The 54,266-nt window shown below is 63.3% G+C and carries 63 protein-coding genes, 1 tRNA gene and 1 pseudogene (1 of these 65 running past the window's edge); 26 read left to right on the top strand and 39 right to left on the bottom strand.

The window, feature by feature from the left end:
- Both clpX and clpP read right to left on the bottom strand, forming a co-directional pair.
- A protein-coding gene (clpX, locus tag NKH02_RS23560) for an ATP-dependent Clp protease ATP-binding subunit ClpX (RefSeq protein ID WP_352870578.1) crosses the window boundary here: on the bottom strand, positions 1-25 show its 5' portion. It extends 1,250 nt beyond the left edge of the window; 25 of the gene's 1,275 nt are visible here — the first part of the coding sequence; its start codon is at positions 23-25; its stop codon lies beyond the left edge, outside the window.
- A gap of 296 nt (positions 26-321) precedes the next feature.
- The gene (clpP, locus tag NKH02_RS23555; protein ID WP_111545684.1) at positions 322-951 is read right to left on the bottom strand and encodes an ATP-dependent Clp endopeptidase proteolytic subunit ClpP; all 630 of its coding nucleotides are present in this window, start codon (positions 949-951) and stop codon (positions 322-324) included.
- Positions 952-1,281: 330 nt separating this feature from the next.
- On the opposite strand from clpP, the gene NKH02_RS23550 reads away from it, so the two are divergent.
- On the top strand, positions 1,282-1,875 hold the full coding sequence (locus NKH02_RS23550; RefSeq protein ID WP_352881826.1) for a hypothetical protein: 594 nt from the start codon (positions 1,282-1,284) through the stop codon (positions 1,873-1,875).
- An 18-nt stretch (positions 1,876-1,893) separates the two neighbouring features.
- Here NKH02_RS23550 and NKH02_RS23545 read toward each other — a convergent pair whose 3' ends face one another.
- Complete coding sequence (locus NKH02_RS23545) at positions 1,894-2,997, bottom strand: NAD(P)/FAD-dependent oxidoreductase (RefSeq protein ID WP_352881824.1); 1,104 nt, start codon at positions 2,995-2,997, stop codon at positions 1,894-1,896.
- Positions 2,998-3,102: 105 nt separating this feature from the next.
- Between NKH02_RS23545 and NKH02_RS23540 the strand changes: the two genes are divergently transcribed.
- Positions 3,103-4,353 (top strand): cytochrome P450, encoded by a 1,251-nt coding sequence (locus tag NKH02_RS23540; protein WP_352881822.1) that lies wholly within the window; start codon positions 3,103-3,105, stop codon positions 4,351-4,353.
- Positions 4,354-4,479: 126 nt separating this feature from the next.
- On the opposite strand, the gene NKH02_RS23535 is transcribed toward NKH02_RS23540, so the two are convergent.
- The 6 genes and pseudogenes from NKH02_RS23535 to NKH02_RS23510 form a co-directional block, all read right to left on the bottom strand.
- Positions 4,480-4,827 carry a cupin domain-containing protein gene (locus NKH02_RS23535; RefSeq protein ID WP_352881819.1) on the bottom strand — a complete coding sequence of 116 codons (348 nt, stop codon included), beginning with the start codon at positions 4,825-4,827 and terminating at the stop codon, positions 4,480-4,482.
- 94 nt (positions 4,828-4,921) lie between these two features.
- Positions 4,922-6,202, bottom strand: coding sequence for an O-acetylhomoserine aminocarboxypropyltransferase (locus tag NKH02_RS23530; RefSeq protein WP_352881818.1), 1,281 nt, complete (start codon positions 6,200-6,202; stop codon positions 4,922-4,924).
- Between the two features lie 146 nt (positions 6,203-6,348).
- Positions 6,349-6,870 carry a CoA-binding protein gene (locus NKH02_RS23525; protein ID WP_352881815.1) on the bottom strand — a complete coding sequence of 174 codons (522 nt, stop codon included), beginning with the start codon at positions 6,868-6,870 and terminating at the stop codon, positions 6,349-6,351.
- A gap of 52 nt (positions 6,871-6,922) precedes the next feature.
- Positions 6,923-7,084, bottom strand: a pseudogene (locus NKH02_RS23520) (AAA family ATPase); the annotation flags it as partial.
- Positions 7,084-7,506, bottom strand: coding sequence for a VOC family protein (locus NKH02_RS23515; RefSeq protein ID WP_352870572.1), 423 nt, complete (start codon positions 7,504-7,506; stop codon positions 7,084-7,086). The gene NKH02_RS23515 and the pseudogene NKH02_RS23520, both read right to left, overlap by 1 nt.
- A 10-nt stretch (positions 7,507-7,516) precedes the next feature.
- Positions 7,517-8,338, bottom strand: a complete 822-nt coding sequence (locus tag NKH02_RS23510) for an enoyl-CoA hydratase (RefSeq protein ID WP_352881812.1) — start codon at positions 8,336-8,338, stop codon at positions 7,517-7,519.
- Positions 8,339-8,488: 150 nt separating this feature from the next.
- On the opposite strand from NKH02_RS23510, the gene NKH02_RS23505 reads away from it, so the two are divergent.
- From NKH02_RS23505 to rpsI, 5 genes are all read left to right on the top strand, one after another.
- On the top strand, positions 8,489-8,938 hold the full coding sequence (locus NKH02_RS23505) for a PaaI family thioesterase (protein ID WP_352870571.1): 450 nt from the start codon (positions 8,489-8,491) through the stop codon (positions 8,936-8,938).
- Positions 8,939-8,988: 50 nt separating this feature from the next.
- Positions 8,989-9,174: a type II toxin-antitoxin system HicA family toxin gene (locus NKH02_RS23500; RefSeq protein ID WP_352870603.1), complete on the top strand. Its 186-nt coding sequence runs from the start codon at positions 8,989-8,991 to the stop codon at positions 9,172-9,174.
- Positions 9,175-9,194: 20 nt separating this feature from the next.
- The gene (locus NKH02_RS23495; RefSeq protein WP_352870570.1) at positions 9,195-9,593 is read left to right on the top strand and encodes a type II toxin-antitoxin system HicB family antitoxin; all 399 of its coding nucleotides are present in this window, start codon (positions 9,195-9,197) and stop codon (positions 9,591-9,593) included.
- A 257-nt stretch (positions 9,594-9,850) separates the two neighbouring features.
- Positions 9,851-10,315 carry a 50S ribosomal protein L13 gene (gene rplM, locus NKH02_RS23490; protein ID WP_023759853.1) on the top strand — a complete coding sequence of 155 codons (465 nt, stop codon included), beginning with the start codon at positions 9,851-9,853 and terminating at the stop codon, positions 10,313-10,315.
- Between the two features lies 1 nt (position 10,316).
- Positions 10,317-10,799, top strand: a complete 483-nt coding sequence (gene rpsI / locus NKH02_RS23485; protein WP_352870569.1) for a 30S ribosomal protein S9 — start codon at positions 10,317-10,319, stop codon at positions 10,797-10,799.
- Between the two features lie 222 nt (positions 10,800-11,021).
- Here the strand turns inward: rpsI and NKH02_RS23480 are convergent, their stop codons facing one another.
- Entirely contained in the window at positions 11,022-11,921 is a 900-nt protein-coding gene (locus NKH02_RS23480; RefSeq protein ID WP_352881809.1) for a LysR family transcriptional regulator, read from the bottom strand.
- A 91-nt stretch (positions 11,922-12,012) separates the two neighbouring features.
- Between NKH02_RS23480 and NKH02_RS23475 the strand changes: the two genes are divergently transcribed.
- Positions 12,013-12,885 (top strand): aldo/keto reductase family oxidoreductase, encoded by an 873-nt coding sequence (locus NKH02_RS23475; protein WP_352870567.1) that lies wholly within the window; start codon positions 12,013-12,015, stop codon positions 12,883-12,885.
- A gap of 68 nt (positions 12,886-12,953) precedes the next feature.
- Here NKH02_RS23475 and NKH02_RS23470 read toward each other — a convergent pair whose 3' ends face one another.
- Positions 12,954-14,012, bottom strand: coding sequence for a glycerophosphodiester phosphodiesterase family protein (locus NKH02_RS23470; protein ID WP_352870566.1), 1,059 nt, complete (start codon positions 14,010-14,012; stop codon positions 12,954-12,956).
- A gap of 244 nt (positions 14,013-14,256) precedes the next feature.
- On the opposite strand from NKH02_RS23470, the gene speB reads away from it, so the two are divergent.
- Genes speB through NKH02_RS23455 form a run of 3 tightly spaced genes read left to right on the top strand, consistent with a single transcriptional unit; the run spans position 14,257 to position 16,373 of the window.
- Complete coding sequence (gene speB, locus NKH02_RS23465; protein WP_352881806.1) at positions 14,257-15,267, top strand: agmatinase; 1,011 nt, start codon at positions 14,257-14,259, stop codon at positions 15,265-15,267.
- A gap of 30 nt (positions 15,268-15,297) precedes the next feature.
- The gene (argC, locus tag NKH02_RS23460) at positions 15,298-16,224 is read left to right on the top strand and encodes an N-acetyl-gamma-glutamyl-phosphate reductase (protein ID WP_352881804.1); all 927 of its coding nucleotides are present in this window, start codon (positions 15,298-15,300) and stop codon (positions 16,222-16,224) included.
- Positions 16,224-16,373, top strand: coding sequence for a hypothetical protein (locus NKH02_RS23455; RefSeq protein WP_352881801.1), 150 nt, complete (start codon positions 16,224-16,226; stop codon positions 16,371-16,373). Before argC ends, NKH02_RS23455 begins: the two co-directional genes overlap by 1 nt.
- Positions 16,374-16,406: 33 nt before the next feature.
- Here NKH02_RS23455 and NKH02_RS23450 read toward each other — a convergent pair whose 3' ends face one another.
- Positions 16,407-17,498, bottom strand: a complete 1,092-nt coding sequence (locus NKH02_RS23450; RefSeq protein ID WP_352881799.1) for a COX15/CtaA family protein — start codon at positions 17,496-17,498, stop codon at positions 16,407-16,409.
- A 198-nt stretch (positions 17,499-17,696) separates the two neighbouring features.
- Between NKH02_RS23450 and NKH02_RS23445 the strand changes: the two genes are divergently transcribed.
- On the top strand, positions 17,697-17,912 hold the full coding sequence (locus tag NKH02_RS23445; protein ID WP_023759866.1) for a DUF2842 domain-containing protein: 216 nt from the start codon (positions 17,697-17,699) through the stop codon (positions 17,910-17,912).
- A 16-nt stretch (positions 17,913-17,928) separates the two neighbouring features.
- Here NKH02_RS23445 and NKH02_RS23440 read toward each other — a convergent pair whose 3' ends face one another.
- On the bottom strand, positions 17,929-18,987 hold the full coding sequence (locus NKH02_RS23440) for a polysaccharide deacetylase family protein (RefSeq protein WP_352881797.1): 1,059 nt from the start codon (positions 18,985-18,987) through the stop codon (positions 17,929-17,931).
- A 90-nt stretch (positions 18,988-19,077) separates the two neighbouring features.
- Between NKH02_RS23440 and NKH02_RS23435 the strand changes: the two genes are divergently transcribed.
- Complete coding sequence (locus NKH02_RS23435; protein WP_352881796.1) at positions 19,078-20,301, top strand: GNAT family N-acetyltransferase; 1,224 nt, start codon at positions 19,078-19,080, stop codon at positions 20,299-20,301.
- 3 nt (positions 20,302-20,304) lie between these two features.
- Here the strand turns inward: NKH02_RS23435 and NKH02_RS23430 are convergent, their stop codons facing one another.
- Positions 20,305-21,018 carry a GntR family transcriptional regulator gene (locus NKH02_RS23430; RefSeq protein ID WP_352870559.1) on the bottom strand — a complete coding sequence of 238 codons (714 nt, stop codon included), beginning with the start codon at positions 21,016-21,018 and terminating at the stop codon, positions 20,305-20,307.
- A gap of 262 nt (positions 21,019-21,280) precedes the next feature.
- Here NKH02_RS23430 and NKH02_RS23425 point away from each other — a divergent pair, with 262 nt between their 5' ends.
- The 6 genes from NKH02_RS23425 (at position 21,281) to NKH02_RS23400 (ending at position 27,101) form a co-directional block, all read left to right on the top strand.
- Positions 21,281-22,369 (top strand): ABC transporter ATP-binding protein, encoded by a 1,089-nt coding sequence (locus tag NKH02_RS23425; protein WP_352881794.1) that lies wholly within the window; start codon positions 21,281-21,283, stop codon positions 22,367-22,369.
- A gap of 33 nt (positions 22,370-22,402) precedes the next feature.
- Entirely contained in the window at positions 22,403-23,692 is a 1,290-nt protein-coding gene (locus NKH02_RS23420; RefSeq protein ID WP_352881792.1) for an ABC transporter substrate-binding protein, read from the top strand.
- A gap of 86 nt (positions 23,693-23,778) precedes the next feature.
- Positions 23,779-24,690 (top strand): ABC transporter permease, encoded by a 912-nt coding sequence (locus NKH02_RS23415; protein ID WP_352881790.1) that lies wholly within the window; start codon positions 23,779-23,781, stop codon positions 24,688-24,690.
- A gap of 1 nt (position 24,691) precedes the next feature.
- Complete coding sequence (locus NKH02_RS23410; protein WP_352881788.1) at positions 24,692-25,510, top strand: ABC transporter permease; 819 nt, start codon at positions 24,692-24,694, stop codon at positions 25,508-25,510.
- Positions 25,511-25,512: 2 nt separating this feature from the next.
- On the top strand, positions 25,513-26,259 hold the full coding sequence (locus NKH02_RS23405; RefSeq protein ID WP_352870602.1) for an aspartate/glutamate racemase family protein: 747 nt from the start codon (positions 25,513-25,515) through the stop codon (positions 26,257-26,259).
- 5 nt (positions 26,260-26,264) lie between these two features.
- Complete coding sequence (locus NKH02_RS23400) at positions 26,265-27,101, top strand: GNAT family N-acetyltransferase (protein ID WP_352881786.1); 837 nt, start codon at positions 26,265-26,267, stop codon at positions 27,099-27,101.
- 50 nt (positions 27,102-27,151) lie between these two features.
- Here the strand turns inward: NKH02_RS23400 and NKH02_RS23395 are convergent, their stop codons facing one another.
- A complete protein-coding gene (locus NKH02_RS23395; RefSeq protein WP_352881784.1) occupies positions 27,152-29,422 on the bottom strand; it encodes a GumC family protein in 2,271 nt (756 codons plus the stop codon).
- A 257-nt stretch (positions 29,423-29,679) separates the two neighbouring features.
- Here NKH02_RS23395 and NKH02_RS23390 point away from each other — a divergent pair, with 257 nt between their 5' ends.
- The 4 genes from NKH02_RS23390 (at position 29,680) to NKH02_RS23375 (ending at position 34,260) form a co-directional block, all read left to right on the top strand.
- Positions 29,680-30,243, top strand: coding sequence for a polysaccharide biosynthesis/export family protein (locus NKH02_RS23390; protein ID WP_352881782.1), 564 nt, complete (start codon positions 29,680-29,682; stop codon positions 30,241-30,243).
- Positions 30,244-30,251: 8 nt separating this feature from the next.
- Positions 30,252-31,382 (top strand): glycosyltransferase family 4 protein, encoded by a 1,131-nt coding sequence (locus NKH02_RS23385; RefSeq protein ID WP_352881779.1) that lies wholly within the window; start codon positions 30,252-30,254, stop codon positions 31,380-31,382.
- A 95-nt stretch (positions 31,383-31,477) separates the two neighbouring features.
- The gene (locus NKH02_RS23380) at positions 31,478-33,013 is read left to right on the top strand and encodes an undecaprenyl-phosphate glucose phosphotransferase (protein ID WP_352881777.1); all 1,536 of its coding nucleotides are present in this window, start codon (positions 31,478-31,480) and stop codon (positions 33,011-33,013) included.
- A complete protein-coding gene (locus NKH02_RS23375; RefSeq protein ID WP_352881774.1) occupies positions 33,010-34,260 on the top strand; it encodes an O-antigen ligase family protein in 1,251 nt (416 codons plus the stop codon). Before NKH02_RS23380 ends, NKH02_RS23375 begins: the two co-directional genes overlap by 4 nt.
- A 73-nt stretch (positions 34,261-34,333) precedes the next feature.
- On the opposite strand, the gene NKH02_RS23370 is transcribed toward NKH02_RS23375, so the two are convergent.
- The 10 genes from NKH02_RS23370 to NKH02_RS23325 all read right to left on the bottom strand — a co-directional run bounded on the left by NKH02_RS23370 (position 34,334) and on the right by NKH02_RS23325 (position 40,356).
- A tRNA-Pro gene (locus tag NKH02_RS23370) sits at positions 34,334-34,410 on the bottom strand.
- 59 nt (positions 34,411-34,469) lie between these two features.
- On the bottom strand, positions 34,470-34,931 hold the full coding sequence (locus NKH02_RS23365) for a YbaK/EbsC family protein (protein WP_352881771.1): 462 nt from the start codon (positions 34,929-34,931) through the stop codon (positions 34,470-34,472).
- Positions 34,932-35,096: 165 nt separating this feature from the next.
- Positions 35,097-35,378, bottom strand: a complete 282-nt coding sequence (locus NKH02_RS23360; protein ID WP_352881769.1) for a helix-turn-helix domain-containing protein — start codon at positions 35,376-35,378, stop codon at positions 35,097-35,099.
- A 237-nt stretch (positions 35,379-35,615) separates the two neighbouring features.
- Positions 35,616-35,918 carry a hypothetical protein gene (locus tag NKH02_RS23355; RefSeq protein ID WP_352881767.1) on the bottom strand — a complete coding sequence of 101 codons (303 nt, stop codon included), beginning with the start codon at positions 35,916-35,918 and terminating at the stop codon, positions 35,616-35,618.
- Between the two features lie 85 nt (positions 35,919-36,003).
- The gene (locus NKH02_RS23350; RefSeq protein ID WP_352870542.1) at positions 36,004-36,543 is read right to left on the bottom strand and encodes a MerR family transcriptional regulator; all 540 of its coding nucleotides are present in this window, start codon (positions 36,541-36,543) and stop codon (positions 36,004-36,006) included.
- 126 nt (positions 36,544-36,669) lie between these two features.
- Positions 36,670-36,993, bottom strand: a complete 324-nt coding sequence (locus tag NKH02_RS23345; protein WP_023759885.1) for an integration host factor subunit alpha — start codon at positions 36,991-36,993, stop codon at positions 36,670-36,672.
- A gap of 103 nt (positions 36,994-37,096) precedes the next feature.
- Positions 37,097-38,068: a beta-ketoacyl-ACP synthase III gene (locus NKH02_RS23340; protein ID WP_352881765.1), complete on the bottom strand. Its 972-nt coding sequence runs from the start codon at positions 38,066-38,068 to the stop codon at positions 37,097-37,099.
- A gap of 9 nt (positions 38,069-38,077) precedes the next feature.
- Positions 38,078-39,148, bottom strand: a complete 1,071-nt coding sequence (plsX, locus tag NKH02_RS23335; RefSeq protein ID WP_352870540.1) for a phosphate acyltransferase PlsX — start codon at positions 39,146-39,148, stop codon at positions 38,078-38,080.
- A gap of 114 nt (positions 39,149-39,262) precedes the next feature.
- Positions 39,263-39,811 carry a YceD family protein gene (locus tag NKH02_RS23330; protein WP_352870539.1) on the bottom strand — a complete coding sequence of 183 codons (549 nt, stop codon included), beginning with the start codon at positions 39,809-39,811 and terminating at the stop codon, positions 39,263-39,265.
- Positions 39,808-40,356 (bottom strand): ubiquinol-cytochrome C chaperone family protein, encoded by a 549-nt coding sequence (locus tag NKH02_RS23325; RefSeq protein WP_352870538.1) that lies wholly within the window; start codon positions 40,354-40,356, stop codon positions 39,808-39,810. Before NKH02_RS23325 ends, NKH02_RS23330 begins: the two co-directional genes overlap by 4 nt.
- 114 nt (positions 40,357-40,470) lie before the next feature.
- Here NKH02_RS23325 and NKH02_RS23320 point away from each other — a divergent pair, with 114 nt between their 5' ends.
- Positions 40,471-40,986: an outer membrane protein assembly factor BamE gene (locus tag NKH02_RS23320; RefSeq protein WP_352870537.1), complete on the top strand. Its 516-nt coding sequence runs from the start codon at positions 40,471-40,473 to the stop codon at positions 40,984-40,986.
- 99 nt (positions 40,987-41,085) lie between these two features.
- Here the strand turns inward: NKH02_RS23320 and NKH02_RS23315 are convergent, their stop codons facing one another.
- The gene (locus NKH02_RS23315; RefSeq protein ID WP_352870536.1) at positions 41,086-43,227 is read right to left on the bottom strand and encodes a sodium-translocating pyrophosphatase; all 2,142 of its coding nucleotides are present in this window, start codon (positions 43,225-43,227) and stop codon (positions 41,086-41,088) included.
- A gap of 360 nt (positions 43,228-43,587) precedes the next feature.
- Here NKH02_RS23315 and NKH02_RS23310 point away from each other — a divergent pair, with 360 nt between their 5' ends.
- Together NKH02_RS23310 and NKH02_RS23305 are read left to right on the top strand one after the other, a co-directional pair.
- Positions 43,588-43,791, top strand: coding sequence for a type II toxin-antitoxin system HicB family antitoxin (locus NKH02_RS23310; protein ID WP_352870535.1), 204 nt, complete (start codon positions 43,588-43,590; stop codon positions 43,789-43,791).
- Positions 43,788-43,994, top strand: coding sequence for a type II toxin-antitoxin system HicA family toxin (locus NKH02_RS23305; RefSeq protein WP_352881762.1), 207 nt, complete (start codon positions 43,788-43,790; stop codon positions 43,992-43,994). Before NKH02_RS23310 ends, NKH02_RS23305 begins: the two co-directional genes overlap by 4 nt.
- A 6-nt stretch (positions 43,995-44,000) precedes the next feature.
- Here NKH02_RS23305 and NKH02_RS23300 read toward each other — a convergent pair whose 3' ends face one another.
- The 13 genes from NKH02_RS23300 to NKH02_RS23240 form a co-directional block, all read right to left on the bottom strand.
- Positions 44,001-44,750, bottom strand: coding sequence for an ABC transporter permease (locus tag NKH02_RS23300; protein WP_352881760.1), 750 nt, complete (start codon positions 44,748-44,750; stop codon positions 44,001-44,003).
- Complete coding sequence (locus tag NKH02_RS23295) at positions 44,747-45,685, bottom strand: ABC transporter ATP-binding protein (protein WP_352881757.1); 939 nt, start codon at positions 45,683-45,685, stop codon at positions 44,747-44,749. Before NKH02_RS23295 ends, NKH02_RS23300 begins: the two co-directional genes overlap by 4 nt.
- On the bottom strand, positions 45,682-46,845 hold the full coding sequence (locus tag NKH02_RS23290) for an ABC transporter permease (RefSeq protein ID WP_352881755.1): 1,164 nt from the start codon (positions 46,843-46,845) through the stop codon (positions 45,682-45,684). The genes NKH02_RS23295 and NKH02_RS23290 overlap by 4 nt, the downstream gene beginning before the upstream one ends.
- Positions 46,846-47,161: 316 nt before the next feature.
- A complete protein-coding gene (gene osmF, locus NKH02_RS23285) occupies positions 47,162-48,073 on the bottom strand; it encodes a glycine betaine ABC transporter substrate-binding protein OsmF (protein ID WP_352881753.1) in 912 nt (303 codons plus the stop codon).
- A gap of 161 nt (positions 48,074-48,234) precedes the next feature.
- Positions 48,235-49,461 carry an MFS transporter gene (locus NKH02_RS23280; RefSeq protein ID WP_352881751.1) on the bottom strand — a complete coding sequence of 409 codons (1,227 nt, stop codon included), beginning with the start codon at positions 49,459-49,461 and terminating at the stop codon, positions 48,235-48,237.
- Positions 49,458-49,958, bottom strand: a complete 501-nt coding sequence (gene nusB, locus NKH02_RS23275; protein WP_023798402.1) for a transcription antitermination factor NusB — start codon at positions 49,956-49,958, stop codon at positions 49,458-49,460. The genes NKH02_RS23280 and nusB overlap by 4 nt, the downstream gene beginning before the upstream one ends.
- Positions 49,955-50,449 carry a 6,7-dimethyl-8-ribityllumazine synthase gene (gene ribH / locus NKH02_RS23270; RefSeq protein ID WP_352881749.1) on the bottom strand — a complete coding sequence of 165 codons (495 nt, stop codon included), beginning with the start codon at positions 50,447-50,449 and terminating at the stop codon, positions 49,955-49,957. The genes nusB and ribH overlap by 4 nt, the downstream gene beginning before the upstream one ends.
- An 81-nt stretch (positions 50,450-50,530) precedes the next feature.
- Positions 50,531-50,806 carry a type II toxin-antitoxin system RelE/ParE family toxin gene (locus NKH02_RS23265; protein ID WP_352881748.1) on the bottom strand — a complete coding sequence of 92 codons (276 nt, stop codon included), beginning with the start codon at positions 50,804-50,806 and terminating at the stop codon, positions 50,531-50,533.
- Positions 50,806-51,066 (bottom strand): CopG family ribbon-helix-helix protein, encoded by a 261-nt coding sequence (locus NKH02_RS23260; protein ID WP_013532247.1) that lies wholly within the window; start codon positions 51,064-51,066, stop codon positions 50,806-50,808. Before NKH02_RS23260 ends, NKH02_RS23265 begins: the two co-directional genes overlap by 1 nt.
- Before the next feature lie 76 nt (positions 51,067-51,142).
- Positions 51,143-51,760 (bottom strand): riboflavin synthase, encoded by a 618-nt coding sequence (locus tag NKH02_RS23255; RefSeq protein WP_352881746.1) that lies wholly within the window; start codon positions 51,758-51,760, stop codon positions 51,143-51,145.
- The gene (gene ribD / locus NKH02_RS23250) at positions 51,760-52,875 is read right to left on the bottom strand and encodes a bifunctional diaminohydroxyphosphoribosylaminopyrimidine deaminase/5-amino-6-(5-phosphoribosylamino)uracil reductase RibD (RefSeq protein WP_352881743.1); all 1,116 of its coding nucleotides are present in this window, start codon (positions 52,873-52,875) and stop codon (positions 51,760-51,762) included. Before ribD ends, NKH02_RS23255 begins: the two co-directional genes overlap by 1 nt.
- 2 nt (positions 52,876-52,877) lie before the next feature.
- Positions 52,878-53,357 carry a transcriptional regulator NrdR gene (gene nrdR, locus NKH02_RS23245; RefSeq protein ID WP_256750776.1) on the bottom strand — a complete coding sequence of 160 codons (480 nt, stop codon included), beginning with the start codon at positions 53,355-53,357 and terminating at the stop codon, positions 52,878-52,880.
- Positions 53,358-53,520: 163 nt separating this feature from the next.
- Entirely contained in the window at positions 53,521-54,159 is a 639-nt protein-coding gene (locus tag NKH02_RS23240; protein ID WP_352870523.1) for a hypothetical protein, read from the bottom strand.
- Positions 54,160-54,266: the final 107 nt, after the last annotated feature.

Below are 54,266 nucleotides of genomic sequence, written 5' to 3'. Positions count from 1 at the left end.
CGCTGTTGTTGCCGACCTTGCTCATTTTCATGTCCTTTCATGGCCGCCCGCCGATGGTCTGGCTGAAAGGGCGCATATTCTATCTATCGCGGGAATCCGCCGCCGCCAGTGTGTCCCGGCTCCCGCAACGCTTCCGTACGAAACACAAATCAGAAAACGTGGCAATGATTCGCGACAACCCCGCATAAAGCTAAGCCGCCGAAACTCAACATAGGCTTAACGTAGGCAATCCTGTCCCCCGAGGGAACAGCCAATTGTGGCCGAAATGCCGCAAGACGCACCAAAAGCGCGTGATGGCGCCATCCAACTGCCAACTGGCCTTTATGCCACAGCGCTTTCTGCCGCTTCGCGCGACGAAATCACCTTGTCGATGAGGCCGAAATCCCTGGCTTCGTCGGCGGTCATGAAATGGTCGCGGTCGAGCGTCTTCTCGATCTCTTCGTAGCTCTTGCCGGTGTGCTTGACGTAGACCTCGTTAAGGCGACGCTTCAGCTTGATGATGTCCTGGGCATGGCGCTCGATGTCGGACGCCTGGCCCTGGAAGCCGCCGGAAGGCTGGTGAACCATGATGCGGGCGTTCGGCGTGGCAAAGCGCATGTCCTTGTGGCCGGCGGTCAGGAGCAGCGAGCCCATCGAGGCCGCCTGGCCGATGCAGAGCGTCGACACGGCCGGCTTGATGAACTGCATGGTGTCGTAGATCGCCATGCCCGAGGTGACGACGCCGCCCGGCGAATTGATGTAGAGGTTGATTTCCTTTTTCGGATTCTCGGCTTCGAGGAACAAAAGCTGCGCGCAGACCAGCGTCGCCATGCCGTCCTCGACCGGACCGGTGATGAAAATGATACGCTCCTTGAGGAGGCGCGAGAAAATGTCGTAGGCCCGCTCGCCGCGATTGGTCTGTTCGACCACCATCGGAACGAGGTTCATGTATGTTTCGACGGGGTTCTTCATCAGATATCTCTTATCTCGCGGTGGGATTCCGGCGCCGGGAATGCTGGCGGATCGGGCAGAATCGGTTCTGGATCGTTATTCCGTAAATAGGATGCCGGCTCATCCTTGTGCAAGGCCGACCCCTCCTAGCCATCTGGGTAAGTCGAATCAAGGTTACATTTCACGGGATTCATCGACCCGTGCCGCGATCGTTCGGCGGCGTCCTCACCATCGTAGCAATTTCTTAACCGCATCGCTTAACGAAATAAGGCAAATCCACTTTCCCCCGACATCTCTTCCCCTACAATCCAACGTTGAACCGTCATTGTGCCGTTCAACAGGGGGAGTGTCATGCCTGGGAAAACCGCATGCTTCACCATTGCCGGGCTGACCATGCTCGGCACGATTTCGCAGACGGCGGCCGGCGGCCGCGCCGTCGAATGCTATGAACCCGTCCGAACGCCTGATGTCTACGACACGGTCTATGAAGACGTGCTGGTCAGCCCACCCGGCCAGCAGGTCGTCGACTATGTCCCTGCCATCTACGGCACCCGCGAACGGGTGGTGATGACCGTTCCGGCACAGGTGACTTACGAGGTCGTGCCCGCCGTCACCCGCACCGTCTACCATACGGTCCAGGTCGATAGCGGCGGCTATTCCTGGGAGTGGCGCATCATCCATGGCCGCAAGGTGCTGTGCAAGATCTGGCACAAGGCGCGCTATGAGCGCGTCGCCGAGACCGTCGTGATCCAGCCCGAACGCACGCACCGTGTCGTCATCCCGACACAGTACGACAGCATCGCCGAGGAGGTCCTGGTTCGGCCGGAGCAAAGGCGCATCATCGATGTCCCGGCCTCCTACCGGACCGTCGCGCGTCGCGTTCTGGTTCGCGAAGGCTCATCGGGCTGGCGGCGCGTGCATATTCCGAGGCATTGCCAGGATTAGGTTGGACGCCGGCGGCGTTCAGGCCAGCTCCGCCCGCAACCATGACTTCAGGCCGGCGATATCGCCATTGCCAACGGCGGCGGCAACACGCCGGCCAACCGCCGCGCCGAACTTGTAGCCATGGCCGGAGCAGGCCGAAACGATCAGGCATTTTCCTCGCTCATGGGCGAAGAACCTCTCGTCGGCGGTGAAGGTGTAGGCGCAGGTGACGACTTCGATCACCCGATACTCCGCGATACGGGCGATCGGCGGCGCAAACAGGTTGCGGATCGCTTCGCCCTCGCCCGGCACTGGCTGACGGTTCCAGTCGGCATCGCTGGTCGGCACCCTGTGCAGCCCCGAACCGAACTTCATGCCGGCGCCGCCCGAAGGCGGGATCACATAGCCGTCGACCGCGCCGCCGATATCGAGGACGACCGGCGCCGCCTGCCAGGCGGCCTCGAGGTCGGCCGGCGGTTCGACATAGGCGAGCGCGGTTCGATAGGTCTTCAATTCGCCGTCCAGTTCCGGGAACAGTTTCAGCACCCAGGCCCCTGCCGTGACGACGATGCGGTCGGCCTGCATCGTCTCGCCGCTTTCGAGCACGATATGGCCGGCCTCGGAGTCGATCGCGGTAACTTTGCTGTGTTCGTACACATTGGCGCCGTTGGCGCGCAGCCACTTTGCCAATCCCGCCGCGATCTTGCGGCAATGCAGCGCGCCGCCTTCGGTCGAAAAATAGGCGTAGCGGAAAGAACCGGCTTCGAGAAACGGCCAGCGTTTCACGGCCGCGTCCGGCTCCAGCAATTCGAAAGGAAAATTGCCTTCTTCCAGGCCTTCGCGATATTCCTCGGCCTCGTCGCCCGGCTCGCGCGAAATGCAGACAAATCCGCGCGCATCAAGATGGCTTTCGCCGAGATCGGCCCACATCTCGTCCCAGGCCTGATAGGCTTCGGTGATCAGCCGGCCATAGCCGGTTCCGGCCCGGTAGGCGCGGCGGATGATGCGGTGATGGTCGCCCGACGCTGCCAGCGGATTGGGGATCGGCCCCTGTTCGACGATCGACACGCTGTGGCCGGCCTTGACCAGCGACCAGGCGGTGGAGAGACCGGCGATACCCGCGCCGACAACGATGACATTCATCAAATCAGTCTTTCCGCAGCCGTGTCGGCTGGCTCAACGCATTGGGCTGTTGGGCGCCAACATACGGTCTGGAACCCGGCTGGCAAGCCGCGCTATTGGTCTGGCATGAGCAAATTGACGCCACCCGCCCTGGCCTTTGATCCAGCCACTCGACGCCTGCGATTGGACCCGCACGAGCCGGCCTTTTTTCAGAACCCCTATGAGGCCTATGCCTTTCTGCATGGCGCATCGAATGCATTCTTCTGGGAAGAATTCGGCTTCTGGTGTTTTGGCGGCTTCGACGACGTCAACCGGCTGCTGCGCGACCGCCGCTTCGGCCGCCAGAACCCGGCCGGCATTCCAGACAGTCGCGGCATCGGTCAAGACCGCGGCCATCTCAGCGCTTTCGACGGCATCGAAGCCAATTCGATGCTGGAACTGGAGCCACCGGTGCACACAAGGCTGAGAACACTGGTGAACCGCGCCTTCGTCTCGCGCCAGGTCGAACGGCTGCGGCCACGTGTCGAAGCGCTGGCCAACGAGCTGATCGACCGTTTCAAACCTGGCAAAGCCGTCGACCTGCTGCCCGCCTTCGCGGCGCCGCTGCCGATCACCATCATTGCCGAAATGCTCGGCGTGCCGGTCGAGATGGGGCCGCAACTGCTCGACTGGTCGCATAAGATGGTTGCCATGTACATGCATGGCCGCACGCGCGAAACCGAGGAGACGGCCAACCGCGCCGCGGGCGAATTTGCCGATTTCCTGCGCGGTTACGTCACCGTGCGGCGCAAGAACCCCGGCGACGACCTGCTGTCCCTACTGATCTCGGCGCAGGAGGACGGCCAAAAGCTGTCGGAGGACGAGATGGTATCCTCGGCGATCCTGCTGCTCAATGCCGGCCATGAAGCGACGGTGCACCAGACCGGCAACGCGGTCCGCTCGATCCTGGCGCAAGGCGGCGATCCGCGCCGCTTCTTCAGTTCACCCGAAGCGACTGCGGCAACGGTCGAGGAATGCCTGCGTTGCGATGCGCCGCTGCATATGTTCACGCGCTACGCCTATCAGGAGATCGAAGTCTCGCCCGGCATCGTCGTGCAGCCGGGCCAGACGATCGGGCTGCTGCTCGGCATGGCCAACCATGACCCGCGCATCTTTGCCGAACCGCAGACCTTCCGGCCCGATCGTGTGGACCAGAAGAACGTATCCTTCGGCGCCGGCATCCATTTTTGCATCGGTGCGCCGCTCGCCCGGCTCGAATTGCAGGTATCCTTGAAAACCCTGTTCGAACGGCACCCAAAGCTCCATCTTGCCGAAAGTCCAAGCTTCCGCGACACTTACCACTTCCATGGATTGGAAACGCTCGCGGTCGGTTTCTGACGGGTTCTGGGGTTGCCTCAGCTACCCTGCTCCGGCGCTGGGTAGCGATTGGCGCCGGCAGATGATGGCGGAATCCGGGTTTTCGGGCAGCAACATCCATCGCGTCGGCTGATCCAGCTTCGATGACTACAGTTTGATCACATACTCCTTGCGAGTCGTTTCAAGCACTTCCCAGCTGCCCCTGAAGCCCGGCCTCAGGACAAAACTGTCGCCGGTCTTGACGGTGCGCGCCTGCCCACCATCCTCCGCGATCACCGAAACGCCGGACAGTATGTGGCAGAACTCCCACTCGTCATAGACGATGCGCCACTTGCCGGGGGTCGATTCCCAGATGCCGGCATAGAGGCCGCCCTCCCGCTCCTCGACGTTCCAGGTGCGGAATTTCGGATCGCCCGAGATCAGGCGATCCGGCGCCGGTGCGCCCTGTTCAGCGTCGACGCTGTCTGTCGATATTGTCAAGTAATGCGCGGACAAGGCTTGCCTCCATGAAAGAGCCGGCGCTGCGCCCGGCTCACCCCCACCCCGGCGCTGCGCGCCGACCCTCCCCACAAGGGGGAGGGTAAGAAGATCAGACCTTGGCAAGCGCCTGTTCGAGGTCGGCGACGATGTCGTTGACGTCCTCGATGCCGATCGAGAGCCGCACCGTGTCCGGTCCTGCGCCGGCCTTGACCTTCTGTTCGTCGGAAAGCTGGCGGTGCGTGGTCGATGCCGGGTGGATGACCAGCGACTTGGTGTCGCCGACATTGGCGAGGTGCGAGAACAGTTCGAGCGCCTCGACGAATTTGACGCCGGCGTCATAGCCTCCCTTGAGAGCGAAGGTGAACACGGCGCCCGCGCCAAGCGGCGAATATTTCTTCTGCAGCGCGTTGTTCTTGTCGCTGGGCAGGCCTGGGTAATTAACCGAGGCAACCTTGGGGTGGTTGGACAGCCACGCAGCGACCGTCACGGCGTTGTCGCAGTGGCGCTGCATGCGCAGCGGCAAGGTCTCCAGGCCGGTCAGGATGAGGAAGGCGTTGAACGGCGAGATCGCCGGGCCGAGATCGCGCAGGCCGAGCACGCGCGCGGCAATGGCGAAAGCGAAATTGCCGAAGGTTTCGTGCAGAACGAGGCCGCCATATTCGGGGCGCGGTTCCGACAGCATCGGGTACTTGCCCGACTTCGACCAGTCGAAGGTGCCGCCATCGACGATGGCACCGCCGATCGAATTGCCGTGGCCGCCGATGAATTTGGTCAGCGAGTGGACGACGATGTCGGCGCCATGCTCGATCGGCCGGATCAGGTAGGGCGAGGCCAGCGTGTTGTCGACGATGAGCGGCAGGCCGTGCTTGCGCGCGATGTCGCCGATCTTCTCGATATCGACGAAGGTGCCGCCTGGATTGGCGAGGCTCTCGATGAAGATCGCCTTGGTCCTGTCGTCGATCTGGCTTTCGAAGGTCGAGATGTCGTTGGTGTCGGCCCAGCGCACCTCCCAGCCATAATTCTTGAAGGCATGGCCGAACTGGTTGATCGAACCGCCATAGAGCTTGTTGGCGGCGACGAAATTGTCACCCGGCCGCATCAGATTGTGGAACACGATCACCTGCGCGGCATGGCCGGAGGCGACCGCAAGAGCCGCCGTGCCGCCTTCGAGTGCCGCCATACGCTCTTCCAGCACCGCCTGCGTCGGATTCATGATGCGGGTGTAGATGTTGCCGAAGGCTTTTAGTCCGAACAGCGAGGCGGCATGGTCGGCATCGTCGAAGACGAAGGAGGTCGTCTGGTAGATCGGCGTGGCACGCGCGCCGGTCGCCGGGTCGGGCTTGGCGCCGGCGTGGACGGCGAGCGTATTGAAACCTGGCGTGCGGGTCACTGAAAACCTCCCTTTTTGAAACTCTTGAAATCGCCGGGCATTCTTGGCGAAGCCCGGGCGCGAAAGCAAAGAAGAAAATGTCCTTCAGCGAACGATCTGCGGCCAGGACGCGAGAAAATGCGCTGGCCTAAGGAATAATTTTGCTTCTATTTCTGGCGCACGCCAAAACTCTGGAATCCGGAGCGCATCAGCGGCTTCTTCGACGACAGCACGCCGGAGTTGACGCCGGTCCAGCCGATCTCGCCGGACAGTTTGCCGTATTCGATCTTGGGGCAGCGGTTCATCACAACCTTGATGCCCGCAGCCTCGGCGCGCACGGCCGCCTCGTCATGGCGGACGCCAAGCTGCATCCAGACCACTTTCGGCAAGGGATCGAGCCGCAACACCTCGTCGACGATGCCGGGCACCGCCGCTGGCGCGCGAAAGATGTCGACCATGTCGATCGGCTCCGGAATGTCGGCCAACCTAGCATAGGTCATCCGGCCGAGGATTTCCTTGCCGGCCTGGCCGGGATTGATCGGGAACACCTGATATCCCTTGGCCAGCAGATATTTCAGCACGAAATAGCTTGGCCGCACATCATTGGCGGATGCGCCGACCATGGCGATGGTCTTCACCGAGTTGAGGATGCCGGCGATGTAGGTGTTGTCGTAGCTATCGTGGTTCATGGCTCGTCCTCATACAACGCCTCGGCGAGAAAGCCATCCGGGTCGCATCATCGATAATGGTGATCGGCGTGGTGAATTCGAGTTCGAAGTCGTGGCCGCGAAACAGCGGCAGGTTCCAGGGGTATTTTTCCCAATCCTCGACCCGTGCGGGGTCGAGCAGGATGCGCTTGAGATAAGGTGCCTTGAGCCGCGTCAGCTGCTTGCGATGGGCCATCAGCCAGGCAGCGAAATCGTGCCGTCTTCCGCGATCGGAAAGGCCGGATTGTGCGCCACTTCCCAGACATGCCCGTCGGCATCGGCGAAATAGCCGTACCAGCCACCCCAGAAGGCGCGCCCAGCCGGCTTGACGATGCGGCCGCCGGCTTTCTCGGCCTTGGCAAGCACCTCGTCGACTTCAGCGTCGGAGCGGGTGTTGTAGGCGAGGTAAACAGCGGACGGCCCCTTGGCGAAGGCGATGCCGGAATCCTCTTCGGCGCTTTCGCGCGGGAACAGGCCGAGAATGACGCCGCCCATCTGGAAAAAGGCGACACCTTCGGTAATGCCGGCGTGACGGGTCAGCCCCATCGCTTCGTAGAAGCGCACCGCGCGGTCGAGATCGTCGGTGGCGATGGTGATGATGGAGATTCGCGGTTCCATGGTGATGCTCCTATTCGTCCGCCCACTCCGGCTTGCGCTTGCCGATGAAGGCGCCGATTCCTTCCTCCGCGTCGCGCGCAAGCATGTTCTCGACCATGACGCGGCCGGTATAGGCATAGGCATCCGCCAGCCCCATTTCGGCCTGCGCGTAAAAAGCCTCCTTGCCGGTTTTGACCACCAAAGATGATTTGGAAGCAATGGTTTGCGCATATTTGGTGACAATCTGATTCAGATATTCGCGCGGCACGACGCGGTTGACCAGACCGAACTCCTTGGCGGTCGCCGCATCGATCGTCTCGCCGGTCAACAGCATCTCCATCGCATGCTTGCGCGAAACGTTGCGCGACAGCGCCACCATCGGCGTCGAGCAGAACAGGCCGATGTTGACGCCCGGCGTGCAGAAGGTCGCCTCATGCGATGCGATCGCCAGATCGCAGCTGGCGACCAGTTGCAGCCCGGCGGCGGTGGCTAGGCCATCGACTTCGGCAATCACCGGCAGGGGATGACGCACGATCGCCTGCATGAGCGCGGCACAAGCCGCGAACGTCTCTTCGAAGAAGGCCTTGCCGCGATCGGCATCGGCGCGTCGCGCGGTCATTTCCTTGAGGTCATGGCCGGCGCAGAAAACCTTGCCGGCCGCCGACAAAACGATGACGCGAACGGCCTTGTCGGCCCTGGCGCGCTCGAACTCCGCCGTCAGCGCCGCCATCACCGCCAGCGACAGCGCATTGGCGGGCGGATTGGCGAGGGTCAGGCGCAGCACGCCCTTGTCCAGTTTTGCGGCAACCGGACCGTCGACGGCAGCAGGCTTGATGGCAAGGATTTCGGCCATGGATGAGGTCTCCGCGATTCCGCTCGGGGCAGGCACAGTATCTAATACCGGATCGGGTTTCGTCCAACACCGATCGCTTGCGCCAAGGGAGGAAGGTTGCCAGAAATGCCGTGCGCGCTGATACAGGCATGCACAAAACGAGAGGCCGACATGCCCGCCCATTCCAATCTTAAGCCGGTACTGACCGCACAAAAAGTCAACGCGCTGATGGAGACCGTCTATCCGCAGCTCAACGAGCAGTTCAGATATTACGAGACGATCGACGTGTTCCCGGGCGGCTGTATTGTCCGGCTCAATGCCGGCGAGCGGCATCTGCGTCCCGGCGGCACGGTGTCCGGCCCCTCGCTGTTCACGCTGGCCGACATCGGTGGGTATGTCTGCGTGCTGTCGCATGCCGGACCGGATGCGCTCTCGGTCACCACCAATCTCAACATCAATTTCGTCCGCAAGGCCGAGGCCGGGCCGATCGATGGCCACTGCCGCATCCTGAAGCTGGGAAAGAGCCTGATGGTGTTCGACATCGACATCGTCGCCGGCCCGGACGGACACACGATCGCGCACGCCATGGGCACCTATTCGATCCCGCCGAAGCGATCCTGAAGATTGAATTTTCCTTCGATGTGTATATATATGCGCATAGGTGACTTTTGCTGGAACGTGACAGCCGTAAGATCGTAAAGCGTCTCAGGGAGGAGGGGTTCGAGCTGATTTCCGTGCGCGGCTCGCACCACAAATTCCGGAAGGGCGGGATCGTGTTGATTGTTCCGCATCCCGAGAAAGATCTGCCAACCGGCACTGCTCGCGCGATCGCCAAGCAAGCTGGTTGGATCAAATAGGCTGACGCCCGGAGACCGCAATGAAGAACTATTTCGCCTTGGTCGACAAAGACCCCGATAGCGCTTTCGGCATCCGCTTTCCCGACATTCCCGGCTGCTTTTCGGCTGCGGACGCGGCGGAAGACATCTTGCCCAATGCCGTTGAAGCCTTGCAATTGTGGGCGGAGGATATGCCCGTTCCCGAACCGTCCAGCCACGAAGCGATTGTCGCCCGCCCCGATATACGCAACGCGCTTGCCGAAGGCGGTTACTTGGTCTCGGTGCCGCTCATCGACAATGACAGCGCGGTCGTCCGGGCGAACGTCACTTTCGAGCGCGGTGTTTTGCGGGCGATCGACGCCGCCGCCCGTGAGCGCGGCATTACACGATCAGCCTTCCTTTCCAGCGCCGCTCGGAGGGAAATCGAGGCAAAGCACTGAGACTGCCCCAGACAAGCGGTCGCAGATCGGTGTGGTAAAATAATACCTTTTTCCCAAGCCTTTGTTTTTGCTGCGCTTTGCCTGGTATTCTCCTTTTCACGTGCCTTGACGCCACAACCACCCTCGCCTATAAGCCCTCACGAAGCAGCGGCCCGCAAAGGCCGCCGTTTTGTTATTGGCGGCGGGCAAGCGCTTTTCGCCAATCCAAGCAACAAGAAACGCCTTCCCCGTGAAGGTCAGAACCGAGAGCAGAAAACATGACAACCTTTTCGCAGAAGCCTGCGGATGTGGTGAAGAAGTGGATCCTGATCGACGCCGAAGGTCTCGTCGTCGGTCGTCTGGCCACTGTCATCGCCAATCATCTTCGCGGCAAGCACAAGCCGACCTTCACCCCGCATGTCGACGACGGCGACAACGTCATCGTCATCAATGCCGACAAGGTGGTGTTCACCGGCAAGAAGTTCACCGACAAGGTCTATTACTGGCACACCGGCCACCCCGGCGGCATCAAGGAGCGCACCGCGCGCCAGCTGCTCGAGGGTCGTTTTCCCGAGCGTGTCGTGGAGAAGGCCGTTGAGCGCATGGTGCCGCGTGGCCCGCTTGGCCGTCGCCAGATGAAGAACCTGCGCGTCTATGCAGGTGCCGAGCATCCGCATGTCGCCCAGCAGCCCCAGGTTCTCGACGTGGCCAAGCTGAATTCCAAGAACAAGAAGGTCGCATAAGATGGCTGAGCTTTCCTCGCTCGCAGAATTGGGCACCGCCACCGGCAACACCAATACGCAGCCGGCCGCCCCCGTCCACGTCCAGAAGCTCGACAAGTCGGGCCGCGCCTATGCCACCGGCAAGCGCAAGAACGCCATCGCGCGTGTCTGGGTGAAGCCCGGCTCGGGCAAGATCATCGTCAACGACAAGGAATTCGCGACCTATTTCGCGCGCCCGGTCCTGCAGATGATCCTCAACCAGCCGATCATCGCCTCGAACCGTTCGGGCCAGTACGACATCGTCGCCACTGTCGTCGGCGGCGGCCTCTCCGGCCAGGCCGGCGCCGTGCGCCACGGCATCTCCAAGGCGCTGACCTACTACGAGCCGACGCTGCGCGCCGTGCTCAAGAAGGGTGGCTTCCTGACCCGCGACAGCCGCGTCGTCGAGCGCAAGAAGTACGGCAAGGCGAAAGCCCGTCGCAGCTTCCAGTTCTCGAAGCGCTAAGCCACCGCCGCTTCAGACAATCGAAAGGCCGCCTCCGGGCGGCCTTTTGCCGTTGGGGCTCGGCAGTCACCCCACCCGCGCCTTCGGCGCGACCTCGCCATCAAGGGGAGGTAGAAGAGCGCGGCGCTATAGCTCCCCTCGATGGGACCTCGATGGGGAGGTCGGCGCGTAGCGCCGGGGCGGGGTGATGGCGCGGGCGCAGGTCATGCCTGGCGCCAGCTCTCAGGTTCTGCCGCCCTTGATGAAATCGATGAACGCTCGTAGCGGGGCCGGCACCAGGCGCCGACCGGGATAATACAGAAACGGTCCGGGAAAACTCGGCCACCACGGTTCGAGAATGGGCTCAAGCGCGCCGCTGTCGAAGTAAGGGCGAAGCCAGCCCTCGAAGAGGCCGATGACGCCGGTGCCGGCGATGGCCGCATCGACGGCAAGATCGGTCGCCCCGCCGATCCGCACGATCAATGGCCCCGTCGGATCGACCCGGACCACCTCACCGTCGCGCTCGAATTCCCAAGGCAGCATCGCACCGCTGGCAAAGCGGCCGCGCACGCAAGAATGGCTGAGCAGATCGCTCGGGTGTTCGGGCCGCCCATGGCGATCGAGATAGGCAGGGCTGGCGGCGGTGGCGAAATGCTGCACGCGCGGCCCGATCGGCACCGCGATCATGTCCTGCTCCAGCCGCTCGTCGTAACGGATGCCGGCGTCGCACCCGGCCGCGAGTACGTCGACAAAGTTCTCGTCGGCGATCACCTCCAGCCGGATGCCGGGATAGGCGGCGAGGAAATCCGGCACGATGTCGGGCAATATCAGCCGCGCCGCGCTCACCGGCACGTTGAGCCGCAACGAGCCCGCCGGCCTGTCGCGAAACCCGTTCACCACGTCCAGCGCCGCCTCGACCTCCGACAGCGCCGGGCCGAGCCGTTCCAGCAGGCTGAGGCCCGCCTCGGTCGGGACAACGCTGCGCGTCGTGCGGTTGAACAGCCTGACACCGAGCTGTGTCTCGAGGCGACGCACCGCCTCGCTCAAACCGCGGGCGCCGCCGCCGCGGGCCCGCGCGCCGGCGGGCACGCGGCCGGCGCGCGCCACCGCCACGAAGGCGTTCAGATCACTGAGGTCCATCATTGTTCGCAATTCCGCACAGCCCGTGTGGATAGTAGCCGATTATCATAGGATTGAGCAGGGCCTATCTCTGCCTCCTCAAAGGAGATCAATCATGTCCAACATTCAACAGGCCGGCACCTTCACCCTTGGCAGCCACACCGTAAAGCGGCTCGGCTATGGCGCCATGCAGCTCGCCGGACCCGGCGTGTTCGGGCCGCCGAAGGACCATGACGCGGCATTGGCCGTGCTACGCGACGCCGTGGCGCAAGGGGTCGATCATATCGATACCAGCGACTTCTACGGTCCGCACGTCACCAACCTTCTGATCCGTGAGGCGCTATCACCCTACCCTGACGATCTGGTCATCGTCACCAAGATCGGCGCCCGCCGCGGCACGGATGGATCGTGGTTGCCGGCCTTCTCTCCCCAAGCGTTGTCCCAGGCGGTGCATGACAATCTAAGCAATCTCGGGCTCGAAGTGCTGGATGTGGTCAATTTGCGCATCATGTTCGACCCCCACGGTCCCGCCGAAGGATCGATCGAAGCGCCGCTCACCGTGCTGGCCGAGCTTCAACAAAAGGGGCTTGTCAGGCATATCGGACTGAGCAACGTGACGGCTGCGCAAATCGAGGAAGGACGTAGGATCGCCGAGATCGTCTGCGTGCAGAACCAGTACAATCTGGCGCATCGCGACGACGATGCCTTGATCGATGATCTTGCCCGCGACGGTATCGCCTATGTGCCGTTCTTTCCGCTCGGCGGCTTCAACCCGCTGCAGTCTTCGACGCTGTCCGATGTGGCGAAGCGCCTCGGCGCCACCCCGATGCAGGTCGCGCTCGCCTGGCTGCTGCACCGCGCGCCCAATATCCTGCTGATCCCCGGTACATCGTCTGTCGGGCATCTCAGGGAGAACCTCGCTGCTGCCGAACTGATGCTTTCGGACGACGTGCTCAGGAAATTGGATGGCATAGCGATGGCTGCTTGAGGGCGGGCGACCCACTGGGGAGCAAGGCCTTCCTGTTAGGGCTCGGCAGTCACCCGGCGCCAGCGTTCCTAATTGATACTTGCCGTATTCGCCGGCTCAACCGGCCGCGCCTTGTCGGCATAGGGAACACGAAAACCGTTGACCGCCAGCCAGTCGATGGCTGCCTTCGGTTCGTCGGTCTGGATGATGGTGGCGCCGCGATCGGCCCAAAAACCCCAGCTTTCGCGCGGCAGGCTGGCCTGCACAGCCAGTTCGTCGCCGCGGCCGCCGGCCAGGAAGCCGCCCGGCTTGTTGACGATGGCGTAGGTATCGGCCCAGATGTGCCAATTGCCCCTCGCCGCGGCCGCGCGCATGCGCGTGCTGAACAGCGGTCCGCCGGCCTCGGTCAGCGTCTCGGCGCCCGCCCGCCAGTTGATCAACTCGATCGCGCGCGGTGAGAAGGCGTGGTCGACCGTCTCGGCGAAACCGGCATCGTGCACCGCGTCATCGGCGATGATCGGCATGAACTGGAAGCCGCCGCCGATGGCGCCCATGGCGGCCTTGACCGTTGAAATCCGGGTGGAGTTCCACAGGTTCTCCTTGACGATGACCTGCTCGGCCATGCCGAGATCGCGAGCGACCGCGATCATGCCCGAGAGATCGCCAACGTCGAGCTTGTTATCCAGGTTGATGAGGATCCTGTCTCGGGTCGCCATCAGCATCTCGCGCAACGTCGAAACCGTTTCATCGGTGACGACGCCGGTGCCCTCGACCACCAGCCGGCAGGTCTTCAGTTCGGCCAGCGTGCGCTTGACCACCTCGCCCTTGCAGGTCGTGGTGCGGTCAAGCCAGCTGTCATGCATGACGACGAACTCGCCATCCTTCGAGCGCCTGATGTCGACCTCGACGATCTCCGCGCCCATGGCGATCGAGCCTTCCACGGCGGCAATCGAATTTTCCGCATAGAGCGTCTTGCCGGCCTGCATGCTGCCGGCGCGATGCGCGGCCACCATCACGTGGTCGCGCCACTGGTTGGCATGCTCGAAGCGGTCGAGTATCTGTCTGGCGCGGGTCTCGCCGGCCAAGGCCTGGCCAGCGGCGGCCGCAAGTGCCGCGGAAAACAAAAGGCTCAGCCAGAGGGTCCGCATCGAGAATCGCTCCTTGCCGGATCGAAACCCGGATAGGCGATGCCCGTGACATCTCGGTGAACGAAGCCGGCTAGCGGAACGCGTCAGATGCGTTTCGAGAGCCGGCGGAACCAAGCCATGGCCGGCATCTCAATGAGGCGCCACGTGCACTCGCGCAGCACCATTCCGTCTCGCCAAGCTGTGACTGGCATCTTCCGTGCCGCTTCTGTAGTTGTTGCACCCCGATGAAAAACGAGGATCCGTAATGGCGAACAACAACATCGACAACGCCTTCACCGCCCGTTCCAAGACGGGCGCCGCGTTCGAGCCGACCTATTCCGGCGCGCTGTCGTTCATGCGGCGCAAATACACCAAGGACGTGAAGGGCGCGGACGCGGTGGTGTGGGGCATTCCTTTCGACGCCGCCGTCACCAACCGGCCCGGCGCCCGTTTCGGGCCGCAGGCGATTCGCCGCGCCTCGGCGATCCTCGACAACGACCCGCAATATCCGTTTTCACGCGATCTGTTCGAGCATCTGGCGGTCGTCGACTATGGCGATTGCCTGCTCGACTTCGGTAACCACCAGAAGACGCCCGGTACGATCGAACGCGAAGCGGCGAAGATCCTCAAATCAGGGGCCTTCCTGCTGACGCTCGGCGGCGACCATTTCGTCACTTGGCCGCTGCTCAAGGCGCATGCCGCCATCCATGGCCCGCTCGCCCTGGTGCAGTTCGATGCCCACCAGGACACCTGGCCGGACGACGGCAAGCGCATCGACCATGGCTCCTTCGTCGGCCGCGCCGTCAAGGAAGGCATCATCGATCCCGACCGCTCGATCCAGATCGGCATCCGCACGCATGCGCCCGACACGTTCGGCATCAAGATCCTCTACGGCCATGAAATCGAGGAGATGCGGGCGTCCGATATCGCCTACGCCATCGTCGACCGCACCGGTGGCAAGAAGACGTACCTCACCTTCGACATCGACTGCCTCGATCCGGCCTATGCGCCAGGAACGGGCACGCCGGTTGCCGGCGGGCCGTCGTCGGCGAAGATCCTGTCGACGCTGCGCCAGCTCACCCAAATCGATATTGTCGGCGCCGATGTCGTAGAGGTTGCGCCGGCCTATGATCACGCCGATATAACAGCGATCGCCGGTTCGATGGTGGCCATGCAGTATCTCGGCCTGCTGGCGGAGCGGAAGGCCCGGCTTGAAGAGCTGAACAACAACGGCAGCCACAACGGTGCCGCAGTGAATCAAGGTCAGGACATATAGTCTTGAAATATCAGGGAATTTGATCGATCCATGAAACCGAAAATCTTCATCGACGGCGAACACGGCACCACCGGTCTGCAGATCCGGGCGCTGCTTGCCGAGCGCGGCGACCTGGAGATCATCTCCATTCCGACCGAGCGCCGCAAGGAAACAGCCGCGCGTGCCGAGTTCCTCAATGCCGCCGATGTCGCGATCCTGTGCCTGCCCGACGATGCGGCGAAGGAAAGCGTCTCGCTGATCGCCAACGACACCACCAAGGTCATCGATGCGTCGACCGCGCATCGCGTGGCGGAAGGCTGGGCATATGGTTTCGCCGAGATGGACAAGACGCAGGCGAAGACAATTGCCTCGGCAAAGCGCGTCGCCAACCCCGGCTGCTGGCCGCAGGGACCGATCGCCACGCTGCGGCCGCTGATCACCGCCGGCCTGCTGCCGGCCGATTTCCCGATCACCGTCAACGGCATTTCGGGCTATTCGGGCGGCGGACGGCCGATGATCGAGGACTATGTCGCCAAGGGCGAGGACGCCTCGGAATTCCTGCCCTATGGCCTCACCTTGCAGCACAAGCACGTGCCGGAACTCAGGGCCTATGCCAGGCTGTCGCATGATCCGATCATGCAGCCGGCGGTCGGCAATTTCGCGCAAGGCATGATCACGGTCGTGCCATTGCAGCTCGGCGGCCTCGACCATGTGCCGACGGGTGCGGAGCTGCATGCGGCGATCTCCGACCATTTCGCCGCCATCAAGGGCGGCGTGGTCGAGGTGGCGCCCTATGTGCACCTGGAGCGCATGCCGGAGATCGATCCGGAGATCTACAACGGCACCAACCGGATGAAGGTCTATGTCTTCGCCAACGACAAACGGGCGCAAGCCCTGCTGCTGGCGGTCTATGACAATCTCGGCAAGGGTGCCTCGGGTGCCGCCGTCCAGAACATGGACCTGATGCTCAGCCTCTGATGGACGCGCCGGCATTTCCAATGCGCTGGAAAGTCAGCGCGCCCGAACTCATTGCCGAGACGGCCACGGCATGCTGCTCGTTTGAACATGTCGTCTTCTCGACGTCGAATTCCGCCTGCCGCAACGCCGCGGCGGACGGTGCGGATTGAATTCTGGATTTTGACTGGCCGATCGGCTTGGGATCAGCTCCTGAGCGCGATTTCGTGCGGCAAGGGATAGGCACCCTTGGTGCCGCGCCAATGCGCTGATGCAAAGCCCAACACGATGAGCGCAAACCCCTGATGGGTCAGCGCCATATGCAGCGGCACATGCAGCAGCAGCGTGCCGATGCCGATCGAGGCCTGCACCAGCACCAGCAGAAACAGCAACGTCGCACGGCGGGCATGGGTTGAGCCTGGCAGCCTCCGGCGCGTGGCGATCACGTGCCACAGGGCCACGATGAACACCGTGTAGGCACCGAGCCGATGGACGAACTGCACCGTCTTCGGACTCTCGAAGAAGTTGCGCCATGCCGGCTCGAGGATCAGCAGATCGCCCGGGATGATCTTGCCGTCCATCAGCGGCCAGGTGTTGTAGCTCAAGCCCGCGTCGAGCCCGGCGACCAGCCCGCCGAGATAGATCTGGATCAGCGCCAGAAGCACCAGAAAACCGGCCAGCCTCTGCGTCGACCGGTCGGCCGCGGGTTCGGAATGCGGCGCCAGCCCGCGCGCCACGACCATGGTCGCAGTGAAGATCAGCGCCGCGAGTGTCAGATGGGTGGCCAGACGGTACTGGCTGACGGAGACCCGGTCGATCAGTCCCGAGGCCACCATCCACCAGCCGATGGCGCCCTGCAGGCCGATAAGCAGGAGGATGCCGGCGAGTTTCGGCCCCAGGCCACGCTCTATGCGGCGCGTTGCCCAGAAAAACAGCAGCGGCAAGGCAAAGACCAGGCCGACGCCGCGCGCCAGGATGCGGTGCGCCCACTCCCACCAGAAGATCGACTTGAACGCCTCGATGCTCATGCCCTTGTTGAGCTCGGCATATTGCGGGATCTGCTGGTAGAGCTGGAATTCCTCTTGCCACTCGGCGTCGTTGAGCGGCGGTATGACGCCATGGATCGGCTTCCACTGCGTGATCGACAGGCCGGCATCGGTCAGCCTGGTGGCGCCGCCGACCAGCACAAGCGCAAACAGCATCACCACCACCACATAGAGCCAGCCGCGCAGCAGCGCCCGATTGTGGAGGTCGCGGTCGCGGGCCACAAATGGCGCGGCAGCTGGTATGGCAGCCATGGTCTTGTCCCGGCAGGTTGGTTTGGCGGATTGGTGGACCATCGCTCTCGTGCTGGCAAGGCCATGCGGCGCGGCACGCCGTCGCGCGCCGCGTCTCACCGGTTGCACAGCTTCGCGCCAAGGCCTATGCGAGGCCAACACTCAGAGGTTGCCCGGTCCCTTGTCCGAGTTGCCGGCATCCTCGACAGGAGACCAATCATGCCCCTGCGCCTGAAAAAGCTGATCGGAATGTTTCTGCTGATTGCGCTGGTCATCATCTATGCGCTGGTCGCATCGATCTTCGCGGTCGCCCAGCTGTCGGAGTCGGGCCCGTGGGTGCATTTCCTGTTCTTCCTGCTCAGCGGCCTGCTCTGGGTGCTGCCGGCGATGGGCATCATCAAATGGCTGATGCTGGAGCCGCGGGCCAAGCGCTAGGCGGAACCCGTCACCGTCAGATGGTAACGAGCATCTTCCCTGCATTGGCGAGCGGCGTCGTCACGCCCGACAGCATGGTACGGATGTGGGCAAGGCTCTGGTAGCGGCCATTGACTGAAATGCGCGGTAAGGCATGCAGGAACCCGGCATGTTCGGCGCGCAGCACGCCGTGGCGCGTCGTCACGGCGGAGGTGTAGCCGGCGTCGCGGGCAAAGCCGACTTCCCGGCAGCCCACAGCACTTGCATAGCCATAGGGGTAGGCGAAATGGCCGGGCTTTTCGCCCAGTTCGGCCTGCAACATGCCGCGCACGGCGCCGGTCTCATGCCGCGCATCATCTTCTGAAAGCCGCTTCAGATTGCTGTGACTGATCGTATGGGCGCCGATCGTCACCAGCGGATGCGCGGCGATGCTGCGGATTTCGTCCCAGTTCATCAATGTCCGCAAGCGCGGACCGTCGGCGTCAACACCATTTGAGCGAGCCAGGTCGCGCAGCACCGCTTGCAGATCCTCCTCGCGGACTTCGGAGGTGAGATAGGCGTGCAGGCGTGCATTGGCTTGCAGTTTCTTCGCGGGGGTCGAGCAATCGATCGTCAGGGGACCGTTCGGCCCGGTCAGCGCCAAGATATTCCGCGCGTTGACGATGTCCTCGACCACATCCCACCACAAATCGGCGGTGCCGTTGATCAGTCCGGGCGCGACATAGATGGTGATCGGCGCACCGTGCTTCTCCAGCACTGGCAGCGCCTCGGTCATGTTGTCGCGATAGGCGTCGTCGGCGGTGATGGTTGCGAACTGGCCACCCTTGCCGCCTGCCTTGATGCGCTCAACGGCTTCGTCCATGGAGACAAAGGCATAGCCATGCGCCTTCATGTCGGCGATCATGGCATCGAGGAAACCGGGCGCGATGTTGAGATGCCGGTTGACGCTGTGCGGCTTTTCCGGCGTCGCGGTGACGCGGTGCAGCATCAGGATGGCACCAATGCCGCCGATGAACGGCTTGGCCAGCGGTGCGAGACCGGTATAGCGGGCGACGTTCAGCGCCAGTTTCCGGATTGCCTCCCCGCCGTCGATCATTCATTCACCTTTTGCGCCTAGGCTGATCCAAGCACGGAATGCGCCTGCGCGAACCCCAAATCGCGATCAATACGCCCTAAGGATTGAGGTATGGTTGACGCTTCAGCGTCATTTGACGGCAATCGGCTTGCGGCGACCGAGGCGTCGTCGCGCGCCTTGCCACGGGAACATGCCGGCCTGTCGATTTCAGTGGTGTCCGCGGACGGGCTCGCGGCCTATGCCGAGTTCTGCCGCTCGGCCCTGTTCGCACCGGCGCAGAGTGCTGCCTGGGTCTTGAACTGGGCCGCCGAGGCCGGAACGGATCTGCTCGTCACCACGCTGAGCGCCGAAGGCAGGCCGGTTTTTTCGCTGGCGCTGGAAGTCACCGCCAGCGGTCCGTTCCGCGTCGCCCGCTTCATGGGAGGCCGCCACGCCAATGGCAACTTCGTCGCCGGCGATGCGGACTGGCTGGCCAGGGCGGATATCCCGGCCGTCCGATCGATGCTGGCGGCTATCGCCAAGGCACGCCCGGACATCGATCTCGTCGCACTGGAACGATTGCTGCCCGATCTCGACGGCGTCGCCAATCCCCTCGCCTCGCTTGACCATTTTGCCAGCCCCAATCTGTCGCTGGCCGTCGACCTTGCCGGCGGCTTCGATGCGCTGCTTTCTCGCGCCAGCGGCAAACGCAAGCGCAAGAAGCACCGTTCTCAGATCCGCAAGTTCGAGGCCGTCGGCAGCCATCGGCGCATCGAGGCGCGCACGGCGGACGAGGTGACCAGGCTGCTCGACGCCTTTTTCGAGATGAAGGAATTCCGCTTCCGCAAGATGGGCATCACCAACGTCTTCGGCGGCGAGCAGGTGCGCGGCTTCTTCCGCGCGCTGTTCGTGCAAGCGCTTGCCGAGGACAAACCTTCCTTCGTGCTGCACGGGCTCGAGGTTGCCGGCAAGCTGCGCGCCATCACTGGATCGAGTCGCTCGGGCAAGCGCCTGATCTGCGAGTTCGGCGCAATCACCGAGGACGATCTCGGTCACGCCAGCCCCGGCGATTTCCTGTTCTTCGACAACATCCAGGAAGCCTGCGAGAGCGGTTTCGAGGTCTATGATTTCTCCGTCGGCGACGAGCCATACAAGCGGCTGTGGTGCGATATCGAAACCCAGCATTTCGAGGTACTGGTCCCCTTGACTACGAAGGGCCGCGTGCTGTCGCTGGCGCTCAGGCAGGGCGCGCGGCTGAAAGCCTTCATCAAGAACAGCCCGACGATCTGGAAGCTGACCAAGATGCTGCGCCGCAAGGCGGTGGGACAAGCAGTGCCTGCCGAGGACGAAAGCTAGCTCTCAAAAATTGAGGGCTTCCCTCAGAGCCGGGCCGGCCCTGACGCGCAAATCCAGATCGGCCTCGATATGATCGATGTGGTGCAGCATCAGCCGGCTCGCCCGCCCGCAATCGCCGCTCTCCAGCGCGCCGACAATTTCCGTGTGTTCGCTGTGCCCACAGGCCGATATGCCAGACCGCCCGTAAAGCGCGATGACCAATGACGAGCGCGCCACCAGTTCCTCCATGAAGCGCTGCAGGATGGCATTGCCGGCGACGGCGGCGAGCAGCAAGTGGAAATCGCCCGATGCCTTGATTTCGGAACGCCGCGCGGTCGGGCCGCGCTCAGCGATGAAGCGGCCCTCCTCGTCGAGCTGCGCCTTGAATGCGGCAATGTCGGTAGCGGTGACACGGCCGCAGGCGGCGATGGCAATGCCCGGTTCGATCAGCCGGCGCGAGGCGAACAGTTGGCGCGCCTCCTCCGGCGATGGGTTGGCGACGAAGGCGCCACGATTGCGCTCGGTGCGCACCAGCCCTTCGAAGGACAGCATCTGCAGCGCCGCGCGTGCCACGGTACGGGAGACGTCGAACAGTGTGCCGACCTCGCCTTCCGACAGCTTGGTGCCCGGCGCCAGCCGGCGGTCGACGATGGCGTCGCGCAACTGGTCGCGGATCGCCCGGGCACGATCCTGCGTGGCGCTGTCGGTGGCGGAATAGATCTGGTCGGCAATGTTCATGGCGGGAATTCTTTCCGTCCCCTTCTAACGCGACTCTTGACGCCTGCACGAGAGGCAAAGTGGACACGAAGGCAAAAAAGATTGCATACGATTTGGGTAGAGATCGCCGACAATCGCCCATAATTTGTGCAATGCACAAACAGCCCGCCTGATAGGCGCCGCCCAAAAATCCTGATTTTCCCGACGATTCAAGTGCTTGGCCAGTCATCTCGCGATTGGCACGCATGATGCTTTGGTTAATGCGACCAAATGGGGAAGCCTGATGTCCAAAGCCGCCGAAATCGACATTGTGTCCGTTTCGAAAGTCTATGGAACGACGACCGCCGTCGAGGGCATCAGCCTCAAGATCCCGGCCGGCACCTACTGCTGCCTGCTTGGCCCTTCTGGCTGCGGCAAAACCTCGACGCTGCGCATGATCGCCGGCCATGAGAGCATTTCCAGCGGCGATGTCCGCCTCGGCAATGTGGTGGTGACGGACTTGCCGCCGGCCAAGCGCGGCACGGCGATGATGTTCCAGTCCTATGCGCTGTTCCCGCATCTCGACCTGATCGACAATGTCGCCTTCAGCCTGAAGATGAAGGGCGTCGACAAGGAAAAGCGTCGTGCCAAGGCGCTCGACATGCTGAAGCTGATGCAGATGGAGGCCTATGCGACGCGCCGGCCCGCGCAGCTTTCCGGCGGCCAACAGCAGCGCGTAGCACTCGCCCGCGCATTGATCACCGATCCAGAGGCGCTGTTGCTCGACGAGCCGCTTTCCGCGCTCGACCCGTTCCTGAAGATCCGCATGCGGGCCGAGCTGAAGAAGCTGCAGGCGTCACTCGGCATCACCTTCGTCCACGTCACCCACAGCCAGGAGGAGGCGATGGCGCTCGCCGACCTGATCGTGGTGATGAATGACGGCCGCATCGAACAGGCAGCGGCGCCGCGCGACGTGTTCGAGCGGCCGGCCACCGCCTTCGTCGCGCGCTTCATGGGCGACCACAATGTCATCTCCGGCCGGGTCACCGGTGAACGCGACGCCATGGTCGCCTTCGACGTGAATGGCGGCGGCTCGCTTGCCGCCAGTGGCCAGCCACAGGACGTGGGAGCGCCGATCGACATCGCCATCCGCACCGACCATGTGCGCATCGGCGAGGCACCCTCGCCCGGCCTCGGCTTCACCGGCATCGTCTCCAACATCGAATATCGCGGCGCCACGGTGAAGCTGTCGGTCACCGGCGCCGGCATCGACGATTTCACCGTCATCATCGACGATTCCGACTTCTTCGCCAAACCCGTCGCCGTTGGCAACGCCGTACCGGTCGCCTGGGATTCCGAGGATGCCATCGTCCTCGGCCGCCTGCATTCATGACGTCAACCAAGCAAAACAAGATAGGGGAATAGGATGACAAAAACTACGCAAACCAAGGCGGGTATTTCGCGCCGCTCGCTGCTGAAGACGGGTGCCGCTGCCGTCGGTCTTGCCGCCGGCTCTGGTGCCATATCAGGCTTTCCGACCATCTGGGCGCAATCCAACATCACGCTGCGCCAGTTCGGCACCGGCGTGTCGAACCTCAACGCCATCGCCGACAAGTGCAAGGCCGATCTCGGCATCACGCTCGAGATGACGGCGACAGATTCCGACGCCGCTGCCCAGCGCGCCGTGACCCAGCCCGACAGTTACGACATCGCCGACATCGAATACTGGATCTGCAAGAAGGTGTTCCCGAGCGGCGTCCTGCAGCCGATGGATGTCAGCAAACTGAAGTACTATGACGAACTGGTGCCGCTGTTCAAAACCGGCAAGCTGACGCCCGACAGCGTCATCGCGCAGGGCACGGCGCCGCACACAGTCGGTTATGTCGACGCGCAGGACTCAAAGACCTTCGCCAAGGCACCGACCAACTGGTTCACCATGGTGCCGACTATCTACAACGCCGACACGCTGGGCATCCGCCCCGACCTTGTCGGCCGCGACATCACCACCTGGGCCGACATCATGGACCCGGCCTTCAAGGGCAAGACCGCGATTCTCAACATCCCCTCCATCGGCATCATGGACGCGGCGATGATCATGGAAGCCACGGGCAACATCAAATATGCCGACAAGGGCAACATGACCAAGGAGGAGATCGACAAGACGATCGACTTCCTGATCAAGGCCAAGCAGGCCGGCCAGTTCCGCGCCTTCTGGAAGTCCTTCGACGAGAGCGTCAATTTGATGGCGTCGGGCGAAGTTGTCATCCAGTCGATGTGGTCACCGGCCGTCGCCGCCGTGCGCTCCAAGGGCATCGCCTGCCGCTTCCAGCCGCTCAAGGAAGGCTACCGCTCATGGGGTGGCGGCCTCGGTCTTGCCGCCCATCTCAAGGGCGCCGAGCTCGACGCTGCCTACGAATACATCAACTGGTACACGTCGGGCTGGGTCGGCGGCTATCTCAACCGCCAAGGCTATTACTCGGCCAACATGGTCTCGGCCAAGAAGTTCATGACCGAGGACGAGTGGGGCTACTGGATCGAAGGCAAGCCGGCCAAGGGCGACATCAAGGCACCGGACGGCACGGTCATGGAGAAGGCCGGCGCGGTGCGCGACGGCGGCTCGTTCGAGGAGCGCATGGGCAAGGTCGCCTGCTGGAACTCGGTCATGGACGAGGACCGCTATATGGTGAAGCGCTGGAACGAGTTCATCGCGGCGTAAGGAACAAGCGCCCCTTCTCTACCCCTTCTCCCCTTGCGGGAGAAGGGAACGCGGCTCAGCCGCATCGCGAAGAACCGAGAGCATTAATGACAGTCGCGATCGAACGTCCCGCAATCGCCGCCGCGAAACAAGTCCGACAACGACGCTTCTCCGTCAGCGCCGTCACGCCCTACCTCCAGTCGGCGCCTCTGGCGCTGATCCTTGGTGCGTTCCTGCTCCTGCCCATCATCATGATCGTCGTCGTGTCCTTCTGGGATTACGACTTCGCCGCCATGTATCCGGATTTCCTGACCACAAACTATTCCGATGTTCTGGGCTCGTGGGTTACCTGGAAGACCTATCTCAATACCATCAAATTCGCCGCCATCGTCTGGGCGCTGACCTTGTTCATCGGCTTCTGGGTCGCCTATTTCCTGGCCTTCCACATCCGCACCACGGCCATGCAGATGGTGCTGTTCCTGGTCTGCACCGTGCCTTTCCTGACCTCCAACATCATCCGCATGATCTCGTGGATTCCCGTGCTCGGCCGCAACGGGCTGATCAACTCGACGTTGGTGCATCTGGGGCTGGTGCCGAAACCGATCGAATGGCTGCTCTATTCGGAATTCGCGGTCGTGCTCGCCATGGTCCATCTCTACACGCTGTTCATGGTGACGCCGATCTTCAACACGCTGATGCGCATCGACCGCTCGCTGGTCGAGGCCGCGCGCGACGCGGGCGCCTCCGGCTGGCAGGTGCTGTGGAACGTCATCATTCCACTGGCCAAGCCGGGCATGGCGATCGGCACCATCTTCGTCGTCACGCTCGTCATGGCCGACTTCTCCACCGTGCAGGTGATGTCGGGCGGCCAGAGCGCTTCCGTCGCGCTGATGATGAAGAACCAGATGTCGCTGCTGCAATATCCGGCCGCCGCGGCCAATGCGGTGGTGCTGCTCGTGCTGGTGCTTTTGATGGTCGCCGGCATCCTGCGCGTCGTCGACATCCGCAAGGAGCTCTGACGTGAGCCACGAAAAACGCACTGTCGGTTTCTACGTGCTGGCGGTTTTCTTCACGCTGTTCGTGCTGTTCCTCTACGGCCCGCTGTCGGCGATCCTGATCCTGTCCTTCCAGGGCGAGACCGGTGGCCTCACCTTCCCGCTTAACGGCGTGTCGCTGCACTGGTTCGCCAATCTGTTCGAGCGCCAGGCCGTCGGCGACTTCGGCGGCAGCTTCAAGCGCTCGCTGGTGCTGGGCGTCATGGTGATGATCGTCACCGTCCTGGTGTCACTGCTGGCAGGCCTCGCCTTCCGCCAGAAATTTCGCGGCGCCACAGCGCTGTTCTACCTGGCTGTCGCCAGCCTCGTCGTGCCCTCGATCATCATTTCACTGGGCATCGGCGTGGTCTTCCAGCAGATCGGCTTTCGTCCGGCCTGGTACACGTCCGCCTTCGGCGCGCATCTGACCTGGACCTTGCCGTTCGGCGTACTGATCATGTTCGCCGTCTTCAACCGCTTCTCGCCGGCCTATGAGGAGGCCGCACGCGACCTCGGCGCCACCTCCTGGCAGACCTTCGCCCATGTTGTGCTGCCGATGATCGCGCCGAGCCTGATCGGCGTCGGCCTGTTCGGCTTCACGCTGTCCTACGACGAGTTCGCGCGTACGCTGATGACCTCAGGCACCTTCAACACGCTGCCGCTCGAGATCTACGGCATGACCACCAATGTCACGACGCCTGTCCTCTACGCGCTGGGCACGGTGACCACGGTGTTTTCGTTCCTGGTGATCTTGGCAACGTTGGGCGCCATCCTCTATGTCGGCCGCCGCCGGGCGAGCGCGTGACCGTGCAGATACTGGTGGTAAACCCAAACACGACGGCGAGCATGACCGAGACCATCGCGGCCGCCGCACGCGCCGTCGCCGGCGCCTGGACGGAAGTGGTTGCCGTCACCTCGTCCATGGGACCGGTATCGATCGAAGGCTATTATGACGAGGCACTGGCCGTGCCGGGCCTGCTGATGGAGATCGCCGCCGGCGAGCGTGCCGGCGCGCAGGCGGCCATCATCGCCTGTTTCGACGACACCGGCCTTGATGCGGCACGCGCCATGGCCGGTATCCCCGTTATCGGCATCTGCGAGGCGGCGCTTTCCATCGCTGCTTTCATTGCCCAGCGCTTCACCGTGGTGACAACCACCGAACGCTCGCTTGTACCTGTCGAGGGGCTGGTGCATCGCTACGGCATGGCGGGACGCGTCCGCGTGCGCGCCGCGGACATCCCCGTGCTTGCGCTGGAGGACCCGGCATCCGGCGCGGTCGGAAAACTGCGCGACGAAATCGCCCGAGCCATCGGAGAGGATCGCGCCGAGGCCATTGTGCTCGGCTGCGCCGGTATGGCCGACCTTGCACACCGGCTGCAAGCGGAGTTCCAACTGCCGGTCATCGACGGCGTCGGCGCAGCACTCAAGCAGGCCGAGGCGCTGATCTCGCTCGGCCTGTCGACATCGAAGCGCGGAGCCTATGCAAGCCCGCTGGCCAAGCCCTATCGTGGTGTGCTGAAATCCTTCTCACCCGGAATAGCCGCCGCGGAGTGAGCGCCATGAAGCCGACCGTCCGGACACTGTCGCTGCAGGAGCTGGCTGTTCTCGTCGACTGGGCGGCCGCGGAAGGCTGGAATCCTGGCCTTGAAGACGCGGCGATGTTCCAGGCCGCGGACCCTGAAGGCTTCATCGGCGCCTTTGTAGGCAACGAAATGGTCGCGGCAATCTCGGCGGTGGCCTATGGAAGCGAGTTCGGATTCATTGGCCTCTACATCTGCCGGCCGGACATGCGCGGCAAAGGCTACGCAAAGGCGGTGTGGAACGCCGGAATAACGAGACTTGCCGGCCGCACAATCGGCCTCGACGGCGTCGCCGAGCAGCAGGCGAATTACCGGCGCAAGGGCTTCAGCCCGACCTACGAGACCATCCGCTATAGCGGCCGCAAGGCAGGCCCATCGGGCAGAGCCGACGGACTGAGGACGGTGAAGACTGAGCTCGTGCCCGACATCATCGCCTATGACGCGCATTGCTTTCCCGCGCCCCGACGTGCCTTTCTGCAGCGCTGGCTGCGGCCGCCACATCACGGGCTGGCGGCGATCAGTTCACGCGGCATCAACGGCTATGGCGTGGCGCGCCGGTGTCGATCCGGCTTCAAGATCGGCCCGCTGTTTGCCGACGACATGGAAATCGCTCTGCGATTGCTGGACGGACTGGCTGGTGCCTGCGAGGGCGGCGACCTGAGCGTCGACGTTCCAGCCACCAAACTGGACTTCATTGCAGCGCTCGATGCGGCCGGCTTTGCGCCGACCTTCACCACCACCCGCATGTACAAGGGCCCAGCCCCGAAGCTTGGGCCGCAGCGGTTGTTCGGCGTAACGACCCTGGAACTGGGATAGAAATCAGACGGGCCTCTGAACAGGTCTCCGCCAAACGATCCAAGGCTCGCTCAGGCGGCGGCGGTGCGCCGTCCCGGCACCGGATTGCCGGGCGGTTCGTGGCCGAGCGGCGTCACCAGCGTCACGTCGGGATAGCCGCTTTCGATCAGCCTGACCGCGGCCTTTGTTACTTCGTCGTCCGGCTCCAGCATGGAGAGAAAGACCTCGGTGGCATCGCCGGTCAGACGGCTGATGCCCTGCGCGTCGGCTGGTCCGCACTCGACCACGACCAGATCATAGGCGGTTGTCAGCGACTGCATGATGATCGGCAGACGGTCGGCGGCTCGCATGGCGCGGACCGGATCGGCGGTGCCGACGGGAATGACGTGACAGTCCGAGTAGAGATCGGCGTGGATGACGTCGCTGAACTGCGCTTCCGAAGCGAGCAGGTTGGTGATGCCGGGGAAAAGGCCGCTGTCCAGCATCGGCCGCGAGGCGGCTCCCGAAGCGGTGAGGTCCAGCAATAGGACGCGCAGGCCGGCGTCGGCGACCTCGCGTGCCACCAGGACCGCGGATGCGGCGGCCTCGTCGCCCTCTGGCGACACGAATATGGCGCGCGCGGCACCGCTGGCGATCAGCTTTTCGGCAGCCTTCTCGACGTCGATCTCGCCCAGCGTCGAACGCACCGGTTCGGGCTCGACAGCCGTCTGCTCGGCTGCCGCTGCCTCGGCCATTGCGACCATATCGGGCGCTTCGGCCCTATAGGGCATCGCGGCCGTGTAGGGCTCGGCCTCCGCTTCAGCCGGACGTTCCGCCATCTCCTGGCGAGCGACGGTATCCTGGCGGACTGAGGGCTCATGGCGGACAACCGGCATCGCGACCGCCGCTTGCGCTACATGGGGCATCGCGACCTCATCGATCCGCTCGAAGCGGGAACCGGTGGCCGGACGCATCGCACGGCCGGAAAACAGCTCCCGCAGAAGCGTCACGATGGCCATGATCAGCAGCGATGCGGCGAAAGCGGCGCCAACGATCGGACCGACCTTCGGGAAATAAGCCTCGGAGGGAACCGAAGCCTTCGAGGCGATCCGCGCGTCGACCGGCAGATAATTGCGATCCTGGCGCGAGGCCGCTTCGCGGTAGTTGGTCAGATACAACTCGAGCTGCTGCCGTTTGGCGGTGGCATCGCGCTGCAGCGCATCGAGATCGACCTGCTGTTCCCCGGCCTGAGCCGACGCGGCCTTCAATGTGTTGACGTCGGCGACAAGCTGATTCTCGCGGGCCTTTGCCGTCTCGGCCTGCATCAACAGGCCCTTCATGACCTTTTGCGCCTCGCCGCGGATCTGCGCATCGAGATCGGCCAGTTGCGATTTCAGCGCGCGGATGCGTGGATGATTGCCAAGCAATGTCGTCGACAGATCGGCGATGTTGGTGCGCAGTTCGACCTGGCGCTCGCGCAGGCGCTGGATCAGGTCCGATGACAAAACCTCCGGCACGGCGTCCAGCGAACCGCCATTCTGCAGCGCCCTGCGCACACCGTCAGCGGTCGCTTCGGCCGCGGCGCGGTTGGCGCGCACTTTCGACAGTTCGCTCGACAGTTCCGAGAGCTGCTGGGTGGCCAGCACCGAATTGTTACCACCCATCAGAAGATCGGATTGTGAGCGGTAGGCGGCGACCTTGGCCTCGGCATCCTTGACCTGCTTCGACAGGTCGGCGATCTCCGGCGCCAGAAAATCGGCGGCGGCATTGTTCGATTCGAGCTTGGCGGCCCCTTGCCCCGCTATATAGGCGGCGGCAATGGCGTCTGGTATGGCGGCCGCGAGCCTTGGATCTTCCGATGAGAACTCAATGGCGATGATGCGGGTCTTCTCGACGCCATAGACGTTGAGCTTCTCGTGCATTTTCTTGAGGACCCGCTCTTCCGCCGGAATCTCCATCGGATCGCTTTTCAAGCCGACGAGGACCAAAGCGCGGCTCAACGGCGACATATAGAGCGCGTCGTCGAACTCGGGCAATTTTGCCAGGCCAAGCTTTTGCGCGACCTGCTTGAGGATTTCGTTGGAGGAAATTATCTGGACCTGGGTGGCGACGCCCTGTTCGTCGAGAATAGGCTTGTCGGTATCATTGTTGTTGCTGGCCGGCCGCGTATACACGGATTCACGCGGAGCGATTTCCACCTGCGTCTCGGCCTTGTAGTGCCGGGTTGCCAGCGAGGCAAAGGCGAAAGCCGCGCCGGTCACCAACACCGCGACGACGAGAATGCGCAGCCAACTCCTCGCCAGGCTGCCGAAGAGCTGGCTGAGATCGACGTCGACATCTGCGGCCGCGGACTGAACGGACATGCATCCCTACTCCGATACTGGGTCAGCACGCACCGTAAACAACTATGGTAACTCAGCCGTTAAGATCGCGGTAAGTTTCCATTAGGGTTTACTGGCGGGCGATAAACAAAACCGCCAGAAATCGTAAAACTCTTGCCGATGCGCCGTCCGTCGGCCGCCCCCTTTACCGGCCATTAACCCTAACAGGATGATAACGGACCTCGATCCCTAGAGTTGCTGCGACGTTGCGGCGACCAGTCGAAGGTACCTATCCGGTCATGAAAAGCACTGCTTCCCTGTTTCGCGCGCTGCTTGCCGTATCGATGCTCGCCGGCTGTTCCAGCTACCGGCCGACGCCGGCAGCCTTCCATGAGGTGCTCGATCAGCCCTATCGTCTTGGCGCCGGCGACCGCGTCCGCGTCACCGTGTTCGAGCAGGACGGCCTGACCAACAGCTACAGCGTCGACCAATCCGGCTACCTCTCCTTCCCGCTTGTCGGCGCCATTCCGGCGCGCGGCCACACCGCACAGCAGATGGAAAAGCAAATCGCCGACAAATTGCGGCAAGGCTATCTGCGCGATCCAGACGTTTCGGTCGAGATCGACCGCTACCGGCCGATCTTCGTCATGGGCGAAGTGGGTGCGGCCGGCCAATATTCCTATGTCCCCGGCCTGACGGTGCAGAAGGCCATCGCCATTGCCGGTGGTTTCTCGCCGCGTGCCAACCAGGAAAGCGTCGACATCACCCGCGACATCAACGGCAAGGTGATGACCGGCCGTGTGGTCACCTCCGACCCGCTGCTGCCCGGCGATACCGTCTACGTCCGCGAACGCCTGTTCTGACGAACCACGTGGCGGACACACTCAGGATCGTCCACTGCTTTCGCTCACCCGTCGGGGGAATATTCCGGCATGTGCGCGACCTGACCGAGGCGCAGGTAGCCGCCGGGCATTCCGTCGGCATCGTTTGCGATTCGACGACGGGCGGCGCGTTCGAGGAGCGTCTGTTCGAGCAGATGAAGGACATGCTGGCGCTCGGCATCCACCGCACGCCGATGCAGCGCCATGTCGGCCCGGGCGACCTTGCCTCGGCCTGGCGCACTTACAGGATCATCAAGGAATTGCGGCCGGACGTATTGCACGGGCACGGCGCCAAGGGTGGCGCCTATGCCCGTCTGTTCGGCTCATTGTTGCGGGTATCAAGGTCTCGCGTAGCCCGCCTTTATTCGCCGCATGGCGGCTCTCTCCACTATGACGAGAACACGACCACCGGAAAGCTGTTCTTCGCGCTCGAGCGCTTCATGGCTCGCTTCACCGACTGCCTGCTGTTTGTCTCCGACTATGAACGGCAAACCTACCGCAGGAAGGTCGGCGAACCGCCCATTCCCAACACCCTGGTCTATAACGGCCTGCGCGCCACCGAATTCGAGCCGGTGATCGCCGAGCCAGACGCAGCCGATCTGCTCTATATCGGCATGATGCGCGACCTGAAGGGGCCGGACATCTTCATCGATGCACTGGCGCTGGCCGGCCCCCAGTTCGGCCGCGCGCTGACCGCGGTCATGGTCGGCGACGGCGACGACCTGCCGCGTTACCACGTGCGAGTGAAACGCCTCGGGCTCGAGCGCCATGTCCGCTTCCTGCCGCCGATGCCGGCCAGGGAGGCCTTTGCACTGGCGGCGCTCGTCATCGTTCCCTCGCGCGCCGAAGCCATGCCCTATATCGTCCTGGAAACGCTAGCCGCGGGAAAGCCGATGATCGCCACCGCGGTCGGCGGCATTCCGGAGATCTTCGGCACCGGTTCCCCTGCCCTGATCCGGCCCGACCCGGTCGAGCTTGCCGACAAGATGAGCCAGGCGCTGGCCGACCCCGCTGCCTATAGCGACCTGATGCCCGATGGCGCCGACCTCAAGGCGCGCTTCGGCGCCGATGTGATGGCCGCCAACATCGAGAAGGCCTACTTCGCCGCGCTCGACAGATAGCCGCAAGGCCAAGCCGTTTCAAAGCCACGGGTTGTTTCAAGGGTTTCTTAGCTCTCTTTTGCTATTCACCGAAGGGAAGCTTGCGGAAAGCCCCCATGAACGAGATCGACCCAGCGCGCCGCTTTTCAGCAGAGGCGGTGCGTAAATTCGACGGCCCGGCCGATGGCGACATGCCAAGCGGCATGAACGATGTCGCCCGCCAGGTCGCCACGCAGTACAGGCGCGATACCATGTCGCCGATCATGGTCAGCGGCGTCCTGCGCATGGTCGAATTCGGCTTGCTGCTGCTGTCCGGGCTCGCCGTCTATTTCCACTATGTCGGGTTCTTCAACTATCTCGCCTGGCAGTATCCGCTGACGATCGCCGCCGCGTCGTTCCTTGCCGTGGTGCTGCTCGACGTCACCGACTGTTACCAGATCGTCGCCTTGATGCGGCCCATCGCCAATTTCGGCCGCGTGCTGCTGGCCTGGGCTGGTGCCTTCGCGCTGATGGCGTTGACCGCGTTCGCCATGAAGATGTCGCAAGACTATTCGCGCCTTCTGTTCGGCACCTGGTTCGTCATCGGTTTCGTTCTCATCTTCGGCCTCAGGCTGGTGATGTCGAAGCTGATCCGGCGCTGGGCGCGCGATGGCCGCATGGAGCGGCGCGCCGTCATCGTCGGCGGCGGCAAGGCGGCGGAAATCCTCATTCGCTCCGTCGAAAAGCAGCCCTACAACGATATCCGCATCTGCGGCATCTTTGACGATCGCGGCGACAAGCGCTCGCCGCCCATCGTCGCCGGCTATCCCAAGCTCGGCACCATTTCGGAACTGATCGAGTTCGCCCGCATCGCACGCATCGACATGCTGATCGTGTCGCTGCCGCTGACGGCCGAATCGCGTGTGTTGCAGTTGCTGAAGAAACTGTGGGTGCTGCCGGTCGACATCCGGCTGTCGGCGCATTCCAACGCACTGCAGTTTCGCCCGCGCGCCTATTCCTACATCGGCTCTGTGCCGATGCTCGATATCTTCGACAAGCCGATCAACGACTGGGATTCGGTCGCCAAGCGCGCCTTCGACATCGTCTTCAGCCTCATCGGCATCGTCGTGTTCTCACCGGTGATGCTGGCGACCGCCATCGCCATCAAGCTCGACAGCAAGGGGCCGGTGCTGTTCCATCAGAAGCGGCACGGCTTCAACAACGAGATCATCGAGGTCTACAAGTTCCGTTCGATGTATACGGACAAGGCCGACCCGACCGCCAAGCAGACGGTGACCAAGAACGACCCGCGCGTCACCCGCGTCGGCCGCTTCATCCGCAAGACCTCGATCGACGAGCTGCCGCAGTTCTTCAACTCGCTGCTGGGTTCGCTGTCGCTGGTCGGCCCGCGCCCGCATGCCATCGCCGCGCAGTCGCACAACCTGCTCTACAACGAGGTGGTCGACGGCTATTTCGCACGCCACAAGGTCAAGCCAGGCGTCACCGGCTGGGCGCAGATCAATGGCTGGCGCGGCGAGATGGACACCAACGAGAAGATCCGCATGCGGACGGAGTACGACCTCTACTACATCGAGAACTGGTCGCTGCTGTTCGACTTGCGCATCCTGTTCCTGACGCCGATCCGGCTGCTCAACACGGAAAACGCCTATTGAGCGCGATCAGCCATGATGTGCCGCGCGCGGCGGTCAACGCCAAGCTGATCGCGCTGATTTCCTCATGCGCGGTTTTCCTCGGCATTCTGCTATCCGGCTTCGTCATCAGCGAGCCGGCGCCCTATGAACTCTACATGGCCGGGCTGATCGCCATCTGGGCGCTTTTCGGCTTGAGGATTTCCCGCGCGGCCACGCCGCTCCTGGTGCTGCTGGTCACGATGAACATCGGCGGCATGATCTCCATGACGCAGATGGCGGACCTCGCCAATACGCCGCTCTATCTCGCCGTATCGCTGTTTCTCGCCTTCAGCGCGGTGTTCTTCGCATCGATCACCGCTGTGCGGCCGAGCCTCTACCGACTGATCTTCATTGCCTACGTGGCTTCTGCCGTGGCGACCTCGCTGCTTGGCATTGCAGGCTATTTCCACGCCTTTCCGGGCGCGGAGATGTTCACCAAATACGACCGTGCCGCTGGCGCCTTCCAGGACCCGAACGTGTTCGGCCCGTTCCTGGTGCTGCCCGGCATCTATCTGCTCTACCTGCTCCTGACCGGAACGGCCTCTCGCATGCCGCTGCTGGCGGTGCCGCTGCTGATCATCACCGCCGGCATCTTCTTCTCCTTCTCGCGCGGCGCCTGGGGCATGTTCGCCGTCTCGGCTGTCCTGCTCACCGGCTGGCTGTTCCTGCAGAGCGCCAGCGGCATGTTCCGGCTACGCGTGGTGGTGATGACGATCGCCGCGCTGGCGCTGCTGGTCGTCGCCATGATCGTCATCCTGCAGCTGCCCGGCGTGTCGGAGATGTTCTCCAACCGTGCCCATCTCGAGCAGAGCTACGACACCGCCCGCCTGGGACGCTTCGCCCGCTACGCAATCGGCTTCCAGATGGCGATGGAGCATCCATTCGGCATCGGCCCGCTGGTGTTCGGCACGATCTTCGGCGAAGACACCCACGACATCTGGCTGAAGATGCTGATGGACTATGGCTGGCTCGGCTTCGTGTCGTTCCTCGCGCTCGTCTTATGGACGATAGCAGCCGGCTTCCGCATCCTGCTGCGCGACCGGCCATGGCAGCCCTATCTGTTGTGCGCCTATGTCGCCTTCATCGGCAATGTCGGGCTCGGCACCTTCATCGACATCGACCACTGGCGCCACGTCTACCTGCTGCTTGGCCTGATCTGGGGCGCCATCGCGCTGGAATATAGGCACCAGCGGCTGTTGCGGCCTGCGCCGGATCAAGCAAGAAGTTAAAGGCCTAATCGATTGGAAATTTGATCTGGCCGGATTCCAGCCGATGCGGACTCGGGGGAAGTCCTGCTTCAAATGGTCGGAGTGGCCGGATTCGAACCGACGACCCCTTGACCCCCAGTCAAGTGCGCTACCGGGCTGCGCTACACTCCGGACCGGTCGCGATGTATCGTGATAACCCCGGTCGGGTCAACCAAAATTCGGCGACCATCCTACCCTTGGCAGACATCGATCCATTCGGCGCCGGTGAGGTCGGCCATGCGTCGCGGGCTGAGCCGCACGGCGGCGTTGGTGGCGCCTGCCGCCGGCACCACCTCTTCGAACTCGCGCAGCGATACGTCGCAATAGACCGGCAGCGGCGCCGGGAGGCCGAACGGGCAGACACCGCCGACCGGATGGCTCGTTGCTTCGACAACTTCCGCGGCGTCGAGCATGCGCGGCTTGCCGCCGAACTGGTTCTTGAACTTGCGGTTGTCCAGCCTGGCGATACCGCTGGTCACCACCAGCATGGTGTGGTCGCCGACGCGCAGGCAGATCGTCTTGGCGATCTGTGCCGGCAGGACGCCGTGCGCCTCAGCCGCCAGCGCCACCGTCGCCGAACTCGCTTCGGTGACGATGACATCGATGCCAGGTGCGTGAGCGGCGAAGAAGGCACGAACGGATTCCAGGCTCATCGTCAAAACCCATGGTTCAGAACTTGATGGACGGCATCGCGTATAAACACGCGCGACACACAAATCGGCAAGCCCCAGGCCGAGGCAGGGAGACGGCGGCACCCGACAAAAAACAAACCCGCCAAGGATGCCTTGGCGGGTTGTCGGGCATGCCTGAGGGCTGATCTATGTCAGGGGTCGACCTTGCGCCGGCGTCGGTACGGCCGGGGTAATCGGAGCCTCCTGCGGAAGTCGAAGCGCGGACACAATACGACGCAGCTTCGACGGATCGGTCACCCTGCCGTTCTCGATATCCTCAATCTCGTCGACCGCCAGACCGCATGTCAGGGAAAGCTTTTCCACGCTGTAGCCGCGGGTCTCCCGCATCGCTCTGAGGGTGCCGTGATCAGGCCCGTTCCCGTTGGCTGCCGGTTCGGAGAGGGCTTCGCTTTTTGCATTTTGGGGCATTGGCAACTCCATGACTGAAAGAGTTTGATCAAATGTGGAGTGCTGCCTGAGACGATCGGGAACATGCCCGCTCGCCGGCGATTTGCCAAGAGCCAAACCGACCGTCACGGGATCGTGAACCAGGCGCCTGTGAGGCCGTCTCACGCAGATCGGCCCCATCAAGTTCTTTTGAACACCCGAGCACCTTTTTGCTCAGTGGTTTCGTCAGGGATGCATCCGAATGACCGGGCCTACGCCTCAGCGCCGGCTGAACAGCAGACTGACAACGAGACCGAGCACCACCAGGCCGACTGCGGCGGCGGCCGCCGGATGATCGCGGGCCGACTTCTCGATCACCCTGCCCCGTTTGCGGATGGCCGGCATGGCATCGCGCAGACGCTCGGCAAAGTCGGAATAGGTGTCGAGTGCGGCATCGCGACCGTCCTCGTAATAGGCACCGCCTCGCCTGGCCACGGCCCTCTTCAGGCTGGCCAATTCCCTGGTGAGAGCCGCGACCTGTCTGTCGAGATCGATGTCCGAGAGGGTCGAAAATGATGCCATGATGCGTTTCCTTCACGTGCAGAAGGAAGCGTAACGCCTCACCGGAAGACGGGTTCCGGTTTTCGAAATACCGATGCCGCTTCGGTCAGCGCACCTGGTCGAGCAGACGCTTGCATTCCAGGAGATCGAACAGCGCCTCCTGCAGCAGCGCGCGATTGTCGCGCGAGAGTTTCGACGCGTCCGGCTGCACCGGACCGTCCTCGTCGCTCTTGCCCAAGCCGAAAAAGCGGCGACTGGGTTTGACGCGCGGCTGGCCAACCAGTTCGTCGTCCATGCCGCGCGGCTGGGCCGCGGGCGTCAGCGGCACTTGATCGGCCTGCTTTCGCTGCGAGATCGCCTCGACGGCGGCCATGTCGCCATTGCCGATGGCGACCAGGAAATGATTTCCGTTCTCGCGCAACAGCTTCTGCACGCCCTTGATGGTGTAGCCCTGGTCGTAGAGCATGTGGCGGATGCCCTTGATCAGCTCGACATCCTGCGGCCTGTAGTAACGACGGCCGCCGCCGCGCTTCATCGGCTTGATCTGGGTGAAACGCGTTTCCCAGAAGCGCAACACATGCTGCGGCAGATCGAGATCTTCAGCGACCTCGCTGATGGTACGAAAGGCGTCCGGGCTCTTGTCCATGGGCGAATCCTCACGCTGGACGATGATCCGGCTTACCCTGCCGAATCGGGTCTCATTTCAGCGGTTTATGAAGCAATATTCAAGCCCGGCATCATGGCGGCGGCGGTTTTCAACCGCGCATTGTGGCTACTTGCCGCTTTTGGCCTTGCCGCTTTGGTGGGAGCGCAAGATACGGTTCTTCAGGACATTCGACGACTTGAAGGTCATCACCCGGCGCGGCAGGATCGGCACTTCTTCACCGGTCTTGGGGTTGCGGCCGATGCGCTCGTTCTTGGAGCGGACGTGGAATGTCGCGAAGGACGACAGCTTCACCGTCTCGCCACGGACGATCGCTTCGCAGATTTCGTCCAGCACCGCTTCGACGAGTTCGGCCGATTCAGTGCGCGACAGGCCGACCTTCCGGTAAACCGCCTCGGCAAGGTCGGCGCGCGTAAGTGTCTTTCCCCCCATCCGACCGTCCCATCAGCTCAAAACATAAAATTCGGCACAACAACGGCAGAACCTAAGTAATTGATCCGGCAAGGTCAAGGACCGAAACCGGACCGTTTGGCACTTACCAGCGAACCAGGACCGCGCCCCAGGTGAAGCCGCCACCCATGGCCTCCAGAAGCACGAGATCGCCCTTCTTGATGCGGCCGTCGGCGACGGCCACCGAAAGTGCCAACGGCACGGAAGCAGCCGAGGTGTTACCGTGTAAATCGACCGTAACCACCACCTTTTGCTCAGCTATCCCGAGCTTCTTGGCGGAAGCGTCAATAATTCGTTTATTGGCCTGGTGCGGCACGAACCAATCGAGGTCATCGGCGGTAATGCCGGCTTGCGAGAACGTCGCTTCGATGACGTCGGTGATCATGCCCACCGCATGCTTGAAGACTTCGCGGCCCTCCATCCGGAGGTGGCCGACGGTGCCCGTAGTCGACGGCCCGCCGTCGACGAAAAGCTTGTCCTTGTGCGCTCCGTCGGAGCGCAGGCTGGCCGCCAGGACGCCACGGTCGGCGATCGCGCCAGTCCCCTCGCCGGCTTCCATGACCACGGCACCGGCGCCATCGCCAAACAGCACGCAGGTCGAGCGGTCGCTCCAGTCGAGGATGCGCGAGAATGTTTCCGAGCCGATGACCAGGACGCGCTTGGCCAGGCCGCCGCGGATGTAGAGGTCGGCCGTGGCCACGGCGTAGACGAAGCCCGAGCAGACCGCCTGCAGGTCGAAGGCAAACCCGTGATGCATGCCGAGCCGGTTCTGGATCTCGACGGCGGTGGCCGGGAATGTGTTGTTGGGCGTCGAGGTCGCCAGCACGATCAGATCGAGGTCGGCGGGCGTGAGACCCGCATCGGCAAGTGCTGCGCGCGCCGCCGCCTCACCGAGCGAAGCCGTCGTCTCGTCATCCGCAGCGATATGGCGCTGGCGAATACCGGTGCGCTGGGCGATCCACTCGTCGGAGGTCTCGACCATGCCTTCAAAATCGGCATTCTTCATGATTCGGCGGGGCAGCGCGGCGCCTATGCCGCGCACGACTGATCTGATCAAAGTTCTTTCCTATTCCTTTGCGTCGGTAACGACGTCGGATTTCCTGTTTGCCTGGGCATGCGGGTTGCGCGCATGGAACAGGTCGAGGTCGGCCTCGATGCGGTCGAGCAGATTGTTGCGCACCATATCATAACCAAGCTCGATCGCCGCAGCGAAGCCGTCCGAATCGGCACCTCCATGGCTTTTCACCACGATGCCGTTCAGTCCCAGGAAGACGCCGCCATTGGAGCGGCCGACATCCATCTTTTCGCGCAGGCGATCGAAGGCGCCCTTGGCGAAGATGTAGCCGATCCTGGCCATCAGCGTCCGGCTCATCGCCGCGCGCAGATAGCCACCGATCTGGCGCACCGTGCCTTCCGCCGTCTTCAGCGCGATGTTGCCGGCAAAGCCCTCGGTGACGACAACGTCGACCACGCCCTTGCCGATGTCGTCGCCTTCGACGAAACCGTGATAGTTCATCGAGGCCATGTTGGCTTCGCGCAGCATGCGCCCGGCCTCCTTGACCTCTTCCTGGCCCTTGATCTCCTCGACTCCGACATTGAGCAGGCCGACGCTCGGCCTGGCGACGCCGAAGACCGAGCGCGCCATGCCGGTGCCCAGAATGGCAAAGTCGATCAGTTGGTGCGCATCGGCGCCGATCGTGGCGCCAACGTCCAGCACCACGCTTTCGCCGCGCAATGTCGGCCACAGCGCCGCGATCGCCGGGCGATCGATGGTGGCCATGGTGCGCAGGCAGAATTTCGACATCGCCATCAGCGCGCCGGTGTTGCCGGCGGAAATGCAGGCGTCCGCCGTGCCGGCCTTGACCGCTTCCACCGCCTTCCACATCGACGACTTCCAGCGGCCATGGCGCAGCGCCTGGCTCGGCTTGTCGTCCATCCTGACCGCTACCTCGCAATGGAAGAACTCGCTGATCTCGGCGAGCTTCGGAAATTTGGCGAGTTCCGGGCGCACGACCTCCTCACGGCCGTAGATGACGAAGCGGATGTCGGGACGGCGGGTCGCGACCGTCATGAGCGCCGGAATGACCACGGCTGGTCCGTGATCGCCGCCCATGGCATCGATGGAAATCCTGATCACGCGGTATTTATCTCACGGTTATGCGGGCAGGTCGCTTCAGCGACCGCGAAGGTTCGGCGAAAATAACGGTTTTGGGCTGCCGCACAACCGACTTTTCCGTCGCGGGCGAGCTTTTCAGGATTTTCCCAGCAAGGATCGCAGTTTCTGCTGAAATTCATTCTCCGCTGGTTCGGTCTCGGTGCCGGCATTCAGCGAGGCGCCCTGCTTGCGCGGATAGGGGTCGATGGCCAGTCCGAAGTACTGTTCGGCAAGTGCCCCGACATCGATCGTGTCACCGGAAAATGTTTCGGGACTGTCAGGGCCTTCCGCGTCGAGCAGTATCTCGCCGCCACCATCGAAACCCTGCCGTCCAAGCTTGGAGTCCTCGGGCAGCAACAGCGCTTCGACCGGTTCGTCGATATGCGCTTCGACAGGCTCGAGCGTGACGATACAGGCTTGGGTGATGTTTGCTTCGACGCGACCGCTGATCTTCACGCCATTGCGTTTCCATGACGCCACCAGAAGCTCGGCGCGATAGGATTCGACCGAAATCAGCCCGTGCTCCTCGGCCAGCGCCGCGCGCTGCGCGGCATCGGCCTCGATAACCACCGGCAGACCCTTCTGCGGCACGCGAGTGACGTTTGCGCGGAAGGATACCGGGCTTTGCGGGTCAACGTGCTTCATTGTTCAACCTCCCTTGGGACGGGAAACGCCAGCGCGCCGGCAACAATCGATTCGGATGGTTGCGCGGCCAGTTGATTGCAAGCGTCGGTGACATACGCGGCCAGCAGCGACGCTTCCGGCCAGGCGCCGGCGTCGGGCCGGACATTGCGGGCAAGGGCCGCGGTGAGCCCTTCGCGGTCATTTCTTTCCAGCGCATCATCATAGGCGGCGGTTCGGCCATAAAACATCCTTGCCAACTTTTTCATGCGTTTGGGTACGCCGACATCGCCAACGCCCAATTCCCGCAGCGAATGATCGACGTCGAGGAAGAACTCGTCGATCAGCACTTGAGCAACCTCTTGCGCCACGCCGTCCTCACCACGCAACCGGTGCTGGAACAGGAACATGTGCAGCGACAGCATCTCGAAACGGCCAAGCGGCGTGTCTGGCACATTCCAATGGGAATAAAACACGGTCTGCCGCGCCGCCGCCACGATTTGTGCGTAAAGCGCCTCGGTGATAGCGCGGTTGGCGTGGCGTTCGCGGCCAAAAAAGCGCTGGAACATTGGGGATGGTCTCCTGGGGACCGTTTGTTGAAGTGGCCTTGTTGCATCGGCAAGCAAGCTGGTTTACCGGTTTCGCGGCCCAGCGCAAGTTGCGGCCAGCTAATGGAGTTGTTGTTGCGCGCGCTGAATTTCAAGTCGACCTTCTCGTCCAGGCCCGCCGGCGCGATCTCGCTGCTGGTTATCATTTCGGCGCTATCCGCCTGCCACACCAACAAGATGATCGGTGACCTCAGCCCGAGCGAGACGCTGACGCAAGGGTACGTCATCGACCAGCAGGCAATCGATTCGGTGCCCGTCGGCTCCAGCCGCGAGCAGGTGCTGCTGGCGCTCGGCACGCCGTCGACGACGGCGACCTTCGACAATGAGGCGTTCTACTACATTTCGCAGACGCGCAAGCGCTACGTCGCCTTCGACAAGCCGAGGCTCATCGACCAGAAGGTGCTGGCGGTCTATTTCGGCGCGGACGGGCGCGTCACCCAGATCGCCAATTACGGGCTGAAGGACGGCAAGATGTTCGACTTCGTCTCGCGCACCACCCCGACCGGCGGCAAGGATCAGAACTTCCTCAGCCAGATCATCAACGGCGCCAGCAAGCTGGCCCCCGGCATTCCCGGCGGCGGCACTCCCTGATCTCAGACCGCCTTCCCTCGAGGAGGGCAGCATCATCTCAGTCGACCAAAAAACCCGCGGGAGCGATCCCGCGGGTTTTATTCGACCAATGCTCCTCGATCAGCCGTGCGCGAGCACGGCCAGCAGCAAGAGCGCGACAATGTTGGTGATCTTGATCGCCGGGTTGACGGCCGGGCCGGCGGTGTCCTTGTAGGGATCGCCGACCGTGTCGCCGGTCACCGAAGCCTTGTGCGCTTCGGAACCCTTGAGGTGCTTGACGCCGTCCTTGTCGACGAAGCCGTCCTCGAAGGACTTCTTGGCGTTGTCCCAGGCGCCACCACCCGAAGTCATCGAGATGGCGACGAACAGGCCGTTGACGATGACGCCGAGCAGCGAGGCGCCCAGCGCTGCAAAGGCGGATGCCTTCGAGCCCGAGATCAGCAGCACGCCGAAGTAGACGACGAGCGGCGCCAGCACCGGCAGCAGAGACGGGATGATCATTTCCCGGATCGCCGCCTTGGTCAGCAGATCGACCGCGCGGGCGTAGTTCGGCTTGGAGGTACCGGCCATGATGCCCGGATCCTCGCGGAACTGCTTGCGCACCTCCTCGACGATGGCGCCGGCCGCGCGGCCGACGGCCGTCATGGCGATGCCGCCGAACAGATACGGGATCAGGCCGCCGAAGATCAGGCCGGCGACGACGTAGGGGTTGGAGAGATCGAAGGAGATCTCGCCCATGCCTTGGAAGTAGGGATATTTGTCGCCATTGGCGGCAAAGAACTTCAGGTCGTTCGAGTAGGCGGCAAACAGCACCAGTGCGCCGAGGCCGGCCGAACCGATGGCGTAGCCCTTGGTCACCGCCTTGGTGGTGTTGCCGACCGCGTCGAGCGCGTCGGTGGAGTGGCGCACTTCCTTGGGCAGGCCGGCCATTTCGGCGATACCGCCGGCATTGTCGGTGACCGGGCCGAAGGCGTCGAGCGCAACGATCATGCCGGCAAGGCCGAGCATCGTCGTGACCGCGATCGCCGTGCCGAAGAGGCCGGCGAGCTGATAGGTCGAGATGATGCCGCCGACGATGACGATCGCCGGAAGTGCCGTCGATTCCAGTGAGACCGCAAGGCCCTGGATGACGTTGGTGCCGTGACCGGTGACCGACGCCTGGGCGATGGAGTTCACCGGGCGCTTGTTGGTGCCGGTGTAGTACTCGGTGATCACGACGATGAGACCGGTCACCACGAGGCCGATCAGGCCGCAGAAGAACAGGTTCTTGCCGGTGATGACCATGCCGGAAACGGTGCCGATCTCGCCCCAGCCAAGACATACGGAGGTAGCGACGCCGAGACCGACGACGGACAACAGGCCGGTGACGATCAGGCCCTTGTAGAGCGCGCCCATGATCGAGCCGTTCGAGCCGAGCTTGACGAAGAAGGTGCCGACGATCGAGGTCAGGATGCAGGCGCCGCAAATGGCGAGCGGATAGAGCATCGCCGCGCCGAGAACGGCGGTGCCGCCGAAGAAGATGGCAGCGAGAACCATGGTGGCGACGACCGTCACCGCATAGGTTTCGAACAGGTCGGCGGCCATGCCGGCGCAGTCGCCGACATTGTCGCCGACATTGTCGGCGATGGTGGCCGGGTTGCGCGGATCATCTTCCGGGATACCGGCTTCGACCTTGCCGACGAGATCGCCGCCGACGTCGGCGCCCTTGGTGAAGATACCGCCGCCGAGACGGGCGAAGATCGAGATCAGCGATGCGCCGAAGCCGAGCGAGACCAGCGAATCGATGACGATGCGGTCATTGGGCTGAAGGCCCAAGAAGTGGGTCAGGACAAGGTAGTAGATCGACACGCCGAGCAAGGCCAGGCCAGCAACCAGCATGCCGGTGATGGCGCCCGACTTGAAAGCGATGTCGAGGCCGGCAGCGAGGCTGTTTGATGCGGCCTGCGCCGTGCGAACGTTGGCGCGAACGGAGACATGCATGCCGATGAAGCCGGCGGAGCCCGAAAGCACCGCGCCGATCAGGAAGCCGACCGCGGCGGTGATGGACAGCAACCACCAGGCGAGCACGAGGACGACGACGCCAACGATGGCGATGGTGGTGTACTGACGCGCCAAATAGGCTTGTGCGCCTTCGCGGATGGCCGCGGAGATTTCCTGCATGCGTGCATTGCCCTGATCGGCCGCGAGGACCGAACGTGTCGCCCAGATGGCGTAAAGGATTGAAAGCAGGCCGCAGGCGATGACGGCGGAAATAATTGTCATTGCCGGATTTTCCTCGATTGATGGCCCAAAAGAACCCCTCCCTGGGCCGTTGAGACAAAGACCGGATTCCGAGCACGGAATCCGCCTCCTCGCAGCGGTGTATGCGAAACAGGGCTGCGAACGTCAAGATATTGTTCGGTTTTTGCCCGGCTTTCGCCCAAAAGTGGAAAGCGGCGGCATTCCCATCGGCGTCATTGTTGAATTAGATCGATTGAATGAGGACGATTTCGTCTGGTTGCCGGCGACAAGGAAGGACGCTCGGGCTGATCCAAACCCACGCCGCGGAGTAAGGCCGCACGATCCCCTGCTTTGCAAATGCTCATCGCGAGCATATCTTCTGACCAAGACAGGAGTTGATCGATGAAATTCAAAGCTATTGTCCACGAAGCCGAAGAGGGTGGATTCTGGGCCGAAGTCCCCGCCATTCCAGGGTGCGCTACGCAGGGAGAAACCCTGGACGAGCTGTTGGCAAATCTGCGCGAAGCCATTGAGGGCTGTCTTTCAGTCGACCTTCCGTCGTCGTCGACTTCGAAACCCGGCAGGATCGTGGAAGTCGCTGTTTGAAGTCCATCTCCGGCAAGGAACTCTCGCGGGTTGTCGAGCGACGAGGTTGGGAGCTTCTGCGCGTCGCCGGAAGCCATCATATCTACGGAAAGCAGGGAAGCGTTGTACGTCTCTCGATTCCGATACACGGCAATAAGCCGCTCAAGACTGGCCTTTTGCGCCATCTTCTAAGGATGGCGGAAGTTGGCGAAGATGAAATCTGAAACCGATTACTCGGTCTCCCGGCCCATGCGGCGCGCCGTGTAGCGCTCGATCGTCGACAGGCCGTCATAGATCAGCACGGCAAGGGCCGCCACGATCAGGCCGCCCTGCAGGATGAAGGCGAGGTTATTGGACAACAGCCCGGCGATGATCACTTCGCCGAGCGTCCTGGCGGCCACCGTCGAGCCGATGGTGGCCGTGGCGAGGCTGATCACCACCGACAGCCTGATGCCGCCCAGGATAATCGGTGCGCTGAGCGGCAGCTCGACCTTGGTGAGCCTTTGCCAACCGGTCATGCCGGCGCCGCGCGCCGCCTCGACCACATTGGGCGGCAGCGTCGTCAGGCCGGTCAGCGCATTCTCGAAGATCGGCAGCAGGCCGTAGAGAAACAGCGCGATCAGCGTCGGCTTCTCGCCGAAGCCGACCGCCGGCACGGCGAGTGCCAACACCGCCACCGGCGGAAAGGTCTGGCCGATGTTGACCAGGCTGCGCGACAGCGGCAGGAACTCGGCGCCGGCCGGCCTTGTGACCAGGATGGCAAGCGCCACAGCGACGATGGTCGCAGCCACGGTGGCGATCAGGACGGTGCGCAAATGCAGCAATGTCAGCGTCAGCAGGCTGCCCTGGTTGTAGATCACCGGCGCATTGTTCTCTGTCAGCGGCTTCAGCAGCGGCTCGAACCAGCCGGGATTGGTGACGAAGGCAACGAGCAGCACCACCAAGGCAAGCCTGACTAGCGATGGAAGCCAGGCCTTCATGCCGGCCTCGCCGCGCGTTTCACCAGACCGTCGACCGTGACGCGGCCAAGCGGCTTGCCGTCGGCGCCTGTGACCGGCAGCGCCGGCCGGCCCGACCACAACAATTCAGCCAGTGCATCGCGCTGGCTGGCATCGCCGGGGATCGCTTCGCCTTCGGCGGAGCCCTTCTCCACGGCATCGCGGACGCGGCCGAGCGACAGCAACCGGAATGGCCTTTCGCTGGCGCCGACCAGGGTCTCGACAAAGGCGCTCGCCGGCTTCGCCAGGATCTCGGCGGGCTTGGCGTATTGCACAAGCTTGCCGGCATCCATCACGGCGATCTTGTCGCCCATATGCACGGCCTCTTCCATGTCGTGGGTAACGAGGATGATGGTGGTGCCGAAGCGCTGCTGGATCGCCAGCAGATCTTCCTGCGCCTTGGTGCGGATGATCGGATCGAGCGCGCCGAACGGCTCGTCCATCAACAGCACGTTGGGCTCGGCGGCGAGCGCGCGGGCAACGCCGACGCGCTGTTGCTGACCGCCGGACAGTTCGTGCGGATAGCGCGGCCCGAACGCTTCGGGATCGAGTTGGTAAAGCGTCATCAGTTCGTCGACGCGGGCCTTGATGCGGTCCTTGTCCCAGCCGAGCAGCACCGGCACGGTGGCGATGTTCTGTGCCACCGTGCGATGCGGGAACAGGCCGTGGCCCTGGATGGCGTAGCCGATGCTGCGGCGCAGTTCGTAACCGGGCAGCGAGCGGTTGTCGGCGCCGTCGAGCTTGATGATGCCCGAGGTCGGTTCGACCAGCCGGTTGATCATGCGCAGCAGCGTCGTCTTGCCGGAACCGGAGGTGCCGACGATAACGGCGATGGTGCGAGGCTCGATGACCATCGAGACATCATCGACCACCGTCGTCGCGTCATAGCGCTTGGTAATGCCTTCGATCTCGATCATGCCGTTTCAACCCTGCGCTTGGTGGCGGTCATTTCGATCACCGCGTCGAGGATGATGGCGGCGGCGAAGGCCAGCGCCACCGTCGGCACGGCGCCGAGCAACACAAGGTCCATCGCCGTCTGGCCGACGCCCTGGAAGACGAACACGCCAAAACCGCCGCCGCCGATGAGCGCGGCAATGGTGGCGAGGCCGATGTTCTGCACCAGAACGATACGGATGCCGGTGAGGATGACAGGAAAAGCCAGCGGAAACTCGACGCCGAACAGGCGCTGTCGGTCGGTCATGCCCATACCGCGCGCCGCGTCGTTGGCGGCCCGCGGCACGCCAGCGAGACCGACCACGGTGTTGGCCACAACCGGCAGCAGCGAATAGAGGAACAGCGCGACGAAAGCCGGCGCCGTGCCGATGCCGCGAATGCCGAGCGCGGCAGCTCCGGGCACATGCGTGGCAACCCAGCCGAGCGGTGCGATCAGCAGGCCGAACAGCGCGATCGAGGGAATGGTCTGGATGATATTGAGCACGTTGAGCACGCCGGCGCGCAGCCTTTCGACGCGATGGCAGAGAATGCCGAGCGGCAGGCCGACGATCACCGCGGCAGCCAGCGAACCGAGCGCCAGCGTCACGTGCTTGGAGCCTTCGGCCCAGAAACTGTCGGCACGGTTGGCGTATTCCTTGAGGATCGACAGATTGTCCCAGCTTCCCGAAATCAACAGCAGCCCGATCGCCAAAGCCGCGACCACGAGCGCGCCTACCCTCGCCCAAGGCGACAGGGTCAGCCGTGTCAGCACGTCGGCGAGCAAAAGCGTGAAAGCAAAGATAAGAATCCAGAAACCGGAGGCCGGCGAAATTCTTGCAAAGGTGTTGCCCGCCGGCGTAAGAAATGTGCCGGCAACGCCGATCAGCAGCACGAGCGCGGCAAGCGTCACCGCGCTGGCCGCAAGGCGCAGCGCGAGCGGTGTCTTGAACAGCGCAACAAGTCCCGCGGCGACAATGATGGCGAGCAGCAGCGTCCCGGTCGTTGCCGGCAACGCCTCGAGAATCGAACGCGCCTGGCCGGGGACGATGCGGTTGGCGCGGAACGTGGCAAAGGGCGCGGCAAAAGCCGCGTAGGCTGATATCGCGGCAATGACCACGCCGAGCTTGTCGAAGCGGAGGATCATGGTTGCCCCTCATGAGGGGCGATTTGCCACGTCGCGCAGCTTTCCTTGGGGATTGGCGAAAACCGACGCGATATCCAATCTCCCCCCTTGCGGGGGAGATGGCCGGCAGGCCAGAGGGGGGTGTGAAGGATCGCCAACTTTCGAGTGTCGGCTTGTTCGGAAGCAACCCTGTCGAGGCACGCACTTGTGACGGGTTGAGAGGTCGGCGGGACAGCACCCCCCTCTGTCCTGCCGGACATCTCCCCCGCAAGGGGGGAGATCAGCAGCGTCCAGAGGGGGGTGCCTTGCACCGGTGTCACTATGAGCTACGCGCTGACTACTTCAAAAACCCGTTCTTCTTCAGGAAGTCTTCGGCGACGCCCTTGACCGGCTCGCCGCCGACTTGCACGCGCCCGTTCAGCTCCTGCAGCGTGACGAGGTCGAGCTTGGCGAAGACAGGCTTCAGCAGCGTCTCGATCTCGGGATGTTCCTTCAGCACCGCTTCTCGGATGATCGGCGCCGGCTGGTAGACCGGTTGTACGCCCTTGTCATCGTCGAGCACGACAAGCCCGGACGGCGCGATGCCGCCATCGGTGCCGTAGACCATGGCTGCGTTGGCGCCGCTGGTCTGGTTGGCGGCGGCGGCGATGGTCGCCGCGGTGTCGCCGCCGGAGAGCGTGATCAACTGGTCCGGCTTCAATGTGAAGCCATAGGTGGTCTGGAACGCTGGAAGTGCGGCCGCCGAATTGACGAACTCGGCGGAAGCCGCCAGCACCACCTGGCCGCCGCCCGCGACGTATTTGCCGAAGTCTGAAAGCGTGGCGAGCTTGTTGGTCTCGGCGACTTCCTTGCGCAGCGCGATCGCCCAAGTGTTGTTGGCGGGCGACGGCGACAGCCAGACGATCTTGTTGGCGTCGTAGTCGAGCTTCTTGGCCGTCTCATAGGCCTTGGCGGCATCTTTCCAAGCCGGGTCGTCAGCCTTCTCGAAGAAGAAGGCGGCGTTACCGGTGTATTCGGGATAGATATCGATCTCACCGGCGGTGATCGCCTTGCGCACCACCGGCGTGCCGCCGAGCTGGATGCGGTCTGATGTCTTGATGTTGTTGGCGTTGAGCACCAGCTGGATGATGTTGCCGAGCACGCCGCCCTCGGTGTCGATCTTCGAGGAGACAACCACCTGGGCACTGGCGGAAGCCACTGTTACGCCGAGCGCCAATGCCGCGCCGGCCAGAAGCTTGACTGAGAACATTGTGAAATCCCTTGCTGTGAACCGGAATGCGGTGGCCGCATATGAGCATGGCTTCGACGGCCCGTCGGGGCATACGGTTTCATAAGAATGGGGATCAGCGCAATAATTTTGTTCGGCGGCCGGGGCTTCGACCGAAGTCATCCTGACAGCATCGTGTCAGGTCAAGCGCGATCAAGCACTGGCTTGCGCAAGCCCGTCAGCTTGAGCGCACCGAGCGCCACGAAGCACAGAACGGTGACCGGGAATATCACCCAGTTCAGCATTTCCCAACCCCAGGCGTTGTAAACCATCCCCGACATCAGCGAAGCGCAGGCGACGGAGCCGAACAGCACGAAGTCGTGGAAGCCTTGCACCTTGCCCTTTTCCGACGGCCGGTAGCTGGCCGACACCATCGCCGTGGCGCCGATGAAGCCAAAATTCCAGCCAAGGCCGAGCAGGATCAGCGACGTCCAGAATTGCCACAGCGCCAGGCCTGACAGAGCGACAATGGCGCAGCCGATGAGCAGGATCAGGCCGGTCGCCACGATGCGCTCCGCGCCGAAGCGATGGATCAGCGAGCCGGTGAAGAAACTCGGCGCGAACATCGCCATGACGTGCCAGGAGATCCCGAGCGTCGCGTCGGTCTCCGACAGGCCGCAGCCGACCATGGCCAGCGGTGCGCCGGTCATGACGAAGCTCATCAGCGCGTAGCTGCCGACCGCGCAGAAAAGCGCGGCGACGAAACGCGGCTGCGTGACGATTTCGGCCAATGGTCTGGCGTCGCTGCCGGTGATCGCCACCTTGCCGGATGTCTTCGTCGGCAGCCGCAGGAACGACAGGATGATGGCACCGACCGCGGCCAGCGGCAGGATGGAAATGAATGCACCGGCAAACATCACCGGCGCCAACAATTCGCGGGTGAAGATGACGATCTGCGGCCCGAGGATGGCGGTGACGATGCCGCCGGCCAGCACGAAGGAGATGGCGCGCGCCTTGAATTCCGACGGCGCGTTGTCTGCGGCGGCGAAGCGGAATTGCTGGACGAAAGCGCCACCGACCCCGATCGTGAGCAAGCCAAAGGCAAACAGCCAGAAGCTGCCTTGAAAAAGTGCCAGCGTGGCGATCAGGCCGCCAAGCGCCGTGACGATCGTGCCGATCATGAAGCCGCAGCGCTGGCCCATGCCGCGGATGATGGCCGCCGCGGGCAGCGCGCCGAGCGCCACGCCGATGTTGAAGCCGGTGATCGGTGCCGTCGCCAGCGATTTGTCGGGACCAAGCAGATATTGCCCGGCCAGCGCGCCCATGGAAATGGCTATGGGGGCCGCCGAGCCGATGATCGCCTGCGAGGCGGCGAGGATCAGCGCGGTGCGACGCGCCTCCTTGCCTGCCTCAACGGCAATTGCCGTCATGATGCGTCCTTGCCGCGCCCCTCGCCACGCACACGGCGTGACACACGGTCGAGCACGGCATTGACCAGCTTCGGCTCGTCTTCCTCGTAGAAGGCCTTGGCGATGTCGACATATTCGGAGACGATGACGGCAACGGGAACATCCTCGCGCTTCATCAACTCGTAGACGCCGGCACGCAGGATGGCGCGCAGCGTCGAATCGAGCCGCGACAGCGGCCAGTCCTCGGTCAGCGCCTGGCGGATGATGGGATCGATGGTCTTCTGGTTTTCGACGACACCCGCCAGAATGGCGCGAAACCATTGCGCATCGGCCTCGCGGTAGAGCGCGCCGTCGACTTCCTTGCCGAGACGAAAGGCCTCGTATTCGGCGGTGATCTCGAAGACGCCGCTGCCGGCGACATCCATCTGATAAAGCGCCTGCACGGCGGCCAGACGGGCAGCACCGCGCTTGTTGGCGTGGCGCACCGCGGGCTGGCCGGGCGAAGCGGGTTCGCTCACGATCGCGCTCCCAGTTGTTCTTTGAGGGCGATCATGGTCAGCGCCGCACGCGCGGCAAAGCCACCCTTATCGCCCTCCGAGCGCTTGGCCCGCGTCCACGCCTGTGCGTCGTTCTCGGTGGTGAGGATGCCGTTGCCGATGCAGACCGAATCCTGCACGGTCAGGTCCATGAGCGCGCGGCTGGATTCATTGGCGACAATGTCGAAATGATAGGTGTCGCCGCGGATGATGGTGCCAAGCGCAACGAAGCCGTCATAATTTGGACCGCCTTCAGTCGCGCCGTCCAGCGCGAAGGTAATCACCGCGGGAATCTCGAGCGAACCTGGAACGGTGACGACGTCGTAAGTCGCACCCGCTTCATCGAGCGCGCTTGTCGCGCCATCGAGCAGCGCGTCGGCAAGGCCGTCGTGAAAGCGCGCTTCGATGATCAGAACGCGGGCTTTCTTCTTCGGACGGATAAACGCTTTGCCGTGTTGGGATGTGCCAGCCATAAAAGTCTCCGGGGGGTTGCCGGTGACTTAGGCCGAAGCCGTGTTGACCGCAAGCGGAAGATTGCGGGATGAACGCCCGCCCTATCGATCCTCTCGCGTATGCCACAGGCGCAACACAGAAATTGTGGTGTTCTGTATCTCATAGCGAATTTCGTAGCTGCCTACCAAAATGCGGCGCACTTCTCGTGGCTCGAACTCTTCCAGTCTCTCACCGATGCGCGGATACTCAACTAACCGTGCCGGCGCGGCAGTAAGCGACTGTACGGCACGTGCGGCCGCCGGGCCATTTGCTGGCGCGAGAAAATCATGGAGCCGGACCAAGTCGGATAGAGCCTTGTTGGTCCATTTCAACTCCATCAACGAGGCACCGGCAGTGGCTTGTCGGTACCAAGACTCTCAGCCCACGCCTGCACGGCCTGGTGGTCGATGACCCGTCCTGCGTCGACATCGGCCATTGCTTCAAGCGTGAGCCGTCGGCGCTCCTCCTCCAAATCCACCCACGCGGAAAGGGCTTGTTTGACGATCCAGCCGCGCGGACGCTCAAGGCGAGCAGCCAGCTGATCTACCTTTTCTGCTAGCGGCAGCGGAACGTGAGCGGTGATTACTTTTGTATCCATCTGAGCCTCACAGTCAGATTTAATCATAGCGATTAAAACTGATTAAGTCGAGGTAAAGGTTCAGGCCGACAAGCACTCAAAGGCCCTCTTTCGCGGCCTCCACCAGCCGCGCCGCATAGCGTGCCATGGTGTCGATCTCAAGATTGACGCGATCGCCGACCTTGCGCTCGCCCCAGGTGGTCACGGTCAGCGAATGGTGGATCAGAAGCACGTCGAAGCGCGTGCCTTGCACCTTGTTGACGGTGAGCGAGGTGCCGTCGAGCGCGACGGAGCCCTTGAGCGCAATGAACTTCGCCAGGTCGCGCGGCGCCTCAAGCGTGAAGCGCACGGCGTCGCCCTCATCCTTGCGCTCGATGATCTCGGCCATGCCGTCGACATGGCCCGAAACGATGTGACCGCCGAGTTCGTCGCCGATCTTCAGCGCCCGCTCCAGATTGATCCGCGTGCCCGACTTCCAGCCCATCGCCGTCGTCAGCCTTAGCGCCTCTTCCCAGGCCTCGACCTCGAACCAGCGTGCATTCGAGCCACTGTGGGGCAAGCCCGTGACCGTCAGGCAGACACCGCCGCAGGAGATCGAGGCGCCGATGGCGATGGTGTCGGGGTCATAGGCGGTGTCGATGCGCAACCCCACCCCTTCCCTGAGCGGCTTGACGGAAGCGACAGTGCCGACATCGCTGACAATCCCGGTAAACATCAGATATCCCTTATCCACTCGGCGTAGCTGTCCTCGCCGAAACGCATGTCGCGAAGCTTGCGAAAACCTGCCGGGATATGGTCAACGTCGATCGGCGATGCAATGCCGTCATCGCCGATCGCTTCCGGCCCCTGGAACAGCACGATGCGGTCGACCAGCCCATCGGCGAGGAAGGCGCTGGCCACCTTGGCGCCGCCCTCGACCAGCACGCTTGCCAAGCCGAGCGCGGCCAGATCCTCGAGCAGTTCCGGTAGCGCGACGCCGCCCTCATGTGTTTCAGTGCCGATGAAGCGCACGCCGGCGCGTTCGAGTGCTGCGCGCCGCAGCGGATCGGCCTCCAGGGAAGCGGCGACATAGAGCGGCACCCGGTCGACGCCCGAAACCAGCTTCGAGGTCTCCGGCAACCTGATCTGGCGGTCGAGCACGATGCGCGCCGGCGAGCGGTTCTCCAGCCCCGGCAAGCGTACCGTCAGGGCCGGATCGTCCTCAAGGGCTGTGCCGATGCCGACCAGTATGCCGTCCGCCTCGGCCCGCATCAGATACACCTCGCGGCGCGCGATATCGCCGGTGATCGACACCTGCCCCTCGCCTTCCCGGCCGATCTTGCCGTCGCTGGAAAGCGCAAGCTTGAGAATCACTTCTGGGCGTTTTCTCAATGATCGGATCAAATAGCCGGCCATCTGCTCGGCCGCTTCCGCCGCCAACACCTTCTCGACCACCTCGACACCGGCGGCACGCAGGATTGCGTACCCATTGCCGGACACGCGCGGATCGGGATCGCTGGCCGCACCGACAACGCGCGCGACGCCGGCATTGACCAGCGCATTGGCGCAAGGCGGCGTGCGGCCATGATGGGCGCAAGGTTCCAGCGTGACATAGGCGGTAGCACCACGCGCGAGCGCGCCGGCCTCGGCCAGGGCCTCGGTCTCGGCATGCGGGCGGCCGCCGACAGCGGTGACGCCGGTGCCGACGATCATCGGGCCGTTGCCGTCATCGCGCACGATCAGCGTGCCGACTGACGGGTTGGTCGAGGTGCGCCCGACATTCTTCCGTGAAAGGCGGAGCGCCGCCGCCATGAACCGGCGATCAAGGGCGGCCTGTTCGCTTGCAGTCATGCTTAGCTGGCGTCCTCTTCGCCTTTGACTTCGTCTCCCTTGAGCTCGCCCAGCAATTCGTGGAAATCCTTGGCCTCGCGAAAATTGCGGTAGACCGAGGCGAAGCGGACATAGGCGACATCGTCGAGCGACTTCAGCGCTTCCATGACCAGTCGGCCGACTTCCCCCGAAGCAACCTCCGTCTCGCCGGAACTTTCGAGCTGGCGCACGATGCCGGTCACCGCGCGGTCGATGCGCTCGGGATCGACATTGCGCTTGCGCACGGCGATCTCCACCGAGCGCAGCAGCTTGTCGCGGTCGAACGGCACTTTGCGGCCCGATTTCTTGACCACCACGAGGTCGCGCAACTGCACGCGCTCGAAGGTGGTGAAGCGGCCGCCGCAATCGGGGCAGACGCGCCGCCTGCGGATCGCCGCGCCATCCTCGGCGGGGCGCGAATCCTTCACCTGCGTATCTTCTGACTGGCAATAGGGACAGCGCATTGAGAAGCCTTTGGTTGGCGAATCCGGTGAAGCGAAAGGCTTAGAGGTTTTTGCAGCGATGGCAAAGTATCTGCATCCGCCCCTCGCCCCTCAGCCAGAGAAATAGCGAGGCGCGAGCAAGATTGCCAGCCTCGCCAAGCAGCCGGACTGCGTTCCGATGCCGTCAGGGCGCGACGTCGGCGGTCGGGAACCCGCACGATACGCCGAGGCTGCGATAGGCCTTGGTGAAGCCGTCCATGGATATGCTTCCAACCGGCGCGTCGCCAAAGGAAACGTCAAGCGCCGATGCCCGCCGCATGACGCGCAAGAGCGCCAGGCTGGTCTTGGCCTGGTTGTCCACGGTCCAGCTGAGCCGGCCGTTCACGGCACCATCGGAATGGAGCTTTGCGGCGACGCGGCCCTTGTCATCGCCGAAAGCGGCGGCGACCGACTTGCCGGTCGGCAAGGCCTTGTTGTCGACGGAGATGGTTATGGATGGGTAGGCATCCGGCGGCAGTGCATCGCCGTTCGTGATGATGAGTGTCAGAGTGCCGCTCTCGCCGCCAGCGCCGACAAAGGCGGTTGATGCCGCGCAGGTCTTGCGGAGATCCTCACCGGTGTCGACCTCGTCGACCAGGGTCGACCACCTGCCGAAGGTTTCGAGCTTGGGTGCCGCCTGGGCCGGCGAAGCGGGCGCGGCCTGAGGACGTGCGGGTTGCGCGGGTGCGGTTTGCGCCAAGGCGATGGCGGAGAGCGGCAAGGCCATCAAGGCGGTCAGAACGCCAGCGACGGCAAGGTCGGCGAGACGAACAATTCGTATCATCAAGGCTCCTGTCGGACGCACCGGCCTTGGCGCCCCGGCGGCGGTGGTGGGGGGCATGCGCGGACGCCACAGAGAGCGTCTACCCAGCAAGGGCTAGAGAGGGGAAC

This window comes from Mesorhizobium sp. M1396 (genome assembly GCF_040317725.1).
Lineage (GTDB): Bacteria > Pseudomonadota > Alphaproteobacteria > Rhizobiales > Rhizobiaceae > Mesorhizobium.
Note: the sequence above shows the minus strand (reverse complement) of the source record. Positions and strands in the feature narration are given on the sequence as shown.

Coding starts and splice junctions, on each gene's coding strand:
- osmF (WP_352881753.1), bottom strand. CDS start 48,073: ATGTTCTCAGTCAAGCTTCTGGCCGGCGCGGCATTGGCGCTCGGCGTA.
- NKH02_RS23380 (WP_352881777.1), top strand. CDS start 31,478: ATGAACGAGATCGACCCAGCGCGCCGCTTTTCAGCAGAGGCGGTGCGT.
- NKH02_RS23325 (WP_352870538.1), bottom strand. CDS start 40,356: ATGTTCCAGCGCTTTTTTGGCCGCGAACGCCACGCCAACCGCGCTATC.
- NKH02_RS23445 (WP_023759866.1), top strand. CDS start 17,697: ATGCCCCTGCGCCTGAAAAAGCTGATCGGAATGTTTCTGCTGATTGCG.
- clpP (WP_111545684.1), bottom strand. CDS start 951: ATGAAGAACCCCGTCGAAACATACATGAACCTCGTTCCGATGGTGGTC.
- NKH02_RS23425 (WP_352881794.1), top strand. CDS start 21,281: ATGTCCAAAGCCGCCGAAATCGACATTGTGTCCGTTTCGAAAGTCTAT.
- NKH02_RS23550 (WP_352881826.1), top strand. CDS start 1,282: ATGCCTGGGAAAACCGCATGCTTCACCATTGCCGGGCTGACCATGCTC.
- NKH02_RS23420 (WP_352881792.1), top strand. CDS start 22,403: ATGACAAAAACTACGCAAACCAAGGCGGGTATTTCGCGCCGCTCGCTG.
- ribD (WP_352881743.1), bottom strand. CDS start 52,875: ATGACTGCAAGCGAACAGGCCGCCCTTGATCGCCGGTTCATGGCGGCG.
- NKH02_RS23455 (WP_352881801.1), top strand. CDS start 16,224: ATGGACGCGCCGGCATTTCCAATGCGCTGGAAAGTCAGCGCGCCCGAA.
- NKH02_RS23395 (WP_352881784.1), bottom strand. CDS start 29,422: ATGTCCGTTCAGTCCGCGGCCGCAGATGTCGACGTCGATCTCAGCCAG.
- NKH02_RS23415 (WP_352881790.1), top strand. CDS start 23,779: ATGACAGTCGCGATCGAACGTCCCGCAATCGCCGCCGCGAAACAAGTC.
- NKH02_RS23510 (WP_352881812.1), bottom strand. CDS start 8,338: ATGGCCGAAATCCTTGCCATCAAGCCTGCTGCCGTCGACGGTCCGGTT.
- argC (WP_352881804.1), top strand. CDS start 15,298: ATGAAACCGAAAATCTTCATCGACGGCGAACACGGCACCACCGGTCTG.
- NKH02_RS23360 (WP_352881769.1), bottom strand. CDS start 35,378: ATGCCCCAAAATGCAAAAAGCGAAGCCCTCTCCGAACCGGCAGCCAAC.
- ribH (WP_352881749.1), bottom strand. CDS start 50,449: ATGGCTGGCACATCCCAACACGGCAAAGCGTTTATCCGTCCGAAGAAG.
- NKH02_RS23435 (WP_352881796.1), top strand. CDS start 19,078: ATGGTTGACGCTTCAGCGTCATTTGACGGCAATCGGCTTGCGGCGACC.
- NKH02_RS23260 (WP_013532247.1), bottom strand. CDS start 51,066: ATGGATACAAAAGTAATCACCGCTCACGTTCCGCTGCCGCTAGCAGAA.
- NKH02_RS23345 (WP_023759885.1), bottom strand. CDS start 36,993: ATGGGGGGAAAGACACTTACGCGCGCCGACCTTGCCGAGGCGGTTTAC.
- NKH02_RS23545 (WP_352881824.1), bottom strand. CDS start 2,997: ATGAATGTCATCGTTGTCGGCGCGGGTATCGCCGGTCTCTCCACCGCC.
- NKH02_RS23280 (WP_352881751.1), bottom strand. CDS start 49,461: ATGACGGCAATTGCCGTTGAGGCAGGCAAGGAGGCGCGTCGCACCGCG.
- NKH02_RS23475 (WP_352870567.1), top strand. CDS start 12,013: ATGTCCAACATTCAACAGGCCGGCACCTTCACCCTTGGCAGCCACACC.
- NKH02_RS23505 (WP_352870571.1), top strand. CDS start 8,489: ATGCCCGCCCATTCCAATCTTAAGCCGGTACTGACCGCACAAAAAGTC.
- NKH02_RS23390 (WP_352881782.1), top strand. CDS start 29,680: ATGAAAAGCACTGCTTCCCTGTTTCGCGCGCTGCTTGCCGTATCGATG.
- NKH02_RS23355 (WP_352881767.1), bottom strand. CDS start 35,918: ATGGCATCATTTTCGACCCTCTCGGACATCGATCTCGACAGACAGGTC.
- NKH02_RS23440 (WP_352881797.1), bottom strand. CDS start 18,987: ATGATCGACGGCGGGGAGGCAATCCGGAAACTGGCGCTGAACGTCGCC.
- NKH02_RS23265 (WP_352881748.1), bottom strand. CDS start 50,806: ATGGAGTTGAAATGGACCAACAAGGCTCTATCCGACTTGGTCCGGCTC.
- rplM (WP_023759853.1), top strand. CDS start 9,851: ATGACAACCTTTTCGCAGAAGCCTGCGGATGTGGTGAAGAAGTGGATC.
- NKH02_RS23310 (WP_352870535.1), top strand. CDS start 43,588: ATGAAATTCAAAGCTATTGTCCACGAAGCCGAAGAGGGTGGATTCTGG.
- NKH02_RS23495 (WP_352870570.1), top strand. CDS start 9,195: ATGAAGAACTATTTCGCCTTGGTCGACAAAGACCCCGATAGCGCTTTC.
- NKH02_RS23290 (WP_352881755.1), bottom strand. CDS start 46,845: ATGATCCTCCGCTTCGACAAGCTCGGCGTGGTCATTGCCGCGATATCA.
- NKH02_RS23450 (WP_352881799.1), bottom strand. CDS start 17,498: ATGGCTGCCATACCAGCTGCCGCGCCATTTGTGGCCCGCGACCGCGAC.
- rpsI (WP_352870569.1), top strand. CDS start 10,317: ATGGCTGAGCTTTCCTCGCTCGCAGAATTGGGCACCGCCACCGGCAAC.
- NKH02_RS23400 (WP_352881786.1), top strand. CDS start 26,265: ATGAAGCCGACCGTCCGGACACTGTCGCTGCAGGAGCTGGCTGTTCTC.
- NKH02_RS23540 (WP_352881822.1), top strand. CDS start 3,103: ATGAGCAAATTGACGCCACCCGCCCTGGCCTTTGATCCAGCCACTCGA.
- NKH02_RS23255 (WP_352881746.1), bottom strand. CDS start 51,760: ATGTTTACCGGGATTGTCAGCGATGTCGGCACTGTCGCTTCCGTCAAG.
- nrdR (WP_256750776.1), bottom strand. CDS start 53,357: ATGCGCTGTCCCTATTGCCAGTCAGAAGATACGCAGGTGAAGGATTCG.
- NKH02_RS23430 (WP_352870559.1), bottom strand. CDS start 21,018: ATGAACATTGCCGACCAGATCTATTCCGCCACCGACAGCGCCACGCAG.
- NKH02_RS23300 (WP_352881760.1), bottom strand. CDS start 44,750: ATGAAGGCCTGGCTTCCATCGCTAGTCAGGCTTGCCTTGGTGGTGCTG.
- NKH02_RS23330 (WP_352870539.1), bottom strand. CDS start 39,811: ATGAAGCACGTTGACCCGCAAAGCCCGGTATCCTTCCGCGCAAACGTC.
- NKH02_RS23240 (WP_352870523.1), bottom strand. CDS start 54,159: ATGATACGAATTGTTCGTCTCGCCGACCTTGCCGTCGCTGGCGTTCTG.
- NKH02_RS23350 (WP_352870542.1), bottom strand. CDS start 36,543: ATGGACAAGAGCCCGGACGCCTTTCGTACCATCAGCGAGGTCGCTGAA.
- NKH02_RS23470 (WP_352870566.1), bottom strand. CDS start 14,012: ATGCGGACCCTCTGGCTGAGCCTTTTGTTTTCCGCGGCACTTGCGGCC.
- NKH02_RS23480 (WP_352881809.1), bottom strand. CDS start 11,921: ATGATGGACCTCAGTGATCTGAACGCCTTCGTGGCGGTGGCGCGCGCC.
- NKH02_RS23365 (WP_352881771.1), bottom strand. CDS start 34,931: ATGAGCCTGGAATCCGTTCGTGCCTTCTTCGCCGCTCACGCACCTGGC.
- NKH02_RS23515 (WP_352870572.1), bottom strand. CDS start 7,506: ATGGAACCGCGAATCTCCATCATCACCATCGCCACCGACGATCTCGAC.
- speB (WP_352881806.1), top strand. CDS start 14,257: ATGGCGAACAACAACATCGACAACGCCTTCACCGCCCGTTCCAAGACG.
- NKH02_RS23525 (WP_352881815.1), bottom strand. CDS start 6,870: ATGAACCACGATAGCTACGACAACACCTACATCGCCGGCATCCTCAAC.
- NKH02_RS23315 (WP_352870536.1), bottom strand. CDS start 43,227: ATGACAATTATTTCCGCCGTCATCGCCTGCGGCCTGCTTTCAATCCTT.
- NKH02_RS23295 (WP_352881757.1), bottom strand. CDS start 45,685: ATGATCGAGATCGAAGGCATTACCAAGCGCTATGACGCGACGACGGTG.